This is a genomic window from Streptomyces griseicoloratus (genome assembly GCF_014534645.1).
Lineage (GTDB): Bacteria > Actinomycetota > Actinomycetes > Streptomycetales > Streptomycetaceae > Streptomyces > Streptomyces griseicoloratus.
This window is the reverse complement of the sequence record NZ_JACVQF010000234.1, coordinates 56,363-111,746: the sequence shown is the minus strand read 5'-3', so window position 1 is coordinate 111,746 and position 55,384 is coordinate 56,363. Positions and strand designations below refer to the sequence as shown.

Here is a 55,384-nt window from a genome sequence, read left to right as displayed (position 1 = left end):
GCCGACGACGGCGCGCTCGTGGGCCGGCTGATCCAGGACTGGTCGGGACCGCGCCTGCCCGACGAGGAGTCGGTGGAGGTCTACCGCCGCGCGATGTGCATCCCCTCCACGGCGCACTGCTCGATCGAACCGTACCGCTGGATGGTGCGGTCCCTGGCCCGCCCCGACGGCATCCAGTTCTACCGCCGGATGAAGCGGCCCGTGCGCGTGCCGACGCTGCATCTGCACGGCTCGCTCGACCCCGTGATGCGGACGCGGAGCGCGGCCGGGTCCGGGCAGTACGTCGAAGCGCCGTACCGCTGGCGCCTGTTCGACGGACTCGGACACTTCCCGCACGAAGAGGATCCGGTCGCCTTCTCCACCGAACTGATCAATTGGCTGAAGGATCCCGAACCCGATCGGTGACCATACGGACGCGCCCGGTATCCGGACCCGAATGCTTGTCCTACGAACGGCCAATTGCCCGGCGCATAGGCCAATTGGGGGCGCCGGAAGCGGTTATCGACCTTGGGGCAGGGGCACACGTCCGGGTATGGGCTGGACGCACGACTACAGTGACGTAGCACGCGACGGCCGCTCCACGAGCGGCGTGAGCACGCACCGACGAGACTCCTCGCAACTGCCGGGCTCGGACCCCCGGGTCGGCATTCCGCGCATCCTGCGCCGCCGCGCACGCTGGGTCTCCGTACGCCTGCGTCACCCGCGCGGCTGACGCCGAGCCGCCCGGATCACGGCACCTGGCCGGCCGCCCGGCCGTCCTCCTCGGCTCACAGGGCGCAGCTGTCGCTGTCCACCTGCTGGTTCGCGGCGCGGCCCTTGGCGATGGCCTCGCTGATCTCGTCCACGGTGAGCGCGTAGCCGGTGTCGGCGTCGTCGAGGGACTTGGCGAAGACCACGCCGTAGACCTCGCCGTCCGGGGTGAGCAGCGGGCCGCCGGAGTTGCCCTGGCGGACGGTCGCGTAGAGCGAGTAGACGTCGCGGCGGACGGTGTCGCGGTGGTAGATGTCCGGGCCGTTGGCCGTGATGCGCCCGCGTACGCGCGCGGCACGGACGTCGTATGCGCCGTTCTCCGGGAAGCCGGCCACGATGGCGCCGTCGCCGCTGTCCGCGTCCTCGTCCGTGAACCGCAGCGCGGGCGCCCGCAGCTCGGGGACGTCGAGTACGGCGATGTCGCGCCGCCAGTCGTAGAGGACGACCGTCGCGTCGTACTTCCGGCCCTCGCCGCCTATCTGCACGGTCGGCTCGTCGACGCCGCCCACGACGTGCGCGTTGGTCATCACGCGGCGGTCGTCGAAGACGAAACCGGTGCCCTCCAGGACCTTGCCGCAGCCGGTGGCGGTGCCCGTGACCTTGACGATGGAGCGCTGGGCGCGGGTCGCCACGGGGCTGCTCGCCAGCGCGGGGTCGGGCGGCTGGACGTCGGTGATCGGCTCGTTGGAGAACGGGCTGAAGACCTGCGGGAAACCGTTCTGCGCAAGGACGGAGGAGAAGTCCGCGAACCAGGTGTCGGCCTGCTCGGGAAGCGCCCGGGAGACGCCCTGCAGCACGGTGGAGCTGCGGACCTCCTTGCCGAGCGTCGGCAGCGTGGTCCCCGCGAGGGCGGAGCCGATCAGCCAGGCCACCAGGAGCATGGCGACGACGTTGACCAGAGCGCCCCCGGTGGCGTCCAGGGCGCGGGCCGGGGACCAGGTGATGTACCGGCGCAGCTTGTTGCCGAGATGGGTGGTCAGGGCCTGGCCGACGGAGGCGCAGACGATGACGACGACGACCGCGACGACGGCGGCGGTCGTGCTCACCTCCGCGTTGTCCGTCAGGGCGTCCCAGATCACCGGCAGCACGTAGACGGCGACGAGTCCGCCGCCCAGGAAGCCGATCACCGACAGGACGCCGACGACGAAGCCCTGGCGGTAGCCGACGATCGCGAACCAGACGGCGGCGAGCAGCAGCAGGATGTCCAGCACGTTCACCGATTCAGGCCTCGCCTCGTCGTCTTCCGCTCACACCGCCCCGGCCGAGGGGGCCGGCCCGCCGCGCGGCGGGCTCCGGACGGCGTGTCCCCCGGGAAAGCACAGTACGGCGCCCAGCCTGTCATGAGCGCCAGTCCAGCGGGACCTGCCTGTCTCCGTCCCAGGGCCGCTCCCAGCCCGCGAAGTGCAGCAATCGGTCGATGACTCCGGCCGTGAAGCCCCACACCAGGGCCGATTCGACCAGGAATGCCGGGCCGCGGTGGCCGCTGGGATGGACCGTGGTGGCCCGGTTGGCGGGGTCCGTGAGATCCGCCACGGGGACCGTGAAGACCCGGGCAGTCTCGTTCGGATCGACGACGCCGACCGGGCTGGGCTCGCGCCACCAGGCCAGCACCGGTGTGACCACGAAGCCGCTGACCGGGATGTAGAGCTTGGGCAGGATGCCGAAGGGCTGCACGCCGGCCGGGTCGAGCCCGGTCTCCTCCTCGGCCTCCCGCAGGGCGGCCCGCAGCGGTCCGTCGCCCTGCGGATCACCGTCCTCGGGGTCGAGGGCGCCGCCGGGGAAGGACGGCTGGCCCGCATGGGACCGCAGGGAGCCGGCCCGCTCCATGAGCAGCAGCTCGGGGCCCCGCTCGCCCTCGCCGAACAGGATCAGTACGGCGGACTGCCGCCCGGCGCCGTCGGCCGGCGGCAGGAAGCGGCTGAGCTCGCGGGGCTGCACCGTGTCCACGGCACGCACCACCGGCTCCAGCCAGCCCGGCAGGCCCTCCTTGCTCAGCACCACGCCCTGTGTGTCGCCCGCGCGCCTCATCGCCACCCCCGTTCTGCCGTGTCCAACGCCCGACGACCCCGAGATCGTTCCGTCATCCGGCCCCCAGCGGCGGGGCCGCCTTCCCGCCGGCGTCCAGATACGCCTGCGGGGGATTCAGACGCTGGCCGGGGAAGCCGCCCTTCTCGTACTTCAGCAGCTTCCGGGCCTTCTCCGGGTCCGTCTCGCCCTCGCCGTACGCCGGGCAGAGCGGGGCGATGGGGCAGGCGCCGCAGGCGGGCTTGCGGGCGTGGCAGATGCGGCGGCCGTGCCAGATCACGTGGTGCGAGAGGTCCGTCCAGTCGCTCTTGGGGAAGAGCGCGCCGACGGCGGCCTCGATCTTGTCGGGGTCGGTCTCGTCGGTCCACCGCCAGCGGCGCACCAGGCGCTGGAAGTGCGTGTCGACGGTGATGCCGGGGCGGCCGAAGGCGTTGCCGAGCACGACGAAGGCGGTCTTGCGGCCGACTCCGGGCAGCTTGACGAGGTCTTCGAGCCGGCCGGGGACCTCGCCGCCGAAGTCCTCCGTCAGGGCCTTGGACAGCCCTATGACCGACTTGGTCTTGGCCCGGAAGAACCCGCAGGGGCGGAGGATCTCCTCGACCTCCTCGGGGTTGGCGGCGGCCAGGTCCTCGGGGGTGGGGTACTTCGCGAAGAGGGCGGGGGTGGTCTGGTTGACCCGCAGGTCGGTGGTCTGGGCGGACAGCACCGTGGCCACCAGCAGCTGGAAGGGGTTGTCGAAGTCCAGCTCCGGGTGGGCGTACGGATAGACCTGCGCCAGCTCGCGGTTGATGCGGCGGGCGCGGCGGACCAGGGCGGTGCGCGACTCGCCGCCCGGCGGCTCGGCGGCGACGGTCTTCGCCGGGGCGAGGCCCTTGACGGCGGCGGTGGCCTTCTTGGGCGCGATGGTGACCTTTTTCGGGGGCGCCGACTTCTTGACGAGCGGCGCCACCGACCCGGCGGGGGCGCGCTTGGCGGACGTCCGCTTGGCGGGGGCGCTCTTCTTGGCCTGGGAGGCGCTCTTCTTGGCGGTGGGCGCCTTCTTGGCAGCAGCGGCTTTCTTGGCGGGGGCGGCCTTCTTCTCGGTGGCCGCCTTCTCGGTGGCCGCCTTCTTGGCGGGAGCCGCCTTGCCTGCGGGAGCTGCCTTGCCGGCGGACGCCGTGGACGCCGGCTTCTGCGCGGCGCCGGTCTCCTTCTCCGCGGCGCCGGTCTTCGCGGCGCTCGTCCTCGCGGCGGCGCTCCTCTTCGAGGCGCTTTCCCTCACGGCACCCTTCTCCCCGCCCGCCCCCTTTGCAGACGTTGCCCCTTTTGTCTCTTTCGCCGTTTTCCTACCGCCATCGGGACCCTGTTCGCCCATAGCGGAATCGCGACGTACAACCACCCGCCCAGCTCCCTCGGCCTGTGCTCTCACCGGCGATTTGGACACCCGGCCAGCCTACGGCCCGGCACCGACATCCGCCCCGGACCCTGAAGATCGGCGTCCAATTGGACCCCTGCCGCGTACCCCGGGACACCAGTGCGGCATCCTTGTGACAGATCACACTGTTTGGACTGTCCGGCAAAATGGGCACCACGGTCCCCTGGTAGACGGGGGAGCAAGATCCCCTGAGCAGGTCGACAAGGAGAGAACTCGTGGACGACGTTCTGCGGCGCAACCCGCTCTTCGCGGCGCTCGACGACGAGCAATCCGCGGAGCTCCGCGCCTCCATGAGTGAGGTGACCCTCGCCCGCGGCGACTCACTGTTCCACGAGGGCGACCCCGGTGACCGCCTCTACGTGGTCACGGAAGGCAAGGTCAAGCTCCACCGCACGTCCCCCGACGGCCGCGAGAACATGCTGGCCGTCGTCGGTCCCGGCGAGCTGATCGGCGAACTGTCCCTCTTCGACCCGGGCCCGCGCACGGCGACCGCCACCGCGCTGACCGAGGTCAAGCTGCTCGGCCTCGGCCACGGCGACCTCCAGCCCTGGCTGAACGTCCGCCCCGAGGTCGCCACCGCGCTGCTGCGGGCCGTCGCGCGCCGGCTGCGCAAGACCAACGACGCCATGTCCGACCTGGTCTTCTCCGACGTCCCCGGTCGTGTCGCCCGCGCCCTGCTGGACCTCTCCCGCCGCTTCGGCGTGCAGTCCGAGGAGGGCATCCACGTCGTGCACGACCTCACGCAGGAGGAGCTGGCCCAGCTGGTCGGTGCCTCCCGCGAGACGGTCAACAAGGCGCTGGCCGACTTCGCCCAGCGCGGCTGGCTCCGCCTGGAGGCCCGCGCGGTGATCCTGCTGGACGTGGAGCGACTGGCCAAGCGTTCCCGCTGATCCCGGCAGGTTTCCGCCGATCCCGGCAGGTTCCCGCTGACCCCGGCGGGGCCGGGAGCTACGGGGTCGAGCCCTGGATGAGCCCGTGCTCGCTCAGGTACTCCAGCTGCGCCCGCACCGACAGTTCCGCCGCCGGCCACAGTGAGCGGTCGACGTCCGCGTACACGTGGGCGACGACCTCGGCCGGGGTCCGGTAGCCGTTCTCCACGGCCGTCTCCACCTGGGCGAGGCGGTGCGCGCGGTGGGCGAGGTAGTACTCGACGGCCCCCTGGGCGTCGTCCAGCACGGGACCGTGGCCCGGCAGCACCGTGTGCACCCCGTCGTCGGTCGTGAGCGACCTCAGCCGCCGCAGGGAGTCCAGGTAGTCGCCCAGGCGGCCGTCCGGGTGCGCCACGACCGTCGTACCGCGCCCGAGGATCGTGTCCCCCGTCAGGACGGCCTGGTCGGCGGGGAGATGGAAGCACAGCGAGTCCGCGGTGTGCCCCGGCGTCGGTACGACCCTCAACTCCAGGCCGCCGACCCGGATCACGTCTCCGGCGGCCAGCCCCTCGTCGCCCAGCCGCAGCGCCGGGTCCAGCGCCCGCACCTTCGTACCGGTCAGCTCGGCGAAGCGCGCGGCGCCCTCCGCGTGGTCCGGGTGACCGTGCGTCAGCAGAGTCAGGGCGACCCGCTTGCCCGCCTGCTCGGCCGTGTCGACGACGTGCCGCAGGTGGGCATCGTCCAGCGGGCCCGGGTCGACGACGACGGCCAGGTCCGAGTCGGGCTCGGCGAGGATCCAGGTGTTCGTCCCGTCCAGCGTCATCGCCGAGGCGTTGGGCGCGAGGACGTTCACGGCCCGTGGCGTGGCGGGCCCGGAGAGGACCCCGCCACGCGGCTGGCCGGGCAGTGCGCTTGCGTCCGTCATGCGGGGGCTCCCCCGGTCGAATCGGTTGCGGTTGGGGTTGGGGTTGCGGAAGAGGTGGGGGTTGGGCCGGCGGTGGCCGGGACGTGCTTGGTGAACTCGTCGTGGCCCGGCCACGAGAGCACGACCTCGTCGTCTTCCAGGCGCGCCTCGGCCAGCACCGGGGTCATGTCCCGGCCGGGTGCCGCCGCGAGCGCCTCTGCCGCCGTGCCGTACGCCGTCAGCGCGCGCAGGGTCGCGATGGTCGGCGGCATCATCAGCAGCTCGCCCTTGTCGTAACCGGCCGCCGCCTCGGCCGGGGGGATCCACACCGTGCGGTCGGCCTCCGTCGAGGCGTTGCGCGTGCGCTGGCCCTCGGGGAGGGCGGCGACGAAGAACCACGTGTCGTAGCGGCGTTCCTCGAACTCCGGGGTGATCCACCGGGCCCAGGCGCCCAGCAGGTCGGAGCGCAGGACGAGGCCCCGGCGGTCCAGGAACTCCGCGAAGGACAGCTCCCGGGCGACCAGGGCCGCGCGGTCCGCCTCCCAGTCCGCGCCCGTGGTGTCGCCGACCACCGAGCCGGCGGTCGGGCCGGCGAGCAGGACGCCCGCCTCCTCGTACGTCTCCCGGACGGCCGCGCAGACGATCGCCTGGGCGCCCGTCTCGTCGACGCCGAGCCGGTCCGCCCACCACGCGCGCGTGGGGCCCGCCCAGCCGATGTCACGGTCGTCGTCGCGCGGGTCGACCCCGCCGCCCGGGTAGGCGTACGCGCCCCCGGCGAACGCCATGGAGGCGCGTCGGCGCAGCATGTGGACGACGGGCCCCGTGCCGGTGTCCTTCAGGAGCATCACGGTCGCCGCACGCTTGGGGGTGACCGGCGTGAGGGTGCCGGCCGCCAGCGCGCGGATGCGGTCCGGCCACTGAGGGGGATACCACTGCCCATTCGCCATGGCCGGAGGCTATCCGGTGACGGGCGGATGTTCGAGTGGCCCCTGTGCCCGGCCGGGTGCCTGTCGGGTCCCTGTCGGGCCCCGGTCAGGCCCCGGCCAGGCCCGGGTCGGTGGCGGTCACGAGGGAAGGGCGGCCAGCCAGTCGGTCAGCAGCCGGTTCGTCTCCTCGGGGCGCTCCTGCTGGAGCCAGTGACCGCAGCCGTCGAGCAGGTGGGAGGCGGTCAGGCCGGGCAGGGTGGTGGGGTACGCCGCGATCGCGTCGGCCAGCCAGGTGGTGGAGGCGTCCAGGGCGCCACCGAGGAACAGGGACGGCTGGGTGACGGGGGCGCCGTGGTGGTCGGCCAGGTCGGCCCAGTCCCGGTCCATGTTCCGGTAGCGGTTGAGGGCGCCGGTCAGTCCGGTGCGTTCGAACTCCCCGGCGTAGACGTCCAGGTCCCGCTCGGTGAGCCAGGACGGGAGCCGGCCGGCGGGGAACCGGTCGCGCAGCGTGCCGCCGCGGGAGACGAAGTGCGGGTCGGGGGCGCCGGGCGCGGGCATGGTGTCGGCGGACAGGGCGGCGTAGAACCCGGCGAGCCAGCCGCGCACGTCGGGCTCGATCTCGGCCTCGGCCCGGCCGGGCTCCTGGAAGTAGGAGACGTAGAACTCCTGTTCGGCCGACTCGCCGCCCATGCCGGCGAAGACCTCGCTGGGCCTCGGGCCGCCGGGCGGGGTGTACGGCACGCTCAGCAGGCCGACGGCGCGGAAGACGTCGGGTCGCAGCAACGCGGAGGTGGCGGCGACGGTCGCGCCCCAGTCGTGGCCGACGATCACCGCGGAGCTCTCGCCCAGGGCCTCCACGACGGCGACGTTGTCCGCGACGAGATCCAGCATCCGGTACGCGTCGACCGCGTCGGGCCGGGAGGAGCGCCCGTAGCCGCGGACGTCGATCGCGGCGGCGCGGAATCCGGCGGCGGCCAGTGCGGGCAGCTGGCGGCGCCAGGAGTACCAGGACTCGGGGAAGCCGTGGACGAGCAGGACCAGGGGTCCCGTGCCCTGTTCCACCAGGTGGGTCCGGCCGGCCGGTGAGGGCACCAGGCGGTGGACGGCGTGGTCGGTCGCGGGCGGCTGGGGCATGGCTCCTCCGTGCAGGTGCGGTCGGTCCGGTGCCGCTCCGGCGGAACAGCGCCGACGACTGCCGGCTCCGCACGGGGCACCGTCGGCGATCCTGCGGCGGCCGGGACGGTGGGGGCGAGGTTTGTTGCCGACCTGGCAACGATCCCGGCGGCCGGCCGTCGCGCCCGGGGCCGACGGCCGGTCCCACGTGCCGGCCGGACCGACGGGGCCGACGACGGGTGCCGGGTGCCGGCCGGACCGACGGGGCCGGCTGCGGCACGGGAGCATGGACGGCCGTCCACACCGGGCCGACGCCGCCTGCGACCGTGCGGCCGACGGCACCCCTCGTGGGCGTACGGACGCCCCGACTGTGAGGCTTCCGCTGTGGACGGCCGGGCGAGGACCGCGCTGAGCGCGCGTGGACCGGCGATCGAACGCGCGGACACGGCACCACCGCCGCCTCCGCGCGCGTGACGCCGATGACAGCCGCCCCCAGCGCGCGTACGGCACCGGCAACCGCGGTCCGCGCGCGTAGGACACCAACAACGCCCCCAGCGCGCGTACGGCGCCGACAATGGCCCCGCGCGCGTACGACACCGACAACGGCTCCCGGGCGCGTACGCACCGGCAACCGCGTCCGCGCGCGGACAGCGCGACGTCCCCCCGCGGGCGCATCCGCAGGACCACCCCTGCACGCGTACGGCGCGACGCCCCAGTCCAGGCGCCCCGGCGCGCACGGACAGCGTCAGAGGCTCCCTGCGGGCACGCAGCGGCTCTCCTCGGCCGCGGGCGGCCCGATCACCGGCCGCGCACGCGGCCGGCAGCACGCCCCCGTACGCCTGGCCTGCGGCTCTACGCCTGGGTCAGCTCCACCTGGACCTCGACCTCCACCGGCGCGTCCAGCGGCAGCACCGCCACGCCGACGGCGCTGCGGGCGTGCACGCCCTTGTCGCCGAGGACCTCGCCGAGGAGTTCGCTGGCGCCGTTGATCACGGCCGGCTGCCCGGTGAAGTCGGGCGCGGACGCGACGAAGCCGACGACCTTCACCACGCGCGCGATGCGGTCCAGGTCACCGGCGACGGACTTCACGGCGGCCAGGGCGTTCAGCGCGCAGGTGCGCGCCAGGTCCTTGGCCTCCTCCGGCGTGACCTCGCCGCCCACCTTGCCGGTGACGGGGAGCTTGCCGTCGACCATGGGGAGCTGGCCGGAGGTGTAGACGTAGGGGCCCGACTGCACGGCCGGCTGGTACGCGGCCAGCGGCGGGACGACCTCCGGCAGGCTCAGCCCGAGTTCGGCCAGCTTGGCCTCGACCGCGCTCACGCCTGCTTCTCCCGCTTCAGGTAGGCCACGAGCTGCTCGGGGTTGTTCGGCCCGGGCACGACCTGGACGAGCTCCCAGCCGTCCTCGCCCCAGGTGTCCAGAATCTGCTTCGTGGCGTGGACGAGCAGCGGCACGGTTGCGTATTCCCACTTGGTCATGCGGCCGACTCTAGCCGCTGCCCGGGGCCCGTCCGACGGCCGACCGCACCCGCGTTGTCCACAGCCTCTCGCGTGGCCCGCACCCGGACTGGTTACGCTCGAAGACGTGAGCAGGCTCCAGGTCGTCAGCGGCAAGGGCGGAACCGGCAAGACCACGGTGGCCGCGGCCCTAGCGCTGGCCCTCGCCACCGAGGGGAAGCGCACGCTTCTCGTCGAGGTCGAGGGCCGCCAGGGCATCGCGCAGCTCTTCGAAACGGAGGCGCTGCCTTATGAGGAGCGAAAGATCGCCGTCGCTCCAGGGGGCGGGGAGGTGTACGCCCTCGCCATCGACCCCGAACTGGCCCTTCTGGACTACCTCCAGATGTTCTACAAACTGGGCAGCGCCGGACGCGCCCTGAAGAAGCTCGGTGCCATCGACTTCGCGACCACCATCGCACCGGGCCTCAGAGACGTCCTGCTGACCGGCAAGGCGTGCGAGGCGGTGCGGCGCAAGGACCGGAACGGACGGTTCGTGTACGACTACGTCGTCATGGACGCGCCCCCCACCGGCCGCATCACCCGGTTCCTCAACGTCAACGGCGAGGTGGCCGGGCTCGCGAAGGTCGGCCCGATACACAATCAGGCGCAGGCCGTGATGCGCGTGCTGAAGTCACCGGAGACGTCCGTGCACCTGGTGACACTGCTGGAGGAGATGCCGGTCCAGGAGACCGTCGACGGTATCGCCGAGCTGCGCGGGGCGCGGCTCCCGGTGGGCCGGATCGCCGTCAACATGGTCCGGCCGGAGGTGCTGGACGCCGACGCGCTGGAACTCGTACGGAGCACACCGCGTACGGCCCTCGCGCGGTCCCTGTCCGGGGCCGGACTCGGCGGTGCGCGGCGGGGCGGCCACGCCGAGCGGCTGGTGGACCCGCTGCTGGAGCAGGCCGAGGAGTACGCCGCGCGGTACACGCTGGAGCAGGAGCAGCGCGCCGTGCTGGGCGAGCTGGGCCTGCCGCTGCACGAACTCCCGATGCTCGCCGAGGGCGTGGACCTGGCGGGCCTTTACGAACTGGCCACCGAGCTGCGGAAGCAGGGGATCGCATGAGTCCGGACGGGACCCAGGCCCAGACCCGGCCCCAGGGCAAGGACCGGCCCCAGGGCAAGGCCCGCGCCCTCGCCCAGGAGGGCGCCCGGCCACTCTCCCCCGCGCGCGTGCTCGACATCGACCCGCTGCTCCAGGACCCGGGGACGCGCATCGTGGTGTGCTGCGGCTCGGGTGGGGTCGGCAAGACGACCACCGCCGCGGCCCTGGGGCTGCGCGCGGCCGAGATGGGCCGCAAGGTGGTCGTCCTCACCATCGACCCGGCGCGGCGGCTCGCGCAGTCCATGGGCATCGACTCGCTCGACAACACCCCGCGCCGGGTGAAGGGCATCGACGACGCGGCGGGCGGCGAGCTGCACGCCATGATGCTCGACATGAAGCGCACCTTCGACGAGATCGTCGAGGCGCACGCGGACCCGGACCGGGCCGCCGCGATCCTGGGCAACCCCTTCTACCAGTCGCTCTCGGCGGGCTTCGCGGGCACGCAGGAGTACATGGCGATGGAGAAGCTGGGGCAGCTCCGGGCGCGGGACGAGTGGGACCTCATCGTCGTCGACACCCCGCCGTCCCGCTCGGCGCTGGACTTCCTGGACGCCCCCAAGCGCCTGGGGTCCTTCCTGGACGGAAAGCTGATCCGGCTGCTGACGGCCCCGGCCAAGCTGGGCGGGCGTGCCGGGATGAAGTTCCTGAACGTCGGCATGTCGATGATGACCGGCACCCTCGGCAAGCTGCTCGGCGGGCAGCTGCTGAAGGACGTCCAGACGTTCGTGGCCGCGATGGACACGACGTTCGGCGGGTTCCGCACGCGCGCGGACGCGACGTACAAGCTGCTCCAGGCACCCGGCACGGCGTTCCTCGTGGTCGCGGCCCCGGAGCGGGACGCGCTGCGCGAGGCCGCGTACTTCGTGGAGCGGCTGGCGGCCGAGGACATGCCGCTCGCCGGACTGGTGCTCAACCGCGTCCACGGCAGCGGTGCCGACCGGCTGTCGGCCGAGCGGGCTCTCGCCGCCGCGGAAAATCTTGAGGATCCCCGCATTGTGGATCAGGACGGCGGGAAAGCTGGAGTTCGTAACTCTCCCGACACGTACGGCAGTTCAGACTCTCCCGATTCCGATCCACCGGCTGACGCGGCGTCCGCGACGACGGCCGACGCGACCGATGCCACCAATGCGGCCAATGCCACCGATGCGGGCGCTACGGCCACCGAGGACGCCTCTGCGCCTGCCGGAGCTCCCGGCACACCGGAGCGATCCGTCGACCAGCTCGCGGCCGGCCTGCTGCGGCTGCACGCGGACCGGATGCACCTGCTCTCCCGCGAGCAGCGCACGCGCGATCGCTTCACCGCGCGTCACCCCGAGGTGGCGGTGACCGAAGTGGCCGCGCTGCCCGGCGACGTGCACGACCTCGCGGGGCTGCGGGACATCGGGGACCGCCTCGCGACGGGCCACCCGGAGCTGCCCGAAGCGCGCGTCTGAGGAGGAGGCCGTCCGGCCTCAGCCCACGGCCGCGTAGTTCTCGTACACCTCGTCGTCGTCGAGGGGCACGATTCCGGCCCCTCGCTCGTACTCCGTCCGCGCCGTCTCCAGCAGCCGGCGCCAGGAGGTCACGGTGGGCCGCCTGCGCAGCAGTGCGCGGCGCTCCCGCTCCGTCATGCCTCCCCACACGCCGAACTCGACGCGGTTGTCCAGCGCGTCGGCCAGGCACTCGGTCCGCACCGGACATCCGGTGCACACCGCCTTGGCCCTGTTCTGCGCTGCTCCCTGAACGAACAGTTCGTCCGGATCGGTAGTGCGGCAGGCAGCCTGCGCACTCCAGTCGGTTACCCAGCCCATACCGGCGCCGTCCTCTCCCGAATCGAGGCTCCCCCACGGCGGCAGCGGCATATTCACCGCCGCCAGTTGAGGACGTTACGGAAGGTGGGCACAGCGCAACACCCCCTTCGGGCCCAATCTTGAATGGCCCGAACGGACTATGGGTAAGCGGCAGATCACCCGGGGGAGTGAGCTGACGACATACGCGACTATCCCGGCATCGAGGTCATCTCTGCTGCGTCACAACGGACACCGAATGACACACAAGGCGGATTCGGGCACGCGTTCCACACTCCGTGACACACGCCCGCACGCACCAACGCGCCCCCTTACGGGACCCCATCGGAAAAAGTCGAGCAGATCCGGAACGATTCGGGGTTGCCGGACGTATTGATACGTGGCCTCACTGCTGTGACAGTTGAGAGCAGCTTAGGCCAAGGCATATACGCGTGTCCGGCGAATGAGAACGTAGGCTGCCTCCATGCCAAAGAAGCGCTCGGGCGGTGGTCTGTCGCCAACGCAGCAGGCCGCCAAGTTCCTCGGTGTCAGTGTGCTCGCGGGAGCCGTCCTGGCCGGTATCGCGTTGCCCGCGGTGGGCGCGCTGGGGCTGGCCGCCAAGGGTTCGGTCGAGAGTTTCGACGAACTGCCCGTCAGCCTGAAGACTCCCCCGCTGAGCCAGCGCACCACCATCCTCGACGCCGAGGGCGGCGCCATCGCCACGGTCTACTCCCGTGACCGCACGGTGGTGGGCCTCAAGGACATCTCGCCCTACATGCAGAAGGCGATCGTCGCCATCGAGGACTCGCGCTTCTACGAGCACGGAGCGGTGGACCTGAAGGGCGTACTGCGCGCGCTCAACAAGAACGCACGCAGCGGCGGCGTCTCCGAGGGCGCGTCCACCCTCACGCAGCAGTACGTCAAGAACGTCTTCGTCGAGGAGGCCGGCGACGACCCGACGAAGGTCGCCCAGGCCACCCAGCAGACCCTCGGCCGCAAGATCCGCGAACTGAAGCTCGCGATCCAGGTCGAGGAGGAGCTGGGCAAGAAGAAGATCCTGGAGAACTACCTCAACATCACCTTCTTCGGCCAGCAGGCCTACGGTGTCGAGGCGGCCTCCCAGCGCTACTTCTCCAAGCACGCCAAGGACCTCGACCTCCAGGAGTCCGCCCTCCTCGCCGGCCTCGTCCAGTCGCCCACTCGCTACGACCCGATCAACGACGAGGCCGAGGCCACCAAGCGGCGCAACATCGTGCTGCAGCGCATGGCCGACGTCGGCGACATCTCCCAGGCGGACGCCGACAAGGCCAAGGCGGCCCCGCTCGACCTGAAGGTCAGCCGGCCCAAGAACGGCTGCATCACGGCGGTCAAGGGCGCCAGCTTCTTCTGCAAGTACGTGGAGAAGGTCTTCCTGCGCGACCCGGTCTTCGGCAAGACCCGGGAGGAGCGCGCGAAGATCTGGAACCAGGGCGGCCTGACCATCCGTACGACCCTGGATCCGCAGGCCCAGGAGTCGGTGCAGGACTCGCTCAAGAAGCACGTCTACAAGTCGGACCCGGTGGCCGCGGCGACCACGCTGGTCGAGCCGGGCACCGGCAAGATCGTCGCCATGGGCCAGTCGAAGCCGTACGGCTACGGCAAGAACGAGACCGAGTACAACTACTCGGTCGACGCGGCCTACGGCGGCTCCAACTACGGTTTCCCGACCGGTTCGACGTTCAAGCCGTTCGTGGCCGCGGCCGCGCTGGAGCAGGGCGTGCCGGCGACGAAGGAATACTCGTCGCCGTACGACATGCCGTACCCGAGCCCGGTGCAGACGTGTGACAGCAGTCCCTGGGTCAACACGAGCGGTGAGAAGGTCGAGAACGAGAACGAGTCGGAGGTCGGCCCATACCGCATGAGGGAGGCGATGGAGAAGTCGGTCAACACCTACTTCGTCCAGATGATCTCCGAGATCGGTCTGTGCCCCGTGGTCGGCATGACCGACAAGCTGCACGTCCGGCAGGGCAACGGCGACAAGCTGCCGCAGACCCCCTCCATCGCCCTCGGCTCGATCGGCATCTCTCCGCTGACGATGGCGAGCGCCTACGCGACCTTCGCCTCCCGCGGCATGTACTGCTCGCCGATCGCCATCGAGTCGATCACGCAGAAGATCGGCAACAAGCGGAAGTCGCTGGAGGTCCCGAAGTCGACGTGCTCGCGGGCCATGTCCGAGAAGACCGCCGACAGCATCAACACGCTGCTGCAGGGCGTGGTCGACTCCGGTACGGGTCAGCAGGCCGGTCTCAGCGACCGCGACAACGCCGGTAAGACGGGTACGACGGACGAGCGGAAGAACGCCTGGTTCGTCGGCTACACGCCGAACATGTCGGGCGCCGTCTGGGTCGGCAGCGCCACCCAGCAGGTCAAGATGAAGAACATCACGATCGGCGGCGTCCCCCACTCCCTCGTCTTCGGCGGCGCGGTCCCGGGTCCCATCTGGAAGGACGCCATGACGGGCGCCCTGTCGGGCAAGGATTCCCCGTCCTTCAACCTCGTCGACATCCCGGAGGACGACAAGGACAAGGACAAGGACAAGGAGAAGGGCCGCGGGGACGAGGACGGCGGGGACGACGGCGACAACGGTGACGACGGCGGCGAGGGCGGGCTCATCGGCGGCCTGATCGACGGCGGCACCGGCAACGGCGGCACGTTCGGCGACCTCTTCCAGGGCCAGGGCAACGGCGGGAACGGCAACGGAGGACGGCGCGGCTGAGGCCCCCGGCCCTCCGGGACCGACGACGAAAACGGCCGGCGGCCCCCTTCCCGGATCGGAAGGGGGCCGCCGGCCGTTGTGGACGTCTCCGCGACCGCGGCTCAGCCGGCGAGCAGCTTCTTCACCGCGGCGGCGACCCGGCCGCCCTCGGCCTGACCGGCCACCTTCGGGTTCACGATCTTCATGACGGCACCCATGGCGCGCGGGCCCTCGGCACCGGCGGCCTTCGCCTCCTCGACGGCCTGGGCGACGATCGCGTCCAGTTCCTCGTCGGACAGCTGCTTGGGCAGGTAGGCCGCGAGCACCTCGCCCTCCGCCTTCTCCCGCTCGGCCTGCTCGGTGCGGCCGCCCTGCGCGAAGGCCTCGGCCGCCTCACGGCGCTTCTTGGCCTCACGGGTGATCACCTTCTGCACCTCGTCGTCGGAGAGCTCGCGCTTCTCCTTCCCGGCGACCTCTTCCTTGGTGATCGCGGTGAGCGTCAGCCGGAGCGTCGAGGAGCGGAGCTCGTCGCGCTCCTTGATCGCGGCGTTGAGGTCATCCTGCAGCTTCGACTTGAGCGTGGTCATGGGAGTGATTGTCGCAGGTGTCACAGGAGGGGCGCCTGCAGATTTCGTGGCGCGGCGCGCGGGACCGCCGCTCCCTCGCACCACCGGCCCCGTCGGCGGGCACGTGGCGTCGGCACTGTCCACCGCTTCTGACACGATGGACGCATGCGCGCGCGATACAAAGTCCCCCTGGGAATCGCGGCGGTTGGCGCCGCCGGTCTGGTCTACGCGGCGGGCTTCGAGGCCCGCTCCTTCCGCCTGCGACGGGTGACGATCCCCGTCCTGCCCTCCGGGATGCGCCCCCTGCGCGTGCTCCAGGTCTCCGACATCCACATGGTCGGCGGCCAGCGCAAGAAGCAGCGCTGGCTGCGCTCGCTGGCAGGTCTGCGCCCCGACTTCGTGATCAACACCGGCGACAACCTGTCCGACCCCGAAGGCGTCCCGGAGGTCCTGGACGCCCTGGGCCCGCTGATGGAGTTCCCCGGCGCCTACGTCTTCGGCTCCAACGACTACTACGGCCCCAGGCTCCGCAACCCCGGCCGCTACCTGATCGAGAAGGTCCAGGGCCGCCACGGCCTGAACGGCAACCCGCCCGTCGTGGGCGCCGTCCACAACCCGTGGGAGGACCTGCGCGACGGCTTCGACGCCGCCGGCTGGCTCAACCTGACCAACACGCGCGGCACCCTGAAGGTCGAGGGCGTGTCCGTGGAGCTGACCGGCCTGGACGACCCGCACATCAAGCGGGACCGGTACGAGGAGGTGGCCGGCGGCCCGTCGAGCGCCGCCGACTTCTCGATGGGCGTGGTCCACGCCCCCTACCTGCGCGTCCTGGACGCGTACGCGTCCGACGGCTACCCGCTGATCCTCGCCGGCCACACGCACGGCGGCCAGCTGTGCATCCCGTTCTACGGCGCCCTGGTCACCAACTGCGACCTGGACACGGACCGCGTGAAGGGCCTGTCCACCCACACGGCCCAGGACCGTACGGCCTTCCTCCACGTCTCGGCGGGCTGCGGCACGAGCCGGTACACGCCGGTACGTTTCGCCTGCCCACCGGAGGCGACACTGCTGACGCTGGTGGGGCGGGAGTAGGCCGGGCGCGGCGGGGCGGGAGCAAGCGGGGTCGCCTCCGGTGGACATGGGACGGGGATAACCCGCACGGCCCACCCATATCGCCCGTTTTGTCCGGTCTGCCTAGCGTGAGGCCATGACAGCTCCGATACCCAGGGACATCCCGGACCTCCCCGCGGTTCCGGGACGCCCCACGCTGCTGCACTCCCCGGTCCCGGCCACGGCCGTCGTCACGCCCGTACGCCTTCCCCTGGCCGCCGGGTTCCGCCTGCTGACGGCCGTGCTGGCCGCGGCAGGCGTGGTGATCGAACTGGCCCTCGCCGACTCCCCCACCCGGGCCCTGAGCCACTTCACGATCCAGAGCAACATCCTGCTGGCCCTGGTCCTCGCCCTCTCGGCCCGCCGCGCCTGGTCCGCCCGCCGGCCCCTGCCGGCCGGCCTGACGGGCGCGGCCCTGCTCTACGTGCTCATCGCCGCCCTGGTGCACCACGTGCTGCCGTCCGACACGTCGAGCCCCTTCGCCACCCCCGGCGCCGCCGACACCGCAACGGGCCGGCACACACTCGCGAGCCACATCCTCCACACGGTGACCCCGATCGCCGCCGCCCTGGACTGGCTCCTGCTGACCACCCCGGGCCACCTGCACCTCCGCCAGGCCACCGCGTGGATGCTCTACCCCCTGGCCTACCTGGGCTTCTCCCTGGCCCGCGGCGAACTCCTCATCCCCGGCACCCAGGACCGCTACCTCTACCCCTTCCTCGACGTCGACCGGCACGGCTACAAGGGCGTCCTCGGCAACGCCCTCCTCGTGGGCCTCGCCTGCTACGCCCTGGCCGCCCTCCTCGTCGCCCTGGACCACGCCCGCCCGAGGCCGCTCCACCGGAGCTGAGAAACCGGATTTCGTCTCCGGCCCCCGGTGGGCTAAAGTAAACGACGTCGCCGCGACGAGCAGCGACAATCGGGGTGTGGCGCAGCTTGGCAGCGCGCTTCGTTCGGGACGAAGAGGTCGTGGGTTCAAATCCCGCCACCCCGACAGAGAAGTACCAGGCCAGGGGCCTGATCCGCGATGCGGATCAGGCCCCTGAGTGGTTCTCGGAGTCGCTTTGGCGCACGCCGAGCCCCGGCCACACGCAGCATGGTCTCGGCGACCGCGGTGTGATCTCGGGTCTGCGCCGGCTCAGGCTCGCAAGGTCACGCCGTGCAGGGTACGGAGCCGGGAGATCTCCCACCAGGCCACAGCCGACACCGATACCGGTCCCCCGATCAAAGCGCAGACCTGAATGAGGGGTGGGCCGGGCGGCAGTCCGCCGACCAGCAGACTGATGGCCGCGAACTCCCACACCAAGGCGCAGGTGAGGACCGCCGGCACCATGTCGTGCATGTCGGCTGTGCTGAACGCGGTACGGACCGCTGTCCGCGAGGAGAACGCCAGGAAGAGCAGGCCCCACAGCATCGCCAGCATCAGCACAATCGCGAGCAACAGATGGGGAACCTGCTCCGTACCCTCCTCGAAAGACCCCATCAGCAGGGTCAACGGCCACATCAGGATCGCCGCGAACCCGATGGCGCCGAAGTACCAGAGGACCGAGCGCACGGCACGACGCAGGCCAGCCCGCATCGCCGCCTTGTTCGCCGGTGACGCGAGGCGGAAGAGCAGTCCGACCACCGCGGGGGCGCTCAGAAGCAGCAGCCACGGCGTGATGAGCAGCCGTAGCCCGAATTGCTCCTGTGCTTGCTGCCAGTCCTCCGCTGTTCCGTACGCCGCCAGGATCAGGAAGGATGAGATGGCAGCGCTCCATGCCCTGCCCTTCTGGATGCGCTCGATCTCCGGGTCCCTGATTCGGCGACGGCTGTTTACGGGAAAGAGCTCCCGGGCCTTGTGCCGGGCCGACCGGACCAGCGGATAGAACAGCACGAACCCGAGCACGGTCTGCCAGAAGCAAGCGAGAAGGAGAAGCAGTCCGCCAATGTGGGCCCTGCGACCGCGGAGCGCGTGTTCCAGCAGCTCTCTCAGCGATGGCCACTCGTCCTGACGCAGCATCTGCCACAGGGACAAACCCGCATAGGGCTGCGGCGGCCTGGGCGGGAGCGGCGGTTGCGGACCTGCGTTCGGTCGCCATCCCGGGCGGTACGGATCCTGTCCCCCGATGGTCACGCTGACTACCTCCTGTCGCGTACGGTGCCGACTGGCTGCGAACAGTCAACTGTCCAATACCGCAAGGGACATGGTGTTCCTCGCACGTGACCGGCAATCACCCGGGAAACGCCCTGCCCGGGCCCAGGACCGCTGGCGGTATCACCACAAGTGGCCCTCTCCGGGGTGCCGCGGCCGGTGGTCCGGACTAATCTCCCGCATAGTCGGCCTTTTCCGCCTCCAGGGAGGACTCATGGCATCGCGGCTCAACCCCTACATCAGCTTCGGTGGTGACGCCCGGCAGGCGATGGAGTTCTACAAGGAGGTCTTCGGTGGCACGCTGAGCCTCAGCACCTACGGTGATGCCGGGCGGCCGGATGCTCCGGAGGCTGACAAGATCATGCACGGCATGCTCGAGACGCCGAGCGGCTTCACCCTGATGGGGGCCGACTCCCCGCCCGGTATGGAGCACACCACCGGCAACAACTTCTCCGTGAGCCTGAGCGGGGACGACGATGCCGAGCTGCGCGGCTACTGGGAGAAGCTGTCCGCCGGGGGGTCGGTGGCCGTCCCGCTGGAGAAGCAGATGTGGGGCGATGTGTTCGGCATGTGCACCGACCGGTTCGGCATCCCCTGGATGGTCAACATCAGTGAGCCGGAGGGCTGATCCGGCTCGTCCCCGGTCCTGCCGGCCCTGCCTTCAGCTCCGCCCAGACCGTTTTGCCCACGGGGCTGCGGGGCGCCGTCCCCCAGCGTTCCGCCAGGGTGTCCACCAGGAGCAGGCCCCTGCCCGACTCACCCTCCGGGATCGATGAAGGTGCGGCCACAGGCAGCCGTTTCTCGGCTGCGGCGTCCGCCACCTCGATGCGGATCAGGCCCGCCGACGCGTCGAGCTCCAGCGCGAGGCCGAAGTCGTGTCCCCCGACCCGGCCGTGCCGTACGGCGTTCGCCGCCAGTTCCCCGACCACGAGCGCGACCGTGGACGACGCGTCCGAGGCCGGCGGGTAGCCCCATTCCTCCATGTGCCGCACGGCGACGTGCCGGGCCAGCCGTGCGCCTCTGGGTGAGGAGGCGAACTGTGCCGTGAGTCGCGGGCGGTCGTTCGATGTGGTCGTCGTTCCTGTCAGCACAGCTCGTTCGTCCTTGTCCGGCCGGTTCCTGGCACGTCCCGCTTTGTGCGCGAGTCGTCACGTTCCGTACTCAAGAGTCGTCCTGCGGGCCTACGCTCGGAAGGCGGTGCAGCCTTACCTTTCAGCCCGTAAGGAACGGAAGTGACCTATTGACCAAGGAAATTGACCCCCGTGAGTCGATGGCCGCGCTCTTCGGCGCGCGAGTGCGCAGACTCCGTACGGCGGCCGGGCTGACCCAGGCCGAACTCGGCGAGAAGACACATGTGGTGAGCTCCCGGATCACCCAGATCGAGCGGGCTTCCGGAGCGAAGCCGACGCTGGAACTGGCGCGGGCGCTCGACTCGGTCCTCGGCGCCGACAATCTGCTGGTCGAACTGTGGCCGTACGTGTACCGGGAGGCGTTCCCCGACTGGTCACGCGCGTTCATCGGCTACTCGGAGCGGGCGGTGTCCATCCGTGAGTACGCGGCGCATCTGGTGCCCGGTCTCCTGCAGACCGAGGAGTACGCGCGGGCCGTGCTGAGGGTCGGCCTGACGCTCAACAGTGATGAGCAGTTGGAGGAACGGGTCAGCGCCCGCATGGGGCGGCAGCAACGGCTCGACTCACCCGGCCGGCCCGAGCTGTGGGTGGTGCTCGACGAGGCGGTTCTCAAGCGGCCCATCGGCGGACGCGACGTCATACGCGCACAGTTGGAGCGGCTGATGGATGCGGCAGCGGAGCGTCACATCAAGGTGCAGGTGCTGCCGTTCGACCAAGGTGAGCACGACGCGATGGGCGGGTCTCTGACCGTACTTACGCTGCCGGACGGTTCGGAGGTCGCCTACACGGAAGGTGCGCACTACGGCCAACTCATCGAGGATCCGGGCGAGGTGAGGCGCTTCTCGTTGATTTACGATCAGCTGCGGGCGGACGCCCTGCCCACAGTCATGTCACTCGACATGATCCGATCCGCGATGGAGGGCTGCAACCGTGGAGCGAATGTCCCTTCCCGATCCGAACGGCGTCGCCTGGCGCAGGAGCAGTTACAGCAATCAGGAGGGCGGCAACTGCGTCGAGGTGGCCGACGCAGCCCCCGGCATCGTCCCCGTCCGTGACAGCAAGGTGCCGTGCGGGCCCGTGCTCTCCTTCGGGAGTGAGACCTGGGCGGCGTTCATAGGTGAGCTGAAGGCCGGTCGCCACCGCGTCTGAGTCACCGTCAGGGGCGCGTGTCTGGGGCGTTCTGCTCCAGGCGGCTGCGCAGGGTGGCGGCGAAGTCCTCCGCGCGGGAGAGCTGGACGCGGAGCTTCTCGACCTGCTCGGCGGCCGACTGCTCGTACTCGCGCACGCGCTTCAGCAGGGCCTCGCGCTCGTCGGGGCCGAGGTCGGGATCGGCGTCGAGGCGGTCGGTGGCGTCCAGCAGGTCGCGCATCTGGTCCAGGGTGAAGCCGAGCGGCTTCATCCTGCGGATGACCATGAGCCGCTGCACGTCGGTCTCGGTGTAGAGGCGGAAGCCGCCCTGGGAGCGGGCGGAGGGGACGACCAGGCCGGTCTCCTCGTAGTGACGGATGGTGCGCAGGGACAGTTCGGTTCGCGCGGCCACCTCACCGATCTGCATGTGCTTGCCGTCCACGCCCGTCATGCCCGTCACACCCGTCATCCTCTGGTCTCCGGCACCGTCAATCTCTACCCTAACGTTAGGGTAGAGTTACTGGGTCGGGGCCGATGGCGCCCCCGGTGAAGTTCCGATTCTCGCAGGACACCGAATCCCAGACGCCCCAGCCTGCCGTAGGGGTGTGCCCGAGCACGACAGGTTCCTTCTCCCTTGTCTTCTGCGCCCTCTGCTGCTTCCGTCCCGTCCCCGGCCGCGCGGTTGCGCGGTCTGAAGCCCGACTGGCTGTCCGATCCGAACGTCTGGCGTACCGAGGTCCTGGCGGGCCTGGTCGTCGGTCTGGCGCTGATCCCCGAGGCGATCTCCTTCTCGATCATCGCCGGGGTCGATCCGGCGGTCGGCCTGTTCGCCTCCTTCACCATGGCCGTCGTCATCTCCGTCGTCGGTGGCCGGCGGGCGATGATCTCCGCGGCCACCGGCGCCGTCGCCCTCGTCATCGCTCCGTTGAACCGCGAGCACGGCCTGGGCCACCTCGTCGCCGCGGTCATCCTGGCCGGTGTCTTCCAGGTGGTCCTGGGCGCCCTCGGGGTGGCGAGGCTGATGCGGTTCGTCCCCCGCAGCGTGATGGTCGGCTTCGTGAACTCCCTGGCCATTCTCATCTTCATGGCCCAGGTGCCCGAGATGACCGACGTGCCGTGGGCGGTCTACCCGCTGATCGCGGCCGGTCTCGCGATGATGGTGCTCTTCCCGAAGATCACCACGGTCGTGCCCGCGCCGCTGGTGTCCATCGTGATCCTCACCGTGATCACGGTCGCGGCCGGGATCGCCGTGCCGACCGTGGGCGACAAGGGCGCCCTGCCGTCGTCCCTGCCCGTGCCGGGCCTTCCCGACGTGCCGTTCACCCTGGACACCCTGACCACCATCGCCCCGTACGCCTTCGCGATGGCCCTGGTCGGGCTGATGGAGTCGCTGATGACCGCCAAGCTGGTCGACGACATCACCGACACCCACTCCAACAAGACCCGCGAGTCGATCGGCCAGGGCATCGCCAACATCGTCACCGGCTTCTTCGGCGGCATGGGCGGCTGCGCGATGATCGGCCAGACGATGATCAACGTCAAGGTCTCGGGCGCCCGCACCCGCCTGTCCACCTTCCTGGCCGGCTCGTTCCTGATGGTGCTGTGCGTCGTCTTCGGGCCGGTCGTCTCCGACATCCCCATGGCCGCCCTGGTCGCCGTCATGGTCATGGTGTCGTTCGCGACCTTCGACTGGCACTCCATCGCTCCGAAGACGCTGCGGCGGATGCCCGCCGGCGAGATCGTCGTCATGCTCGTCACCGTCGCCTGCGTGGTCGCCACCCACAACCTCGCCATCGGCGTCGTCGTCGGCTCGGTCACCGCCATGGTCATCTTCGCCAAGCGCGTCGCCCACCTCGCCGAGGTCACCGCCGTCACCGATCCCGACCGCACCACCGTCGTCTACCGGGTCACCGGCGAGTTGTTCTTCGCCTCCGCGGGCGACCTCGTCGGGCGGTTCGACTACGCCGCCGACCCCGAGAAGGTCGTCATCGACCTCTCCGCGGCCCACATCTGGGACGCCTCCTCCGTCGCGGCCCTCGACGCGATCGAGCACAAGTACGCCCAGCGCGGCAAGACCGTCGAGATCACCGGCCTCAACGACCCGAGTGCCCACCTGCACGACAGGCTCAGCGGCGGACTCGCGGCCGGTCACTGACCCGCCGCCCCCACCCCCACGAGTCGAGGTGCGTCGTCACCGCCGTCGTAAGGATTCCCGCAAGAGCCTCACACGTACTGCACACGGTCTTTCGAAAGCGTCGTTAGCGTTGCTGGCCGCTCGACTGCGCGTGCGAACGCGACCGGGCCGGTGGCCCGACGGGTCCACGGCGTGTCAACTCAGGGAAGACCGAAGATGGACTACTGCTCATCGTGTCGGCGGCATCTCAACGGCGCCCTGGTGTGCCCCGGTTGCGGCGCCTACGCCCCGGACATCGACCCGGCCGTCACCGGCGGCCGCACCGCTCCCGCCCCGCCCGCCGCGGCGGCCCCGGCGATGGGTGCGGTCACCTCGGCAGAGCCCTCACCCGGTGAAGCGGCAGCGGACGTCGTGGATGTGCCGCCCGTGCCGCAGGGGCGGGCGGCACGGCGCCGCCAGCGCGCCCGCTGGAAGAAGAACCAGCGCCGGGCCGTGGTCGCGACCGCCGTCGCGCTCGTCGGGGGCGGTCTGACCCTGTCCGCGATGGACCGGCAGTCCGGGGACCGGGCCCAGGCGGCCACGGCGCCGCAGGACCCGGGCACGGTCGCCGCCGAGGACGAGGTGGCGCCGGACGCCCGCCCGGGCTCGTCGCATCCCGACGCGCACCGCTCGCCGTCCACACAGCCGCCCGCATCCGGGCTCCCGCGCGGGCAGCAGACACCGGAGCAGCAGATACCGGAGCAGCGGACACCGGACTCGTACCGCGCCGTGCCCTCGCATGCCCGGCAGGACACCGCCGCTCAGCCGCGTACGACGGCGACGACGGCACCGGAACCGGCGCAGAGCCCTGCGCCGGCCACCGCCGGTACGGCTCCGGGCCACGCCCCCGACGCGCCGGCTCCCCGGACGCCCGCGCCGTCCGCCGCCGGTGGGGACGGCAGCGCCGCCGACGGCACCGGCGGTACGGGGCCGGAGGCGTCGCAGGCGGACACCTCGCCCGGCGCGACCTCGCCGTCGCAGGTCTGCCTGCTCGTCCTGTGCATCGGCTGACCGGGCCGGGTCGCTGACGCGAGAGACCGTGGCGTCCGCGTCGCCTCTTCGGCGGCTCGGGCGCCACTGCCACGTGGGACGCCCGAGCCGCGCTCGGCGCCCGCGTACCTCCCCATGAGAGCGGGCGCCTCGACCCGTTCGGCCGGGTCACTTCCTCCAGCGCACCGGGGGCGGGAACTGTCACCTGCCCTGCCGGGGGCTCAGCACTTGCCAGACCTATCGAATCTCGATAGATTTCCATCGTGACTCGATTGGATTGTCGGGATCCTCGGGATCGGTTGAGGGAGGAGCGATGGGAAAGCTGACGGTGCTCGCGCTGCGCGTCGTGATCGGGATGCTGCTCGCCGGCTCGGTGTTCGTACAGGCGGTGATGGTTCCGCTGCTGGGCTCGGACCTGGAGGGGATCGACACGGACCTCGCGTACCCGGTCGCCGCGTTCCTCGTGGTCGTGGTCCTGGGCATCGTGACGGCCCAGGTCGTCCTCGTCTGCGTATGGCGGCTGCTGACGATGGTGCGACGCGGGACCGTGTTCTCCCACGCCGCCTTCCGGTACGTGCACATCGTGATCGGCGCCTTCGTGGCCGCCGCGCTCCTCGTGTTCGCCCTCGGGGTCATGCTGGCTCCGGGCGAGGCCGTCGCCCCGGGCGTGGTCCTGCTGGTCGGGGGCGTCGTCGTGGCGGTCCTCGGGGTCGCGCTCGTGGTGCTCGTGCTGCGCATGCTGCTCGCCCAGGCCGTCGCCCGCGACGTCGAGGCCGCGCGGATGCAGGCCGAGCTGGCCGAGGTGATCTGATGCCGATCGTCGTCGACATCGACGTGATGCTGGCCAAACGGAAGATGTCCGTGGGCGAACTCGCGGAGCGCGTCGGCATCACGCCCGCCAACCTGGCCGTGCTCAAGAACGGCCGGGCCAAGGCGGTGCGCTTCTCGACGCTCGGCGCGCTCTGCGACGTACTCGAATGCCAGCCGGGGGACCTGCTGCGCTGGGAGGCCGGGGAGGCCGAAGAGGGCGGGGAGGCCGCCGGCCGGTGAGCTGGCGGCCTGGTACAGGGCCCTCACCCGGCCCCGCGCGGTACGGCAGGGCGTCAGGAGCCGTCGGTCACCGTGACGTTGCCGGTCAGGGTGAGGGCGGCTCCGGTGCCGTCCTGCGGGGCGGCCGTCAGTTCCCAGGTGTAGGTGCCGGGGGCGGCGGAGGTGCCGTCGGCGAGCGTGCCGTCCCAGCGGGCGGAGACGGTGGCGCCGAGGGCGGTCGCGTCGAGCGTGGCGACCGTCTTCTTCTTGTCCCTGATGACCAGTCGGGCCCCGTCGGCGGCCGGCTTGGACAGCTGCCAGACCGGGTTCCAGGCGGTGCCGGACGTGCGGGCGTACTGGGCGCCGACGGAGGCGGCGGTCACCGTGAGCGGCTGGGCGGGGACGCCGCTCGGGACGACGTGGGCCGACCCGGCGGAGTCCAGCCAGGCGACACCGCCGCCGAACTTGTCCACGTCGTAGTTCTTCCACAGGAACACGGCCGGCAGGTCGGTGAGCGTCCGGGGCGTGCCCGCGGTGCCGGTGTGGAAGTCGGTGAGGAGCAGCTTGCCCGCGGTCGTGTCGTGGTTGACGACGAAGCCGTCACCCAGCCTCCCGCGTGCCGGAAGGTCGATGTTCCTGCCGGTCTCCAGGTCGTAGACGCCGAACGGGGTGGCCGGGTCGCCGCCGACGATGTCCTGGCCGAGGCAGTCCCAGTACACCCAGCGTCCGACGGTCTGGAGGTCCCGGATCACGCAGGAGGCGTCGACGGAGTACGGCGTGACCGTGCCGGTCGCCAGGTCGCGGGCCTCGAACCGGCCGCCGGTGCCGTCCGTCGTCCACAGGGTGGAGCCCCACAGCGCGGCGGCCGGGGTGTTCAGGCGGTTCACGACCGCTCCCCCGCCGGGAGCCTCGAAGTCGACGACCACCCGCTCGTCGCCGCCACCGTACACCGCGTACCGGCCGGCGGCGTCGCGCAGCCCGCGGCCGGAGCTCGACGGGGCGGCGCGGTCGTACGGCACGACCTCGGTGCGGGCGCCCGTCGCCGTGGCGCGGACGAGGACGTCCCGCTGGGTGGCCTCGTCGTACCGGACGTGCACGACGGAGCCGTCGCCGGCGCCCAGTGGCTGACCGTAACTCGTGCCCAGGGGCGCGGTGGTGACCTCGGTGCGCTCCCCCGCCGACGGCGTTCCGCCGAGCGTCACCTTCCGCGTCTGGTAGACGGGGCGGGGTGCGCTGTCCTCCTCCTTGGTGACCAACTGGCCGCCGGACAGCGCGATGCCGCGCAGCTGGGCGGGCCGCGCGGGCACCTCGGCGAGGGTGCGCAGCACCGGGCGGCCGTCCGCGCCGGTCTCGATCCGGCGCACCGCCCAGTCTCCGGCGTCCGCGCCGCCGACCGCGACGGCACCGCCGCCGGGGCTCTGGTACAGGTCGGCCTGGGCGGCGTTCAGCAGGGTGACGGGTGAACCGCCACCGATCGGGGTGGCCCTGAGCGGCCCGCCGCGGCGCAGCGGCGGGTTCTGCTCGGTGGGGGCCGTGGGCCGGTGGGTGGTGAGCAGCCAGTCGCCGGCCAGGCCGATGACGGGCGTGCCCTCGGCGGACGTCGGTACGGGGACGGAGACCGCGGTGCCCGCGAGGTCGTCGCGGCGCAGGACCCGGGCCTGGCTCATGCCCTCCTGGTACCAGGCGACGTGGGTGGGCGAGACGGCGGCCTGGAGGCGGACCGGGTCGTCGACGGACAGGTTGGTGGGGACGGGCGTGAGGGCGCCGGTGGTCAGGTCGAGGACGCCGAGGGTGTGCCCACGGGTGAACTTCACGACGGCCAGCCGGCCGTCCCCGGCCGCGACCGGGTACCGGCCGAAGCGCAGCCCCTCCGGCGGGGCGACCGGCGTGTCCGTGGTCGTGCCGTCCTGGAGGCGGAGGATGTGCAGCCGGTCCACCTGCCAGACGTCGTTGTAGGAGACCGTCAGCACCGTCCGCCCGAACGAGGCGACGGTGTACTGTCCGTCGGGCACGGTCAGCGGCGTCGACTCCCCGGTCGCCGGGTCACGCAGCTGCACGACCCCGCTCGCGTCGACGGGCACCGGCAGGATGTCCGTACCGGCCCCGTAGTGACCCTGCTGGCCCGGCAGCTTGCCGGTGAAGCCCTCGACGGTGCGCTCGGTGCCGTCGAAGCCGCGCCACTGGTACGGCGCGGTGGAGCCGTCGCTCGTCTCCCTCCGGTGCAGGTAACCGGTGTCCCCGGCGGCGTAGAGCACGTCCTGCACCGGGGTGTAGCGGTCCGGTGCGGCCAGCACGATGCCCGCGGGGTCCGCGGTCTCCTCCGCGTGGGCGGCCGGGGGCAGGGCGGCGAGGGGTACCGCGGCAACGGCCAGTACGAGGGCGAGACGGCGAGTGGTATCGGGCATCAGTTCGATTTTCAGGTCCATGTAAGCCCCAGCGCACCGCCCACCGGAAACGTCACAGCAGGCGCACCAACCCCACGGCCCGCGCCCCGCGTTGCCGGTTTCCGGCAGCTCTGACTAGCCTCCCGTTGCCGGACCCCCGCAGCGGGCGCGTCCGGCAGGGAGGCAGGGGCAGGGGTGACACAGCAGTACGAGCCGTATCTGACCGGGTACGCCGAGATCCTGGCGGAGGTCGCCGGCACCGGGCGGCGGCTGAACCGCGACGAGCTGGAGGACCGGCGACGGCTCGGCGAACAGGCCGCGGAGGCGGGCCACAGTCTGCGCGATCTCGTCCGCGGGCACCTGGACGCCACACGCGCCGGCTGGCCCGGCACCGCCCGGGACGCGGGCACGACGGACAGCGTGCTCGCCGCCGTCGCCCAGGCCGTCGACGCCTTCGCCGAGGGCTACGAGCGGGCCCAGCGGCTCGCCGTACGGCAGGAGGAGGCCGCGCGCCGGGAGTTCATCGACGACCTGCTGTACGGCCGCAGCGACCTGGGACGGCTCGCCGAACGGGCCGAGCGGTTCGGACTCGTGCTGTCCCGCGCCCACGCCGTCGCCGTCGCGCAGGGGCCCGAGGCCTACGACGACACCGCGCCGGTCACCCGGCTGGTGGAGACCGCGCTCATCTCCCGCTTCGGCGACCGCCGCGTCCTGATCACCACCAAGAACGGGCAGCTCATCTGCGTCGCGCCCGGCGACGAGGACGACGTCCTCGCCTTCTTCGCCAAACAGGCCTACGCCGCCACCGACGGCAGCCGGGTGGCCATCGGACGGCCCCAGCCCGGCCCGGGCGGCGTGGTGCACAGCTACGAGGAGGCGCTGAGCGCCCTCGAACTCGCCGAGCGGCTGGAGCTCGACGAGCCCGTGGTCCGCGCCGCCGACCTGCTCGTCTACCCCGTGCTCACCCGCGACCGGCAGGCCATGGCCGACCTCGTGCTGAGCGTGCTGGGCCCGCTGCGCGGGGCCCGGGGCGGTCCCGAGCCCCTGCTGCGGACCCTGGAGGCGTACTTCGACGCCGGCTGCACCGCCGCCGAGGCCGCCCGACGGCTGTCGCTCAGCGTCCGGGCGCTCACCTACCGGCTGGAGCGCATCCACCAGCTCACCGGCGCCAACCCGGCCGACCCGGTGCACCGTTACACCCTGCAGACCGCGGTCATCGGCGCCCGGCTGCTGGGCTGGCCCGCCCAGGAGATCTGACCGGGCCGCGCGGACCGGTCAGCCCGTGATCTCCACCTTGCCGTTCGGCTCCGCCGGGCGGTCCGCCGCCTTCGCGCCCTGCCCGGCGACGTTCTTCAGCAGGGCCGCCAGGTCGACGCCCGTGGTGGAGCCCAGCAGTTCGATGCCCTGGGCCACGTTGTCGGCGACCGTGCGCGAGATCCGGCTCGCCCCGTCCGTGGAGATGACGGTCATCTTGTCCACGGCCGCCAGCGGCTCGGACGCCTTGGCCACCACCTGCGGCAGCACCTCCACCAGCATCTGGAGCACGGCCGCCTCGCCGTACCGGTCGAAGGCGTCCGCCTTCTTCTCCATCGCCTCGGCCTCGGCCGCGCCCTTGGCGCCGATCGCCGCCGCCTCCGCCTCGCCCTCCAGTCGTACGGCCTCGGCGATGGCCGCACGCCGGGACCGCTCCGCCTCGCCCTGCTTCAGGCCCTCGATGGCCTCCGCCTCGGCCAGCGCACCACGCCGCTGCTTCTCGCCCTCACCGGTGAGCCTGGCCCGCTCGGCCTCCGCCTGGGCGGCGGCGATCCCGGCCGCGCGCTCGGCCTCCGCCTGCTTCACCCGCGCCACCCGGCGGGCCTCGGCCTCCTGCTCGGCCGCGTACCGCTGGGCGTCGGCGGGCTTGCGCACCTCGGTGTCCAGCTGGCGGTCCTTCAGCGCGGCCTGCCGCTCGGCGACCTTCTCCTGCTCGGCGAGGATGTCCTGCTGCCGGGCCGCCTCCGCCAGGGGACCGGCGGCGTTGGCACGGGCGGCGGCCTGGTCGGTCTCCGCCTTGATCTCGGCCTGCTTCAGGTACAGGGTGCGCTGCGCGACCGCGATCTCCTCCTCCGCCTTCAGCCGGGCCTGTTCGGCCGCCCGCCGCGCCTCGGCCTCCGCGATGTCGGCCTCCTGCTTGGCCCGGGCCGCCTCGGGACGGCCCAGGTCCTCCAGGTAGGAGCCCTCGGTGGTGATGTCCTGGATCTGGAAGGCGTCCAGCACCAGGCCCTGCCCGGACAGGCTCGCCTCCGCCTCCTCCGCCACCTGCCCGGCGAACGCGGCCCGGTCGCGGATGACGTCCTCCACGGACATCCGGCCGACGATCGCGCGCAGCGCACCCGACAGCACCTCCTGGGTGAAGCCGACGATGCCGTCCTGCTGCATCAGGAACCGCTGGGCGGCGGCGCGTATCGCGTCCTCGGTGCCGCCGACCTTGACGATGGCGACACCGTCCAGGTTGGCCTTCACCCCGCGCAGCGTCACCGCGCCGCGCACGGCGACCGGGATGTGCCGCGAGGACAGGTCCAGCGTGAACCGCTGCTGCACGAACGGCACGACGAACACCCCGCCGCCGACCACGACCTTCTGGCCGCTGTTGTCGGTGAACACCCGGCCGGTCTCCGGATCGGTGGACTTCTTGCCGCGCCGGCCGGTGACGATGAACGCCTCGCTCGGACCGGCCACCTTGTACCGGCTGACGACCACCAGCGCGAGCAGCACGAGGAGTACGACGACCCCCACCACCGCGATCACGACAGGACTCATGACAACGCCCCCGAATCACAGAGAACGAGCAGGAAAGAAAGGAAACTCAGTGGTCCACCGGGCGCACCACGACCGACGTCGGGGTCGGGACCGCCTCGACCCACACCTCGGTCCCCCGCGCCACCGGCCGGGCACTGCGCGCCGCGCACTTCAGCGGCTGACCGCCCAGGCGCAGCAGCACCTCGCCGAAACCGTCGGTCGGGATCGCGGTGACCACCTTGCCGGACGTGCCGAGCAGGTCGTCCGCGACGGGCGTGACGGCGGTCCGGTCGCGCATCAGCGCGCGGCTGAGGCGGTACGTCAGCCAGCCCGCCCCCAGCCCGGCGAGAGCGCCGGCACCGGCCGCCCCCGCGGGCCCGGTCCAGCCGCTGCCCAGGACGATCGCGCCGCCGAAGCCGGTCATCGCGACGAACCCGGCGACGACCGGCAGCGACAGCCACCCCTCCAGGGCGCCGTCGAGCGCACCGTCGAGCGCGCCTTCCAGCAGCCCGTCGAAGACCAGCGACAGGGCGAGCAGCACCACCCCCGTGATGCCCAGTCCCAGAAACCAGGCCATGTGTGCCGTCCCCCTCCCGCCCGTCGCTGAGCTTCGGTGAAACGGATCGTCACATGCGCCGGGCGGTATGGTCATTGCCGGTTTCCGGCAATCTTTACGCGTCTTTAATGCCGCCCTCGGCCGTTCGGCGGCCACGGGAACCACCCGTCCCGTCCGGGCAGTCCTTCCCCTTGTGGGGAGCGTTCCGAATCAGGGCCTGCCGAGCGACGCCTCGGCGCACATGGTGGTGTGCGGCGACGACGGACTGGCGCACCGGCTGGCCGCCGAACTGCGGGGTGTCTACCGCGAACAGGTCACGCTCGTCGTACCGCCCTCCGGACGCCGGGTGCGCCAGCCGGTCGTCGGCCGGGCCCGCGCGGCCTCGGCGGCGCTGCTGGACCGGGTGAGCGCAGCCGTCAACCGCGCGGGCAACGGTGAGGGGAACGGCACCGGCCAGGAGTTACAGGCCGCCGAGCCGACCGAGGACGTGCTCGCGGAGGCCGGCGTGGACCGGGCCGCCGCCCTGGCCCTCGTGTACGACGACGACGAGACCAACATCCGGGCCGCCCTGACCGCCCGCCGGCTCAACCCCCGGCTTCGGCTGGTCCTGCGCCTGTACAACCGGCGGCTCGGCCAGCACATCGAGGAACTCCTCGACCAGGCGGCCGCCTTGGCGAGCGACGGGCCGCGCGGGTCAGGAGCCGACGCCGTCGAGGGCTCCACGACCGTGCTGTCCGACGCCGACACCGCCGCCCCCGCGCTGGCGGCGACCGCGCTGGTCGGCACCAGCAAGGTCGTCGAGACGGACGGTCTGCTGCTGCGCGCGGTGGAACGCCGGCCGCCGCGCCCCGGCGAGGTGGCCGACCCGGGGCTGTGCACCCTGGCCCTGCTGTCCGCGACGAGCAACGACCCGGCCGGCGCGGACGGCTCCGAGGGCAGCGGGGAGCAGGCTCCACAGCTGCTGCCCGACGCGGCGGCGGTGGAGTCGGCCACCGGGCGCGGCACCGTCGTCCTGGAGCAGGTGGCGTACTCGGGGCCGCCCCTGCCCACCGGCCGCACCGCCGTGCCGCCGTTCGCCTCGCTGTTCTCGCGGCGGCTGCGCTGGTCGCTGGCGGGGCTGGCGGCTTGCGTGGTGGCGCTCGCCGTGGCGCTCATGGTCGTCACCGACGATCACCCCCTGCACGCCACGTACGTGACACTGCTCGACCTGTTCGCCATCAACGAGCCGGCGCACAACGAGTCCTCCGGCCGGCAGATCCTGCAACTCCTCTCCGGCTTCGTCGGGTTGCTGCTGCTTCCCGTGCTGCTGGCGGCCGTACTGGAGGCCCTGGGGACGTTCCGCAACGCCTCGGCGCTGCGCAAGCCGCCGCGGGGGCTCGGGGGGCACGTCGTCCTGCTCGGACTGGGCAAGATCGGCACCCGCGTGCTGACACGGCTGCGGGAGATGGACATCCCCGTGGTGTGCGTCGAGGCCGACCCGGAGGCCCGGGGCATGGCCACCGCGCGGCGGCTGCGGGTGCCGGTGGTGCTCGGTGACGTCACGCAGGAAGGCGTCCTGGAGGCCGCGAAGATCCACCGCGCGCACTCCCTGCTCGCCCTGACCAGCTCGGACACCACGAACCTGGAGGCCGTGCTGTACGCCCGGTCCGTACGGTCCGACCTGCGGGTGGTGCTGCGCCTGTACGACGACGACTTCGCGACCGCCGTGTACCGCACACTGCGCGCGGCGCACCCCGGCGCGCTCACCCGCAGCCGCAGCGTGTCCCACCTGGCCGCACCCGCCTTCGCCGGGGCGATGATGGGCCGCCAGATCCTGGGCGCGATCCCCGTCGAGCGGCGGGTGCTGCTGTTCGCGGCCGTGGACGTGGCGGGGCATCCGCAGCTGGAGGGGAAGACCGTCGGCGAGGCGTTCCGGGCGGGGGCGTGGCGGGTGCTGGCACTGGACACGGGGGTCTCCGACGGGGAGCGGGACGACGCGGGTGCCTCCGGGGAGGGGGTGCGGGAGTCGGGGCTGGTGTGGGACCTGCCCGACACGTATGTCCTGCGGCGCGAGGACCGGGTGGTGCTGGCGGCCACGCGGCGGGGGCTGGCGGAGCTACTGGGGCGGCGGGCGCGGCAGCCGACGGCCACTTAGCAGGTGGCCCGGAGCTGCGGCTGGGGCGGGTGGGTTTCACTCGCCGCGTTGGCGGGTGCCGCTGCGCCCACCCGTGCCGCCCCAGCGGCACGACTGCCCGCAGCTACGTCAGGGCAAGTGCCTTGCTGCGAAGTCCAGTTCCAGGCGGACCTGTTTGATTCGCTCGTCCACCACCAGTGAGCCGTGGCCCGCGTCGTAGCGGTACACCTCGTGGACCGCGCCCCTGGCCTCCAGCCGCTTGACGTAGTTGTCGATCTGGCGGATCGGGCAGCGCGGGTCGTTGACCCCGGCCGAGATGTAGACCGGGGCCTTGACCTGGTCGACGTAGGTCAGCGGCGAGGACGCCTCGAAGCGGTCCGGGACCTCCTCCGGGGTGCCGCCGAGCAGCGTGCGGTCCAGGGCCTTCAGGCCCTCCATCTCGTCGTGGTACGCCGTGACGTAGTCCGCGACGGGGACGGCGGCGATGCCCAGCGCCCAGGACTCCGGCTGGGTGCCCATGCCGAGCAGCGTGAGGTAACCGCCCCAGGAGCCGCCGGTGAGGATCAGCCGCTCGGGGTCCGCGAGACCGGACGCGACCGCCCACTCCCGTACCGCCGCGATGTCCTCCAGCTCGATCAGACCGACCCGGTGCTTCAGGGCGTCGGTCCAGGCGCGGCCGTACCCGGTGGAGCCGCGGTAGTTGACGCGGACCACCGCGTACCCGTGGTCGACCCAGGCCGCCGGGCCCGCGGCGAAGGAGTCGCTGTCGTGCCAGGTCGGGCCGCCGTGGATGTCGAAGACCGTCGGCAGCGGGCCGGTCGCGCCCGCCGGCTTCTGGACCAGGGCGTGGATGCGGCCGCCCGGACCCTCCACCCACACGTCCTCCACCGGCACCGAGCCCGGCGACTTCATGCCGGGCGGGTCCAGGACGACCCGGCCCGTGGTGGAGCGGACCGCCGACGGCTCGGCCGCCGAGGACCACAGGTACTCCACCGTGCCGTCCGGGCGGGCCGTCGCGCTCGACACCGAGCCGGCCGGGGTCGGGATCTCCACCAGCTCCCGGTCGGCGAGGTCGTAGCGGAACAGCTCGCTGCGGGCCTCGAAGCCGTGCACGATCAGCAGGCCGCTGCCGTCGGGGTACCATTCGGCGCTCACGTCACCGGGCAGCTCCAGGGCCAGGTCCGTCTGCTCCCCCGTCGCCACGTCCCACACCAGGGGCTCCCAGCGGCCCCGGCGCTGGTGGCCGATGAGCAGCCGGGTGTCGCCGTCGACCGGCGCGAAGCCCAGCACCTCCAGGCCCAGCTCCTCCGTGCCGCCCTCGGTGTCGTCCAGCTCGGCGACCACAGATCCGTCGGGGCGCAGGACACGCAGCGCGGAGTGCATGGCGTCGCCGTGCTCCGTGTGCTCGATCGCGATCAGCGTGCCGTCGTGCGAGAGGTCGCCGACGCCCGCCGACTCGCGGTGGCGGTAGATCTCGACCGGAGCCTCGCCCAGGCGCGCGAGGTGGATCGTCGTACCGTCCTCGTCGGTCGAGCGGCCGATCACCGCCGTGCGCCCGTCCCGGCCGAGGGCGAGGCCCGCCGGGTAGGACGGGGCGAGGCCCGGCACCGCCGGCTCGTCCTCGCCGCCCTCGAAGGGCTGGCGGCGCCAGACGCCGAACTCGTCGCCGTCCTTGTCGTCGAACCACCAGATCCACGCGCCGTCCGGCGAGAGCACGCCGTCCGTCGTGCCGTTGGGCCGGGCCGTGGCCTGGCGTTGCTCGCCGGTCGCACGGTCCCAGGCGTACAGCTCGTACGTCCCCGTCGCGTTCGACACGAACAGCGAGCGGTCCGGTGCGTCCTCCGCCCACTCGGGCAGCGACACCCGCGGCGCCCGGAACCGCTTCTCCCAGTCCGGCATGTCCTCGCCCTGGTCCCGCCGCTGCTCCGGCAGCACGGACTCGTTGCTCTCAGTCATGGCCCCCATACTGCCCCGCCGGGCCGACATCGTGCCGACCGGATCCCCAGCCTGTGGAAAACCTCGCGTTCCGCGGCCCCGCGGCGAGGCTCCGCACCCGCGCCCCGTACCGTGGAGGGCGTGTACCGGTTTCTGCTGACACCCCGATGGTGGGGGATCAACGTCTTCGTCGTGCTCGCCATCCCCTTCTGCATCTTCATGGGGTCGTGGCAGCTGAGCCGGTTCGAGGACCGGGTGCAGGACCACCAGAGCGCGACCACCCAGGCCGAGTCCAACCGCGACGAGGCGGCCCGCCCGCTGGCCGAGCTGCTGCCCGTCGACAAGGCGACGGTCGGCAAGCAGGTCACCGCGAGCGGCCGGTACGGCAAGCAGCTGCTCGTCCCCGACCGCGAACTGGACGGCAAGCGCGGCTACTACGTCCTGACGATGCTGCGCACCGACTCCGGCGAGGCCCTGCCCGTCGTCCGGGGCTGGCTGGCCGGCGCCCCCGACGAGTCCGAGGTCCCGGCCCCGCCCGCGGGTGAGGTCACGGTCACCGGCGCGCTCCAGGCGTCCGAGACCCCCGGTGACAACGGCGTCAGCGCCCGCGGCGGCCTGCCCGCCGACCAGACCGCGGCGATCAGCGCGGCGTCGCTGGTGAACCTCGTGCCCTACGACGTGTACGACGCGTGGGTCACGCTCAACGAGGGCGACTCCGGCATGCGGGCCGTGCCCGTGAGCACCCCGCAGGACTCCGGGCTGAACCTCAAGGCGTTCCAGAATCTCGGCTACACCGCGGAGTGGTTCGCCTTCGTGGGCTTCGTGATCTTCATGTGGTTCCGGCTGCTGCGCCGCGAGGTGGAACTCGCCCGCGACGCCGAGCTGGGCCTGGCCCCCGAGGACGCGGACGGCGGCCGGGACGAGGACGACGACGAGCGGCAGCCGGAGCCCCGCCCCAGCCCGTCCGGCGTCTGAGGACCGGGCCGACAGGAACGGGACCGGGCGGCGGTTCCTACGACCCCGCCAGCACGCCCGTCCAGTACACGGTCCCCGCGCAGGCGTCGGACACCGTGACCGTCGCCGACGCCGAACCCGGCTCCGGGGTGTACGTCACCGACACGCTGCCGTCGGCCATGCCGTCCTCGGTGACCAGCTGGGTGGTCGTGCCGGTGTCGCCGTCCGTGGACGTGCCGCCGGTGGCGGTGGCGTCCACGCTGGGTGACGGGTCCGGAGAGGGACCGCCCGTGCCGCCGCCCGTCGTGTCGCCCGTGGTGGGACAGGTCTCCGAGGGCACCCAGGCGAACTGCACCTCGTACGTGGCGCCCGACGCCAGCGTCAGCGAGCCGGCTTCCAGGGACGGGTCGGGCAGTCCGGCCGCGGCGTCCCCGGCGGCGTGCCGTGCCGTGCCGATCCGGGAGGCGTCCGCGGCACCCTGCGGGGCCACGGTCACGGTGCCGGGCCCGGTGACGGTGCAGCCGGCGGAGGAGACGTTGGTGACGCGGAAGGAGCCGTAGACCGCGCCCGTGGAGTCGGGGGCCGCGCTGCCGGCGACGGCCGGGCCGAGCTGCTGCGCCGTGCACGGGGGCACTCCGGCCTCCGCGCTCGACGAGGGGTCGGCGCCGCCGCCGGTGGCCGCGCCGGTGGCGGAACCGGTCTCCTTGTCCTTGGGTTTCTCCTTGGGACCGGCCTTGTCCTTCTCCTCGGCCGCGCCGGAGGAACCGGCGATGCCGCTCTGCCCGCCGGCCGGGTCCTTGCCCTGGCTCGCGCCGCCGTGCGCCTGGGAGGCGTTGCCGGCCACGGAGGGGTTCGCACCCGGGCCGCCGGCGTTGGAGACGTGCAGGAGGGCCGGGACCGCGGTGCCGATGAAGAGGGCGGCGGCCGCCACGCCGACGGCGGCCTGCCGCTTGCGGGCCCGCCGGGCGGGCACCGCCCGGCGCAGATGCTCCAGGGTGCCGTCACCCGGCTCCAGGTCCTGGACGGCCTGGTGCAGCATCCTGCGCAGTGCCAGCTCGTCCGACGCGAGCCCTTGGGGCCCCTGCGTGTCGGGGCCCTGTTCGTCGGGGCCGTGGTTCACAGTTCCGTTCCCAGCGTGCGTGTGCTTCGGCTCTTGTCCGTCCGACCCGTCCGGCCCGGTCGGCCCGGCCGGTCCGTGTGGCTCGCGGGGCGGCTGCCCGTCCGGGGCGTCGCGCCGCGCGTCGTTGCCGTCGCTCATGCCGGCGCCTCCATGGCCAGCCTGAGGGCCGCGATGCCACGCGAACCGTACGCCTTGACCGAGCCCAGCGATATGCCGAGCGTCTCGGCGACCTGCGCCTCGGTCATGTCGGCGAAGTAGCGCAGCACCAGGACCTCGCGCTGACGGCGCTGGAGACCCTTCATCGCCTTGATCAGGGAGTCCCGCTCCAGCTGGTCGTAGGCGCCCTCCTCGGCACTCGCCATGTCCGGCATCGGCTTGGACAGCAGCTTCAGGCCGAGGATGCGGCGCCGCAGCGCCGAGCGCGACAGGTTGACGACCGTCTGGCGCAGGTACGCCAGCGTCTTCTCGGGGTCGCGGACGCGCTTGCGTGCCGAGTGCACACGGATGAACGCCTCCTGGACGACGTCCTCGCAGGAGGCGGTGTCGTCGAGGAGGAGCGCCGCGAGACCGAGCAGCGACCGGTAGTGGGCGCGGTAGGTCTCGGTGAGGTGGTCGACGGTGGTACCCGCCGCCACGACGTCGTCGGCGCCGTCGCGCTGGTTCGATATGCGGGCCGGCCGCGCTGCGGGCATGGGCGCGATCACCGGCATGCCACCGGCCGCACCGGCCATGCGGGGACGGACGGTCCGACCGGGTGCCCGCAGTGAGGGGCCCCGCGTCGAAGCGGTGAATTCGAGTACCTCTGCCACGCCAGTTGGACACCCGCACCCCCGTGAGGGTTGTACGCGCCGGGCGTCACGTTCCGGTCGGTGTCCGCGCCCGCCGACGCCGTCGGCCACGTTCTCGCGTCAGGCAGCACGACTGACGGTGCATCATAGGCCCTCATGCGTCCCGCTCTTCCCCTATGTTCCGTATGACCGGGCGTCCCCACGCCCGGCCTTCGGCGTCCCCACGCCGAGGCACGCGTCCCCGCGCCCTGGAGGGGCGACCGCTAAGACGCTCCCCGCCCTGCGCTGGTTGCGGAGGGCGGGGAGGAAATCCTCTGATGCCACAGGGGCCGGTTACAAGTGCTCCGGACGATCTTCCGGATCACAACGCGTTCACAGATCCTACTCACCGAAGGCACGGCGACCGGGACGTTTTCCGGTGCGGTTCCCCGGTGCTCAGGCCAGCTCGGCCGCCACCAGTTCCGCGATCTGCGCGGTGTTCAGCGCGGCGCCCTTGCGCAGGTTGTCCCCGCAGACGAAGAGTTCCAGCGCCGTGGGGTCGTCCAGCGCCCGCCGCACCCTGCCGACCCACGTCGGGTCGGTGCCCACCGCGTCGGCGGGCGTCGGGAACTCGCCCGCGGCCGGGTTGTCGAACAGCACGACACCGGGCGCGGTGGCCAGGATCTCCCGGGCCCGGTCGACGGTCACCTCGCCCTCGAAGCGGGCGTGCACGGTCAGCGCGTGCGTGGTCACCACCGGCACCCGCACGCACGTCACCGCGACGGGGAGCTGCGGCAGCCCGAGGATCTTGCGGGACTCGTCCCGCACCTTCATCTCCTCCGACGACCAGCCGTCCTCGCGCAGCGACCCGGCCCACGGGACGACGTTCAGCGCGACCGGCTCCGGGAACGGCCCGGTGTCCTCACCGACCGCCCGCCGCAGGTCACCGGGGCTGGTCCCCAGCTCCGTACCGGCCACCAGGGAGAGCTGGCGGCGCAGCGTCTCGACGCCCTCGCGCCCGGCCCCGCTGACCGCCTGGTACGAGGAGACCACCAGCTCGCGCAGCCCGAACTCGGCGTGCAGCGCGCCCAGCGCCACGATCATGGACAGCGTCGTGCAGTTCGGGTTGGCGACGATCCCGCGCGGACGCATCCGCACCGCGTGCGGATTGACCTCGGGCACGACGAGCGGCACGTCCGGGTCCATCCGGAACGCGCCGGAGTTGTCGACCACCACCACGCCCTTGGCGGCGGCGACCGGCGCCCACTGGGCGGCGACCTCGTCGGGCACGTCGAACATGGCGACGTCGACCCCGTCGAAGGACTCCTCGGTGAGCGCCGTCACCTCGACCTCCTCGCCGCGCACGGCCAGCTTGCGGCCGGCCGAGCGCGGCGAGGCGATCAGACGGATGTCGCCCCAGATGTCCGCGTGCTGGGACAGGATCTGGAGCATGACCGAGCCGACGACTCCGGTCGCTCCCACGACCGCGAGCGTCGGTCGCCCGGCCCGTCCGGGCCGTTCGGTCTCGGCCATCAGCGGCCGGTGCCTCCGTAGACGACGGCCTCGTCGCTGTCGGAGTCCAGCCCGAAGGCGGTGTGCACGGCGCGGACGGCCTCGGGGACGTCGTCCTTGCGGGTGACGACCGAGATGCGGATCTCGGAGGTCGAGATCAGCTCGATGTTCACGCCCGCGTCGGACAGGGCGGTGAAGAAGTCGGCGGTGACTCCGGGGTTGGTCTTCATCCCGGCGCCCACCAGCGAGATCTTCCCGATCTGGTCGTCGTAGCGCAGCGAGTCGAAGCCGATGCCGGCCCGGTTCTTCTCCAGGGCGTCGATGGCCTTGCGGCCCTCGGTCTTCGGCAGCGTGAAGGAGATGTCCGTCAGGCCCGTCGAGGCGGCGGACACGTTCTGCACGACCATGTCGATGTTGATCTCGGCGTCCGCGATCGTCCGGAAGATCGCGGCGGCCTCGCCCGGCTTGTCCGGCACGCCGACGACCGTGATCTTGGCCTCGGAGGTGTCGTGCGCGACACCGGAGATGAGCGCCTGCTCCACCTGCTTGTCCCCTTGGTTGATCGGCTCGCTGCTGACCCACGTCCCCTGCAGCCCGCTGAAGGAGGAGCGCACGTGAATCGGGATGTTGTACCGGCGGGCGTACTCCACACAGCGGTGGAGCAGCACCTTCGACCCGGAGGCGGCCAGTTCGAGCATGTCCTCGAACGAGATCCAGTCGATCTTCCGGGCCTTCTTCACCACACGCGGGTCGGCGGTGAACACGCCGTCGACGTCGGTGTAGATCTCGCAGACGTCCGCGTCGAGCGCGGCGGCGAGCGCGACGGCGGTGGTGTCGGAGCCGCCCCGCCCCAGCGTGGTGATGTCCTTGCTGTCCTGGCTCACGCCCTGGAAGCCGGCCACGATGGCGATGTTGCCCTCGTCCACGGAGGTGCGGATACGGCCCGGCGTGACGTCGATGATCCGGGCTTTGTTGTGGACCGAGTCGGTGATGACACCTGCCTGGCTGCCGGTGAAGGACTGGGCCTCGTGGCCCAGGTTTTTGATCGCCATGGCCAGCAGGGCCATGGAGATACGCTCTCCGGCGGTCAGCAGCATGTCGAGCTCGCGCCCGGCAGGCATCGGGGAAACCTGCTCGGCGAGATCGATCAGCTCGTCCGTCGTGTCGCCCATCGCGGAAACGACGGCGACCACCTGGTTGCCGTTCTGCTTCGCTTCCACGATCCGCTTGGCGACGCGCTTGATGCCCTCGGCATCGGCTACGGAGGAGCCTCCGTACTTCTGCACGACAAGGCCCACGTGCGCTCCTCGCTCATTCCGTCTCTTTCCGCACGTACGTATATGTACTGCGGTCGGCTCAGTCTATCGAGCGTCCGAAATTCCCCCCTGCGATACCGCATGGTGAGACTCCCGGTCTCTCGCTCGTCCAGGCAGGCTCATGCCCAGGAGGATGCCGGTCACGCGGGAAAGTGCTGTGAGTCACACGTTCACAAGCGGGCTGCCCAGGGCTGCACTGCGGCGATGAACGCTGACCAGGCGGGGGCCGCGATGCGGAGTTCGGGGCCCTTGGGGGCGGTTTTGGAGTCACGGACGTGGATGGCGGCGGAGCGCGCGACCTCGACGCAGTTTCCGCCTTCACTGTCGCTGTAGCTCGACTTGAACCAGGCCAGCGCGACTTCGACGCAGGCACCGCCTTCGTTGTCGCTGTAGCTCGACTTGAACCACTTCAGCTGGTCGCTCACGCCTGAGTCACCATCCGCTCGATGAGACGGGCCGACTCGTCGGGGTCGAGAGCCCGCGTGCGGATCATGCTAAGCCGCTCGGTAACGCGGCTGACAACCCCTGGATCGGCCGAAAGTTCGCTGGCGAACGCGCCTTCCATGAAGGCGAATCGCTCGTGGTCGTGTCCTTCCACCAGCACCATGGGCCCCATCAGTGCATCACTGAATGCCTGCGCGAAGGGCAGCACTTGCAGTACGACATTGCGCAGCCGGGAGACCTCCAGCAGACGCTGAAGCTGCTCCGTATCTGCCAACGGGCTGCGCAGCACGGCCTCGTAGAGGACGAAGCTCAGCCCCACCGGGGGCTTCCGGTCCGTGAGGATGGCCTGGCGCTCCATCCGGGCCGCAACCCGCTCCTCCACCGTCTCCTCGTCCAGGGGCGGGATGCGGTTGTCGATGAGTGCGCGCGCGTACGTCTGCGTCTGCAACAGGCCGGGTACCAGCGCGACTTCGTACCACCAGAGGCTCGTCGCCTCCCGCTCCCGTTCGATGAAGTCCACCGCCCGTGCGGAGTACCGCTCCCTCCGCACGTATTCCTTCGCCGCGCTCAACATGCCCTGCGCGCCGCACAGTTCGTCCGCCACGTCGAGCACCCTCGGCGTCGGCATGCGTACGCCGCGCTCCATCGACGCGATGGTCTCGGGGGCGTAGTTGGCTGCGGCGGCCAGGGCCTCGCGGCTGATGTTGGCCATCGTGCGCCAGCGTTTGAGCTGGTTGCCGCTGTAGCACCAGGCCGCGGGCGGCTGGGAGTTGTTGTTCGGAACCGGCACGGCACCCACCTCCGACTACCTCGGTTCGCTACCGAGGGTAGACGTGAAGGCACCGCTCCGTGGTCATGTCGTCACAACGGGCGACTACTTCACCGGGCGCAGGCCCAGCGGTCCCGCGATCTCGCGGGCCATGACGCGGCCGGCCTCCGCTTCCAGCACCTCGTCACCGAGGTCCTGGTCGGTGTCGAGGCCGTCCAGTTCCTCCAGGGGCTGGTTCAGGCGGACGTGGGCGACGACCGACTGGAGGGCGCGGAGGGTCGCCGAGGCCGTCGAGCCCCAGTTGGAGAAGTAGGAGAACTGCCACCACCACAGGGCCTCCGTGGTGCGGCCCGCGCGGTAGTGGGCCATGCCGTGGCGCAGGTCAGTGATGACGTCGGTGAGGTCGTCGGAGATACGGGCCGGGACGGGGGCCTTCCGGGGCTCGTACGGGTCGAAGACCTCGGAGTAGACGTCGATCGGGTCGAGGAGGCGGGCGAGGTTCTCGCGGAGCTGGTCCACGTCCTGCTCCGGGCCCGGGTCGGGCTCGTAGCGCTCGTCCGGGACGATGTCCTCGTGGGCGCCCAGGCGTCCTCCGGCCAGGAGGAGCTGGGAGACCTCCAGGAGGAGGAAGGGGACGGCCGAGTCCGGCTCGTCGCCCTTCGCGACCTCCGTGACGGCGACCAGGAAGCTCTCGATCTGGTCGGCGATCTGGACGGCGAAGTCGTCGGGGTTCTGGTGGGTCGCGTGCAGCGTGGCGTCAGACATCTAGGAGTCGTCTCCCCTCGAAGGCACGGCCGAGGGTCACCTCGTCCGCGTACTCCAGGTCGCCGCCCACTGGGAGGCCGCTGGCCAGGCGGGTGACCTTGAGGCCCATGGGCTTGATCATGCGGGCGAGATACGTGGCCGTGGCCTCGCCCTCCAGATTCGGGTCCGTGGCCAGGATCAGTTCCGTGACCGTGCCGTCGGCCAGGCGGGCGAGCAGTTCACGGATGCGGAGGTCGTCGGGGCCGACTCCGTCGATCGGGCTGATCGCGCCGCCGAGCACGTGGTACCGGCCGCGGAACTCGCGGGTGCGCTCGATGGCGACGACGTCCTTCGGTTCCTCCACGACGCAGATGACCGAGGGGTCGCGGCGCGTGTCGCGGCAGATGTTGCACTGCTCCTCCTGCGCGACGTTGCCGCAGGTCGCGCAGAAGCGGACCTTGGCCTTCACTTCCATGAGGGCGTGCGCGAGGCGCCGTACGTCGGTCGGTTCCGCCTGGAGGATGTGGAAGGCGATCCGCTGCGCGCTCTTGGGACCGACGCCGGGCAGTCGCCCGAGTTCGTCGATGAGGTCCTGGACCACGCCTTCGTACAACGGACTGCCGTCCTTCCTGAGGTTCCTGCACTACGTACGGTAGAGGGCTTCGGCCCGTCTTAGAAAGGCAGGCCGGGGATGCCGCTGCCGCCGCCCAGGCCCTGGGCGAGCGGACCGAGCTTCTGCTGCTGGAGCGTCTGCGCGTTCTCGTTGGCCGCCTGGACGGCGGCGACGATCAGGTCGGCGAGGGTCTCGGTGTCCTCCGGGTCCACCGCCTTCGGGTCGATCACGAGGCCGCGGAGTTCGCCGGAGCCGGTGACCGTGGCCTTCACCAGGCCGCCGCCCGCCTGGCCGTCGACCTCGGTCCGCGCCAGTTCCTCCTGCGCCTTCGCGAGGTCCTGCTGCATCTTCTGGGCCTGCTGGAGCAGCTGCTGCATGTTGGGCTGGCCACCACCGGGGATCACGTTCAGCTCCTATCGCTGCGGGTTTTTCCCGTTCGGCACGAGCCTACGTGGTCCGCGCGGCCCTCGCTCCAGCACTCTTTCGAGTGACTGAGCGATGAGTCCTATACCTGACCAAGGCCCCCTTCCGGGCGGAAAAGATGTGAAACCCGGGCCTTCGCCACCCATTGGGCGGTAGGAAGGGTCGACGCGTCCGCCTCAGGTGTCATCAGGGGCCACTTGTGCGCCATGAGGACGTCACGCACCGTGATCAGTCGTGATCAGTAGGGAGTGCCGGGTGGGTCAGGCGGAGATGCAGCCCGAGGGTCCGCCGCAGGACGGGCGGGGCGGTGAGGGCGGTGAGGGGGCGGCCGGGGAGCGGCCGGGCGATCTGGCCGGGCGGCCGTTCCCGCTCGGCGACTGGGGACTTCCCGCCGAGCGGCTGGACGAGCTGTACCGGTGGGTGGAGCGGGGGGCGCTGGACACGGTGGCGTGGTACCTCGCGGACCGGGCGGGCAAGCGGCGGGGGGCTCGGCTGCTGCGCGGCGGGGCCGCGGTGGGGGCGGTCGGCGGGGCCGCGCTGCCGCTGCTGGACATGACGGGGGCCGTGGGCGGGGTGGCTCCCTGGGGGTATCTGGCGCTGCTGCTCGGGGTGGCGTGTGTGGCGGCTGACCGGTACTTCGGGGTGACGTCCGGGTGGATAAGGGACGTGGCCACCGCGCAGGCGGTGCAGCGGCGGCTGCTGGCGTTGCAGTTCGACTGGGCGTCGGAGAGTGCGCGGGAGGTGCTGGGGCCTGCGGAGGGGACGGCGGCGGAGGCTGCCGAGCGGTGTCTGCTGGTGCTGCGGCGGTTCTCGGAGGACGTGACGGAGTTGGTGCGGGCGGAGACGGCGGACTGGATGGTGGGGTTCCGTAGCGGGCCCGCGCCGCTGGGGATGCAGTCCGTGGTGGGTGGGGGGGCTCGGGCGTCGGAGGTGGGGGTGGGGCAGGGGCGGTTCTCGGTGCCGCCGGGGGGTGCGCGGCCGAATATGCCTCGGCAGCGGCCGCCGGAGCCGAGGTGACATGCGGTGTGGTGGGGGTGGGTGCGATGAGGGGTGGGTGGGGTGGCCGGCGTTCTGCTGGTGAACCGGCGTGGGTGTGGGCCGGGGGTGAGGTGCGCGGCCCGGCGCTGACGGGGTGCCGCTGCGCCCACCCGTGCCGCCCTGGGGGTACCTCCCAGGCCGTTCAGGCACTGGGGGAGGCACGACTGCCCGCAGCTACGGCGGCTCGGCGGCGGGACTGCCGGCAGCTACGGCGGCTGCGGCGCTGCGGCCGCGCGGCCGCCCGCAGCTAGGGCGGCTGCGGCACTGCGGGGGGCCGCTGCGGCGGGGCTGCCCCAGTTAGGGCGGCTGCGTTAGTTGCGGGTGTAGGTGAGGGATTCGCCGTTGGTGGTGTTGTGGCGTTCCAGGGTGCCGTTCGGGAGGAGGGTGACCGTGGTGGGTTCGCCGGGGGTGCAGGAGGAGGCCGGGCCCACTGTCACCGTGGACGGGCCGATGCGCAGGGGGCCGTTCGTGCCCGGGTCGGCGGTGAGGTCGGCCTCGAACACACAGTGGTAGGTGCCGTTGCCCGCGGGACCGTCGGCGACGAGGGACAGGACCGTGTCGCCGACCTCACCCTGCTGGATGGTCAGCCGCCGGGTGTGCACGCCGGAGGCGTTGTCGATGGTCGTGGACCAGGTGCCCAGGTAGGCGGTCGGGATCGTCCCGGCGTCGGATGTCGGGGTGGTCGGCTCCTCGGACGTGGACGGCGTGGTCGGGTCGGGTGAGTCCGGGCCGGGCGTCGAGGGCGCTCCCGTGGCGGACGGGGTGCCGGTGGGGCCGCCGTCGGCCCGGTCGTCCCCGCCCCCGCTCATCAGCGCGTAGACCGAGCCGCCGGCGGCGAGCGCCACGACCAGGGCGACCACGATCAGCAGGGCCGTGGAGCGCCCTCTGCGCTGCGGCTCCGCCGGGGGCCCGTAGGGCGGGGTCGGGCCGAGGCCGCCGTAGGGGTTGTAGGGCGGGCTGCCCGGCGCTCCGGGGCCCGCGCCCCAGGCGCCGGCGCCGGGCTGCTGCGGGTAGCCGTGGGCGGCGGGCTGGGGGTGCTGCTGCGGGTGGCCGTACGCGGGGTGCGCGGGCGGGGGCGTCGGGGGGGTCTGGCCGGCGACCAGCGTGGGGAGGTGGTTGAGCGGGGCTCCGTGGCCCGGCTGCCGAGGTGGCGGCGGGCCCGGCGTCCCGGCCGGTTCGGGGCCGCCCGGTGCCGGGTCCTGGCCGGGTCCGGGGACGACCGGCGTCCCGTTCTGGCCGGGGTTCGGCGGCGTGGAGTCGTCGGCCGTGGGAGCGTGCTCGGGCGGGGCTTCGGGGCCCTGGCCCGCCGGGTCCTGCGGGTTCTCCGTGTCCAGCAGCCGCACCGCGTGCCGGCCGAGCTGGGCCACCAGGGAGCCCGGCAGCCAGGGGTCCATGGACCGGCCCTCGGCCACGGTGTCCTCGGCGCCCGTGCGCTGCAGGACGGCGTCGAGGGTGGGGCGCGCGGCGGGGTCCTTCTTCAGGCAGTCACGTACCAGGTCGGCGATGCCCTCGGGCACGCCGTCCAGGTCGGGTTCCTCCTGGGCGATGCGGAACATCAGGGCGTGCACCCCGCTGTTGGCGGCGCCGAAGGGGAGGTTGCCGGTGGCGGCGTAGGCGAGGACGGAGCCGAGGCAGAAGACGTCGCACGCGGGCGTGATGCGGTCCCCGCGCACCTGCTCGGGCGCCATGAAGCCGGGCGAGCCGACGAGCGCGCCGGTGCGGGTGAGCCCGCCGTCGGTCACGGTCTCCAGCGCCCGTGCGATGCCGAAGTCGATGACACGCGGGCCGTCGATGGTGACGAGCACGTTGGACGGCTTGAGGTCGCGGTGCACGATCCCGGCGGCGTGGATGTCCTTGAGCGCGTGCGCGAGCCCGGCGGCGAGGATGCGCACCGACCGCTCGGGCAGGGCGCCGTGGTCGTGCCCGACGACCTGCTGGAGGCTGGGTCCGGCCACGTACCCGGTGGCGACCCACGGCACGGCGGCCTCGGTGTCGGCGTCCAGCACGGGCGCCGTCCAGTACCCGCCGACCCGCCGGGCGGCCTGCACCTCCTGCCGGAACCGCTCCCGGAACTCCTCCTGCGCGGCCAGTTCCTCGCGCACCAGCTTGACGGCGACGGTGCGTCCCCGGTCCGACCGGGCCAGGTAGACGTGCCCCATGCCGCCCGCGCCGAGCCGTGCCAGCAGCCGGTAGGCCCCGATCCTCTGCGGATCCCCGCCCCCGAGTTTCTCCATGTTGCGCCGCCTTCCCCCCGCACGTGTGCAACAGATCGAGAATAGTGCGGGGCCGGGGCGGCGTGAGCCGGGTGTCGTCTACGTTTCCGTAACAGGCGGGTGCGCGGCCGGCGGGCCCAGCTCGTCCAGCACCTTCGACAGCCGTTCGAGGACGTGGACCGCCTCGGCCAGCTCCGCGTCCGACCCGTACGCCTCTGCCAGCCGTCCGGCGAAGGCGGCGTGTGCCGGATCGATCCGGGTGACGGCGGCGCGCCCCTCCTCGGTGGGCGCGAGGAGCTTGGCGCGGCGGTGGGCGGGGTTGGGCCGGTACTCGGCGAGGCCGCGGTCCACCAGCAGGTCGGCGATGCGCTGCACGCTCTGCCGGGTGATGCCCATGGCGCGGGCGATGCCGGAGACGGGCAGCGGCTCGCGCAGCACCGCGCCCAGCACCTGCCACCAGGCGGCGGTGAGGCCGGCCGGGCGGGCCAGCTCCTCGGCGACCGCGAGGAACTGGCCGTTGAGCCGGAAGACGCCGAGCGCCGCGCGGCTGAGCAGGTCCTGCCGCTCCCTGCCGGTCCCGCTCACTGCGCCCCCGCCTTCTCCAGGACGGCGTACGCCTCCGGGTCCGAGTCGTGGGACAGGCGGTACCAGGCGTCGAGCACCTCGCCCTCGTAGACCCCGAGCAGGGCGAGGATCTCGCGGGCGAAGGCGACCGGCTCGGTGGGGCCGGCGGTGATCAGGCCGCCGTCGGTGACCGCGTCCGCCTCGACGTACCGGCCGCCGCCCGCGTAGCCGGTCGCCGCCAGGTAGAAGGAGACGGCGCCGGTGTGGGCTCGGTCGTCGAGCAGGCCCTCGCGCGCGAGGCCGGCGGTGGCGCCGCAGATGGCGGCGACGGGCACGCCGGCGTCCAGGAAGGAGCGGGCGGTGCGGGCGAAGGGGGCGAGGTCGTCGCCGGCGTCCCACAGGTCGCCGCCCGGGAGGATCAGCAGGGCGGCGTCCTCCGGCCGTACGTCGGCCAGGGCGAGGTCGGGCCGGATGGACAGGCCGCCGATGCTCCTGACGGGGGCGGTGGACGGGCCGACGGTGCGGATCTCGTACCCCGCGCGGGCCAGCTCGGCCGTGGCGTGGCCGGTCTCCCAGTCGGCCAGGGCGTCGTACACCGCGAGATACACGGTGCCGGGCTTGCGGTCGTGGCCGGTGCTGCCGTTCATGGCTCCTCCTGGGATCCCGGTGACTTATGACAGCATCCTGACAGTTGGACAGCACGCTGTCAATCACCCCTGTCCCTCATCCGCCCTCCCCGTCGCGTCGACAACCTGTCGCGGAAAGCACCGGACCACAGACAGGACGCCGATTCCGCTTCCGCATCGCGGACATCTACGCTCGGGCGCATGACCCCTCAGCCCAACCCCAAGGCCGGCGCCGCCGTGAAGGCCGCGGACCGTGCGCACGTCTTCCACTCCTGGTCCGCACAGGAGCTCATCGACCCGCTCGCCGTCGCCGGCGCCGAGGGGTCCTCCTTCTGGGACTACGACGGCAAGCGCTACCTCGACCTCACCAGCGGGCTCGTCTACACCAACATCGGCTACCAGCACCCGAAGGTCGTCGCCGCGATCCAGGAGCAGGCGGCGCGGATGACGACCTTCGCGCCCGCGTTCGCCATCGAGGCGCGCTCGGAGGCGGCACGGCTGATCGCCGAGCGGACCCCCGGCGACCTCGACAAGATCTTCTTCACCAACGGCGGCGCGGACGCCGTGGAGCACGCCGTGCGCATGGCGCGGCTGCACACGGGACGCCCGAAGGTGCTGTCGGCGTACCGCTCGTACCACGGCGGCACCCAGCAGGCGATCAACATCACCGGCGACCCCCGGCGCTGGGCCTCCGACAGCGGCTCGGCCGGTGTCGTGCACTTCTGGGCGCCCTTCCTCTACCGCTCCCGCTTCTACGCGGAGACCGAGGAGCAGGAGTGCGCACGCGCTCTTGAGCACCTGGAGACGACCATCGCCTTCGAGGGGCCGTCGACCGTCGCCGCGATCGTCCTGGAGACCATCCCCGGCACGGCGGGCATCATGGTGCCGCCGGCCGGCTATCTGGCCGGGGTCCGCGAGATCTGCGACAAGTACGGGATCGTCTTCGTCCTGGACGAGGTGATGGCCGGCTTCGGGCGGACCGGTGAGTGGTTCGCGGCCGACCTGTTCGGTGTCGTGCCCGACCTGATGACCTTCGCCAAGGGCGTGAACTCGGGATACGTGCCGCTGGGCGGTGTCGCCATCTCCGGGAGGATCGCCGAGACCTTCGCGAAGCGGCCCTACCCCGGCGGCCTGACCTACTCCGGGCACCCGCTGGCCTGCGCCGCCGCCGTCGCCACGATCAACGTGATGGCCGAGGAGGGCGTCGTCGAGCACGCCGCCCGGCTCGGCTCCGACGTCCTCGGACCCGCGCTGCGGGACCTGGCGGAGCGGCACCCCAGCGTGGGCGACGTGCGCGGGGTCGGCATGTTCTGGGCGCTGGAGCTGGTGAAGGACCGGGAGACCCGGGAGCCGCTGGTGCCGTACAACGCCACCGGGCAGGACAACGCCCCGATGGCCGCGTTCGCCGCCGCCGCCAAGGCCCACGGCGTGTGGCCGTTCGTCAACATGAACCGGACCCACGTGGTGCCGCCGTGCAACGTGAGCGAGGCGGAGCTGAAGGAGGCCCTGACGGCTCTGGACGCGGCACTGTCCGTCGCGGACGAGTACACCGCGTAGGGCAATCCCCGCGAGGGGCCGGGGAGGGGACCCGAACGCGTAAGGTGGCGTGCTCGTAGACGTGTGCGAGTACATGTGCCCGCACCCTGTGCGAGTACGTGGACGTGCACGAGTGCTGTACGTGCACGAGTACGTGCACGAGTGCTTGTGTGAGCACGCCGCCCGAACGCGACGAGGAGACGCCCGACCATGCCCGGCCCCAGCGGCAACGTTTCCGTCACGCGCAGCACCCTGCGGCAGCAGATCGCCGACGCGCTCCGCGACGAGGTGCTCGCCGGGCGGCTCCAGCCGGGGCAGGAGTTCACCGTCAAGGAGATCGCCGACCAGTACGGGGTGTCCGCGACCCCGGTGCGCGAAGCCCTCGTCGACCTGTCCGCGCAGGGGCTGCTCGACGCCGACCACCACCGCGGCTTCCGGGTGCACGAGTACTCCGTGGCCGACTTCCGCGGCATCGTGGAGGCCCGCAGCCTGGTCACCGACGGGATGTTCCAGGCCCTCGTCGCCGACCGCCAGGACCTGCTGCGGCCCGGCGATCCGCGCCTCGCCGCCGCCCTCGCCGGGGTCCGCCGGCGCGGCGAGGAGGCCGAGCGCGCCGCCACCTGCGGTGACCTCACCGTGCTGATCGGCTACGACCTGCGCTTCTGGCGCGAGCTCGCCGCCCTGTTCGGCAACGCCTACCTCTCCGACTTCCTGCACCGGCTGCGCGTCCAGAGCTGGGTGTGCACGGTGCAGTACCTGCGCACGCTCAGCGATCTGCGCGGGGTGCTGTGGTCCGGGCACACCGAGCTGGTCGACGCCCTCGCCCGCCGCGACGCCACGGCCGCCCGCGGCATCGTCGAGGCCTACAACACCCACTCCCTCGCCCTCGTCGAACGGCTCGCCGCGGGATGAGGGGCCGCCGGGTGACGTGGTCCGGCCCCACATGGGTATGGGACCTGCACGAGGGGGAACCGAGGGGACTTGCCCCCGCGCCGCACCGACTACGCTGCCCTGACCACCGTGCTGTGTGAGGAGCCCTCCTTTGGCCTGTGACCTGTGGCTGGTACCGCTCGTCGACGTCTTGTGCCACACCCCGGACAACCCGTTCGCCGAGGAACTCGCGCAATACGACAAGGTGCTCGCCGAGGCCGGGCTGCCGCCGGTGCCGGTGTACCAGTACATGCCGGGGCTGTCCGGCGAGGTCGCCCCGGTGGCCGGCTTCGACTACGACGCGCTGCACTTCCTGCGCCGTGCGCACCTGCTCCAGCTCTGCGGCCTGCCGGTGACGCCGGTGGACGAACTGGGCGGTGACTACGAGCAGTTGCTGGAGATGTTCGAGACGACGGCCCAGCAGTCGCACCTGGTGTGGCACTACGACCACGCGGGCGCGTACGTCCCCGTCGACTTCCCGCATCCGCTCTCCGACGACGAACTCCTGGCGGGCGGAGGCCCCTTGGGCTCCTCCCACGGCCTGCTGCGGGAGCTGGAGGCCGTCGCCCCGTCCCTCGGCATCGACCCGGCCAATCCTCCTGCGGCGCCCCAACCGCCGCTGGCACCGACGGAGTTGGAGGAGCCGGCCGTACCGGCCCCGTACGACCCCAGTCCCTTCGCCCGCGAACGCCACGTCTGGCTGGGACTGCACGCGGCCGCGACGCGGAGCCTGGCGCAGGGATCGATGATCGTCTTCAGCTGAGCCGGCCCCGGCGGCCGCGGTCTCCGGTTCAGGCGTCCGGGACGGCGAGTTCCAGTTCGCGCAGCCGCGCCGGCTCCGCGATCAGGTCGATGCCGGTGATCAGGCCGCCGTCGGCATCGTCCGCGAAGGCGAAGCGGAGCACCACGCGCAGCCGGCCGTTCTCGATCATCGCCATGCCCACGTGGCCGTCGACCAGGACCACGTCCGCGAAACGGGCCCGGCCCATGGAGGCCATCGCGCCCCGGGCCACCCTCGCGACGCCGGTGACGGTGAAGGGCTCGGGGGTCGGCACGACCGCCGCGTCGGCGCGCAGGACGACGTCCGGGTGGAGCAGGGCGACCAGCGCGTCGAAGTCGCCGCCCCGCGTGGCGGCCAGGTAGGCGTCGACCGCGCGGCGCCGCCGGGGCAGGTCGGCCTCGGGGGCGGGGACGCCCCGGACCCGGCGGCGTGCCCGGCTGGCCAGCTGACGGGCTGCGGCGGGGGTCTTGTCGAGCATCGCGGCGATCTCGTCGAAGGGCACGTCGAACATGTCGTGCAGGACGAACGCCAGCCGCTCGGCGGGGCCCAGCGTGTCCAGCACGACCAGCAGCGCGAGCCCGACCGAGTCGGTGAGAAGGGCCTCCTCCTCCGGGTCGGGAGAGGGGCGGGCCGGGCCCCGGTCCGAGGTGTCCAGCTCTTCCTCGCGGCGCGCGTCCCGCGCCCGCAGCATGTTGAGGCAGACCCGGGCGACCACCGTGGTGAGCCAGCCGGAAGGATTCTCCACCGCGGTCGTGTCCGCGCGGTCGGCCCGCAGCCAGGCGTCCTGGAGGGCGTCGTCGGCCTCGCTCAGCGAGCCGAGGATCCGGTACGCGACCGCCCTCAGCCTGGGCCGGTCCCGCTCGAACTGCACTGCCATCGGGTCGGGTGCGGGCACCGTGCGGTTTCCTTCCGGGTCCTCCGGGCGTCGGTCGCACCCAGTGAACCACTCCGGTGCGCCTCGGCCTCAGCGGATCAGCGAAATCCCCGGCGGCCACAACACGCCGTCCGCGAGCAGGAGCGCCGGTCCCAGGTGCACGGGGCACACCCTCAGCGGCGGGCGCCGGTGCCGGGCGACCTCGAAGCGGACGGGGTCACCGCAGTCCGCGGGGTCGCCCTCGGTGCCGTACGGGCCCTGGCAGGAAGTCGCGCGGCCAGGGTCGCGGGCAGGGTCGGTCATGCCCCCGATACGACACCCGCCCCGGCGCCGCCGCCCGCCCGAGGGGGCCGAACGGCAGCGTCCGGGGCGGCTGCGCGGACTACAGGAACGAGTTGATCTCGATCGTCTCGTCCCGGCCCGGGCCCACGCCGATCGCGGAGATCGGGGCGCCGGACATCTCCTCCAGGGCCTTGACGTACGCCTGGGCGTTCTTCGGCAGGTCGGAGAAGGTCTTCGCCTTGCTGATGTCCTCGCTCCAGCCCGGCAGCATCTCGTAGACCGGCTTCGCGTGGTGGAAGTCCGACTGCGAGTACGGCAGCTCCTCGACCCGCTTGCCGTCGATCTCGTAGGCGACGCAGACCGGGATCTGCTCCCAGCCGGTCAGGACGTCCAGCTTCGTCAGGAAGAAGTCCGTCAGGCCGTTGACCCTGGTCGCGTAACGGGCGATCACCGCGTCGAACCAGCCGCAGCGGCGGTCGCGGCCCGTCGTCACGCCCCGCTCGCCGCCGATGCGGCGCAGCGCCTCGCCGTCCTCGTCGAACAGCTCGGTCGGGAACGGTCCGGCGCCCACGCGGGTCGTGTACGCCTTCAGGATGCCGATCACGCGGCTGATCCGGGTCGGGCCGACGCCGGCACCGGTGCAGGCACCGCCCGCGGTCGGGTTCGACGAGGTCACGAAGGGGTACGTGCCGTGGTCGATGTCCAGCAGCGTGCCCTGGCCGCCCTCGAAGAGGACCACCTTGTCGTCGTCGAGGGCCTGGTTGAGGACCAGGACGGTGTCGGCGACGTACGGGGCGAGCTTGTCCGCGTAGCCCAGCAGCTCCTCGACCACCTGGCCCGTGGCGATGGCGCGCCGGTTGTAGAGCTTGGTGAGCATCTGGTTCTTGACGTCGAGCGCCGCCTCGACCTTCTGGGTGAGGATCGACTCGTCGTACAGGTCCTGCACGCGGATACCGACGCGGTTGATCTTGTCGGCGTAGGTCGGGCCGATGCCGCGGCCGGTGGTCCCGATCTTGCGCTTGCCGAGGAAGCGTTCCGTCACCTTGTCGACGGTCACGTTGTACGGCGTGATGATGTGTGCGTTTCCGCTGATCAGGAGCTTGGACGTGTCGACGCCGCGCTCGTTCAGCCCGCTCAGCTCGGAGAGCAGGACCGAGGGGTCGACGACGACGCCGTTGCCGATGACCGGCGTGCAGCCGGGGGACAGGATTCCGGAAGGGAGCAGGTGGAGGGCGTACTTCTGGTCACCCACGACTACCGTGTGGCCGGCGTTGTTGCCGCCCTGGTAGCGCACCACATAGTCGACGGAACCACCGAGCAGGTCCGTCGCCTTTCCCTTGCCTTCGTCACCCCACTGAGCACCGAGCAGCACAAGTGCGGGCACGCGCGTACACCCCTTCCGGGCGGGGCATGTCCAAGGTCGAGAGCGTGCACGGAGGGTTTCCGCCGCGTACACCGCGACCGTCGTTGGCCGCCAACCGTCGGACCGGATGCCCCGGAATAGACGAAGCCCCTGGCGCAATAGCGCAAGGGGCTCTTGCACAAAGATGCTACCCGAGGAAGCGAGGCATGGCCGAGGTGGCGACTTCCGCGACGCCCGATCAGCTGCTGGTGGTCATCGACCCGGTCGCCCGTCGGACGGACGGCGAGTCCGTCCGGATCGCGAAAGACGTGCTCAGCGCGGGTGCGGCGAGTACGAAGGTGTGTCTGCCGGAGGGCCCGGAGGAGTTCGCGCGGGCGCTGCGGCGGCGGGGGTCGCGGCGGCCGGTGGTGATCGGTGACGACCGGGCGCTGGTCCGCGCGGTGGCGCTGCTGCACCGGCACCGGGAGCTCGCGGAGTGCGCGCTGTCGGTGGTGCCGGTGGGCCGGGTCCTCGGCCTCGCCGGGTCGCTGGGACTGCCGACGGGGGCCGTGGCGGCGGCTCGGGCGGTGCTGGACGGGGCGGAACGGCGGCTGGATCTGCTCGTCGACGACAGCGACGGCGTGGTGCTGGGGGCGGTCGGGATCCCGCCGGTGCCGGTCCGGGACGGGGGCCCGCCGGGTGAGGGCGCGGGGGCGCCGATACGTCCCTGGCTGCGGACCTGCCAGTCCCTCGTCCGGACGCTGGCGGCCTCGCGTCCGGCGCGGGCCACGGCCGGGACGGGCGCCGGACCGGCGCGGCTGCGGGTGGAGGTCGACGGGGTGACGCTGGTCGACCTGGGCCAGCCGGTCGAGGGCGTGTCGGTGACTCCGGGCGCCGACGGGCTGGCCGAGGTCGTCGTGCGGCCGGTGTCGTTGGGGGCGGAGGCGTCCTCGCTGACGGCGACGGGCCACACCGTGACCGTGTCGGGGGCGCACTTCCGCTACCGGGCCGACGCGGAGGTGTCGGGCCCGGTACGGACCCGGACGTGGTCGGTCCGCGAGGGCGCGTGGGGTCTGACACTGCCGGGGTGACGCCGGAGGGGTGAGCGGGCACCTGCGGGGGTGTGCCCCGCACCTGCGGGTTGCGGGGAGTTACGTCGCAGGGACTGTCGGCGGCACGGGCTGCAGGCGCGGCGGGGGCTAGGGCGCGCCGAAGGTTTTCTCGCGGTGGACTCGCCAGCGTTCCATCATGGCCGCGATCTCTTCGTCGACGAACTCGAAGAACGCCAGCGTCTCGGCCATGCGGCGGCCCGCCGGGGTCTCGGCGCCGAGGCTGGTGACGCCCTCGCGCAGGGCCGCCTCCCACCGCTTGAGGACGGCCTCGCGGTTGGTCAGCGCCTCGTACCACT

56 protein-coding genes and 1 tRNA gene (2 of these 57 cut by a window edge) are annotated in these 55,384 nt (G+C 72.1%); 24 read left to right on the top strand and 33 right to left on the bottom strand.

The features are described 5' to 3' along the window. Both H0H10_RS35470 and H0H10_RS40340 read left to right on the top strand, forming a co-directional pair. On the top strand, positions 1-405 hold the end of the coding sequence (locus H0H10_RS35470) for an alpha/beta fold hydrolase (protein WP_188185293.1). 561 nt of this gene lie to the left of the window's left edge; the window shows 405 of its 966 coding nt (coding positions 562-966); its start codon lies off the left edge, out of view; the stop codon is at positions 403-405. 127 nt (positions 406-532) lie between these two features. Beyond that, positions 533-712, top strand: a complete 180-nt coding sequence (locus tag H0H10_RS40340) for a hypothetical protein (RefSeq protein WP_223180922.1) — start codon at positions 533-535, stop codon at positions 710-712. 55 nt (positions 713-767) lie between these two features. On the opposite strand, the gene H0H10_RS35465 is transcribed toward H0H10_RS40340, so the two are convergent. The 3 genes from H0H10_RS35465 to nth all read right to left on the bottom strand — a co-directional run bounded on the left by H0H10_RS35465 (position 768) and on the right by nth (position 4,036). After that, positions 768-1,967: a MarP family serine protease gene (locus H0H10_RS35465; protein ID WP_188185292.1), complete on the bottom strand. Its 1,200-nt coding sequence runs from the start codon at positions 1,965-1,967 to the stop codon at positions 768-770. A 121-nt stretch (positions 1,968-2,088) separates the two neighbouring features. Beyond that, on the bottom strand, positions 2,089-2,778 hold the full coding sequence (locus tag H0H10_RS35460; protein ID WP_188185291.1) for an NUDIX hydrolase: 690 nt from the start codon (positions 2,776-2,778) through the stop codon (positions 2,089-2,091). Positions 2,779-2,830: 52 nt separating this feature from the next. After that, on the bottom strand, positions 2,831-4,036 hold the full coding sequence (nth, locus tag H0H10_RS35455) for an endonuclease III (protein ID WP_309141969.1): 1,206 nt from the start codon (positions 4,034-4,036) through the stop codon (positions 2,831-2,833). A 368-nt stretch (positions 4,037-4,404) separates the two neighbouring features. Between nth and H0H10_RS35450 the strand changes: the two genes are divergently transcribed. Next, positions 4,405-5,079 carry a Crp/Fnr family transcriptional regulator gene (locus tag H0H10_RS35450; protein ID WP_030422469.1) on the top strand — a complete coding sequence of 225 codons (675 nt, stop codon included), beginning with the start codon at positions 4,405-4,407 and terminating at the stop codon, positions 5,077-5,079. Between the two features lie 58 nt (positions 5,080-5,137). Here the strand turns inward: H0H10_RS35450 and H0H10_RS35445 are convergent, their stop codons facing one another. From H0H10_RS35445 to sp36, 5 genes are all read right to left on the bottom strand, one after another. After that, positions 5,138-5,983, bottom strand: a complete 846-nt coding sequence (locus H0H10_RS35445) for an MBL fold metallo-hydrolase (RefSeq protein ID WP_188185290.1) — start codon at positions 5,981-5,983, stop codon at positions 5,138-5,140. Continuing rightward, a complete protein-coding gene (locus H0H10_RS35440) occupies positions 5,980-6,909 on the bottom strand; it encodes an NUDIX hydrolase (protein ID WP_188185289.1) in 930 nt (309 codons plus the stop codon). Before H0H10_RS35440 ends, H0H10_RS35445 begins: the two co-directional genes overlap by 4 nt. A 117-nt stretch (positions 6,910-7,026) precedes the next feature. Continuing rightward, the gene (locus tag H0H10_RS35435; protein WP_188185288.1) at positions 7,027-8,022 is read right to left on the bottom strand and encodes an alpha/beta fold hydrolase; all 996 of its coding nucleotides are present in this window, start codon (positions 8,020-8,022) and stop codon (positions 7,027-7,029) included. 831 nt (positions 8,023-8,853) lie between these two features. Then, entirely contained in the window at positions 8,854-9,321 is a 468-nt protein-coding gene (locus H0H10_RS35430; protein WP_188185287.1) for a RidA family protein, read from the bottom strand. Further along, the gene (gene sp36 / locus H0H10_RS35425; RefSeq protein ID WP_003975360.1) at positions 9,318-9,479 is read right to left on the bottom strand and encodes a Sp36 family protein; all 162 of its coding nucleotides are present in this window, start codon (positions 9,477-9,479) and stop codon (positions 9,318-9,320) included. Before sp36 ends, H0H10_RS35430 begins: the two co-directional genes overlap by 4 nt. A gap of 106 nt (positions 9,480-9,585) precedes the next feature. Between sp36 and bagA the strand changes: the two genes are divergently transcribed. Together bagA and bagB are read left to right on the top strand one after the other, a co-directional pair. Further along, complete coding sequence (gene bagA, locus H0H10_RS35420) at positions 9,586-10,563, top strand: ATPase BagA (RefSeq protein ID WP_188185286.1); 978 nt, start codon at positions 9,586-9,588, stop codon at positions 10,561-10,563. Beyond that, complete coding sequence (gene bagB, locus H0H10_RS35415; protein ID WP_223180920.1) at positions 10,560-12,035, top strand: ATPase BagB; 1,476 nt, start codon at positions 10,560-10,562, stop codon at positions 12,033-12,035. Before bagA ends, bagB begins: the two co-directional genes overlap by 4 nt. Positions 12,036-12,053: 18 nt before the next feature. Here bagB and wblA read toward each other — a convergent pair whose 3' ends face one another. Further along, positions 12,054-12,392: a transcriptional regulator WblA gene (wblA, locus tag H0H10_RS35410; RefSeq protein ID WP_188185285.1), complete on the bottom strand. Its 339-nt coding sequence runs from the start codon at positions 12,390-12,392 to the stop codon at positions 12,054-12,056. Between the two features lie 460 nt (positions 12,393-12,852). Here wblA and H0H10_RS35405 point away from each other — a divergent pair, with 460 nt between their 5' ends. Next, on the top strand, positions 12,853-15,123 hold the full coding sequence (locus H0H10_RS35405; protein ID WP_188185284.1) for a transglycosylase domain-containing protein: 2,271 nt from the start codon (positions 12,853-12,855) through the stop codon (positions 15,121-15,123). 101 nt (positions 15,124-15,224) lie between these two features. Here the strand turns inward: H0H10_RS35405 and H0H10_RS35400 are convergent, their stop codons facing one another. Beyond that, positions 15,225-15,689, bottom strand: a complete 465-nt coding sequence (locus H0H10_RS35400) for a GatB/YqeY domain-containing protein (protein ID WP_188185283.1) — start codon at positions 15,687-15,689, stop codon at positions 15,225-15,227. A gap of 144 nt (positions 15,690-15,833) precedes the next feature. Here H0H10_RS35400 and H0H10_RS35395 point away from each other — a divergent pair, with 144 nt between their 5' ends. The 3 genes from H0H10_RS35395 (at position 15,834) to H0H10_RS35385 (ending at position 17,772) form a co-directional block, all read left to right on the top strand. Next, on the top strand, positions 15,834-16,760 hold the full coding sequence (locus tag H0H10_RS35395) for a metallophosphoesterase (RefSeq protein WP_188185282.1): 927 nt from the start codon (positions 15,834-15,836) through the stop codon (positions 16,758-16,760). A gap of 115 nt (positions 16,761-16,875) precedes the next feature. Beyond that, positions 16,876-17,628 carry a Pr6Pr family membrane protein gene (locus H0H10_RS35390; protein ID WP_188185281.1) on the top strand — a complete coding sequence of 251 codons (753 nt, stop codon included), beginning with the start codon at positions 16,876-16,878 and terminating at the stop codon, positions 17,626-17,628. A gap of 70 nt (positions 17,629-17,698) precedes the next feature. Continuing rightward, a tRNA-Pro gene (locus H0H10_RS35385) sits at positions 17,699-17,772 on the top strand. Positions 17,773-17,916: 144 nt separating this feature from the next. On the opposite strand, the gene H0H10_RS35380 is transcribed toward H0H10_RS35385, so the two are convergent. Next, positions 17,917-18,780: a hypothetical protein gene (locus H0H10_RS35380; RefSeq protein ID WP_188185280.1), complete on the bottom strand. Its 864-nt coding sequence runs from the start codon at positions 18,778-18,780 to the stop codon at positions 17,917-17,919. Positions 18,781-19,126: 346 nt separating this feature from the next. Between H0H10_RS35380 and H0H10_RS35375 the strand changes: the two genes are divergently transcribed. After that, positions 19,127-19,540 (top strand): VOC family protein, encoded by a 414-nt coding sequence (locus tag H0H10_RS35375; protein WP_188185279.1) that lies wholly within the window; start codon positions 19,127-19,129, stop codon positions 19,538-19,540. Here the strand turns inward: H0H10_RS35375 and H0H10_RS35370 are convergent. Then, complete coding sequence (locus H0H10_RS35370; protein ID WP_188185278.1) at positions 19,521-20,003, bottom strand: ATP-binding protein; 483 nt, start codon at positions 20,001-20,003, stop codon at positions 19,521-19,523. The two genes, H0H10_RS35375 and H0H10_RS35370, sit on opposite strands and share 20 nt — an antisense overlap. Positions 20,004-20,182: 179 nt before the next feature. Here H0H10_RS35370 and H0H10_RS35365 point away from each other — a divergent pair, with 179 nt between their 5' ends. Next, positions 20,183-21,097: a helix-turn-helix domain-containing protein gene (locus H0H10_RS35365; protein WP_188185358.1), complete on the top strand. Its 915-nt coding sequence runs from the start codon at positions 20,183-20,185 to the stop codon at positions 21,095-21,097. Next, positions 21,060-21,191: a DUF397 domain-containing protein gene (locus tag H0H10_RS40335; protein ID WP_309141968.1), complete on the top strand. Its 132-nt coding sequence runs from the start codon at positions 21,060-21,062 to the stop codon at positions 21,189-21,191. Before H0H10_RS35365 ends, H0H10_RS40335 begins: the two co-directional genes overlap by 38 nt. Positions 21,192-21,198: 7 nt before the next feature. Here the strand turns inward: H0H10_RS40335 and H0H10_RS35360 are convergent, their stop codons facing one another. Beyond that, entirely contained in the window at positions 21,199-21,612 is a 414-nt protein-coding gene (locus tag H0H10_RS35360; protein ID WP_188185357.1) for a MerR family transcriptional regulator, read from the bottom strand. 192 nt (positions 21,613-21,804) lie between these two features. Here H0H10_RS35360 and H0H10_RS35355 point away from each other — a divergent pair, with 192 nt between their 5' ends. From H0H10_RS35355 to H0H10_RS35340, 4 genes are all read left to right on the top strand, one after another. Continuing rightward, a complete protein-coding gene (locus H0H10_RS35355; protein WP_188185277.1) occupies positions 21,805-23,325 on the top strand; it encodes a SulP family inorganic anion transporter in 1,521 nt (506 codons plus the stop codon). Between the two features lie 195 nt (positions 23,326-23,520). Further along, the gene (locus tag H0H10_RS35350) at positions 23,521-24,354 is read left to right on the top strand and encodes an SCO2400 family protein (protein WP_188185276.1); all 834 of its coding nucleotides are present in this window, start codon (positions 23,521-23,523) and stop codon (positions 24,352-24,354) included. A 292-nt stretch (positions 24,355-24,646) separates the two neighbouring features. After that, positions 24,647-25,144, top strand: a complete 498-nt coding sequence (locus H0H10_RS35345) for a DUF2975 domain-containing protein (RefSeq protein ID WP_188185275.1) — start codon at positions 24,647-24,649, stop codon at positions 25,142-25,144. Next, entirely contained in the window at positions 25,144-25,383 is a 240-nt protein-coding gene (locus H0H10_RS35340; RefSeq protein ID WP_188185274.1) for a helix-turn-helix domain-containing protein, read from the top strand. The genes H0H10_RS35345 and H0H10_RS35340 overlap by 1 nt, the downstream gene beginning before the upstream one ends. Before the next feature lie 53 nt (positions 25,384-25,436). On the opposite strand, the gene H0H10_RS35335 is transcribed toward H0H10_RS35340, so the two are convergent. Next, a complete protein-coding gene (locus H0H10_RS35335; RefSeq protein WP_188185273.1) occupies positions 25,437-27,767 on the bottom strand; it encodes a FlgD immunoglobulin-like domain containing protein in 2,331 nt (776 codons plus the stop codon). A 174-nt stretch (positions 27,768-27,941) separates the two neighbouring features. On the opposite strand from H0H10_RS35335, the gene H0H10_RS35330 reads away from it, so the two are divergent. Next, entirely contained in the window at positions 27,942-29,003 is a 1,062-nt protein-coding gene (locus H0H10_RS35330) for a PucR family transcriptional regulator (protein ID WP_188185272.1), read from the top strand. An 18-nt stretch (positions 29,004-29,021) separates the two neighbouring features. Here H0H10_RS35330 and H0H10_RS35325 read toward each other — a convergent pair whose 3' ends face one another. Beyond that, entirely contained in the window at positions 29,022-30,545 is a 1,524-nt protein-coding gene (locus H0H10_RS35325; RefSeq protein ID WP_188185271.1) for an SPFH domain-containing protein, read from the bottom strand. Positions 30,546-30,591: 46 nt separating this feature from the next. After that, positions 30,592-31,101 carry an NfeD C-terminal domain-containing protein gene (locus tag H0H10_RS35320; protein ID WP_188185270.1) on the bottom strand — a complete coding sequence of 170 codons (510 nt, stop codon included), beginning with the start codon at positions 31,099-31,101 and terminating at the stop codon, positions 30,592-30,594. A gap of 220 nt (positions 31,102-31,321) precedes the next feature. Between H0H10_RS35320 and H0H10_RS35315 the strand changes: the two genes are divergently transcribed. Then, the gene (locus H0H10_RS35315; RefSeq protein WP_188185356.1) at positions 31,322-33,214 is read left to right on the top strand and encodes an NAD-binding protein; all 1,893 of its coding nucleotides are present in this window, start codon (positions 31,322-31,324) and stop codon (positions 33,212-33,214) included. 108 nt (positions 33,215-33,322) lie between these two features. Here the strand turns inward: H0H10_RS35315 and H0H10_RS35310 are convergent, their stop codons facing one another. After that, positions 33,323-35,149, bottom strand: coding sequence for a S9 family peptidase (locus H0H10_RS35310; protein ID WP_188185269.1), 1,827 nt, complete (start codon positions 35,147-35,149; stop codon positions 33,323-33,325). Positions 35,150-35,269: 120 nt separating this feature from the next. Between H0H10_RS35310 and H0H10_RS35305 the strand changes: the two genes are divergently transcribed. After that, entirely contained in the window at positions 35,270-36,103 is an 834-nt protein-coding gene (locus H0H10_RS35305; RefSeq protein ID WP_309141967.1) for an SURF1 family protein, read from the top strand. A gap of 37 nt (positions 36,104-36,140) precedes the next feature. Here H0H10_RS35305 and H0H10_RS35300 read toward each other — a convergent pair whose 3' ends face one another. The 9 genes from H0H10_RS35300 to H0H10_RS35260 all read right to left on the bottom strand — a co-directional run bounded on the left by H0H10_RS35300 (position 36,141) and on the right by H0H10_RS35260 (position 43,771). Beyond that, the gene (locus tag H0H10_RS35300; RefSeq protein WP_309141966.1) at positions 36,141-37,202 is read right to left on the bottom strand and encodes a hypothetical protein; all 1,062 of its coding nucleotides are present in this window, start codon (positions 37,200-37,202) and stop codon (positions 36,141-36,143) included. Positions 37,203-37,336: 134 nt separating this feature from the next. Continuing rightward, positions 37,337-37,912, bottom strand: a complete 576-nt coding sequence (locus H0H10_RS35295) for a SigE family RNA polymerase sigma factor (RefSeq protein ID WP_188185354.1) — start codon at positions 37,910-37,912, stop codon at positions 37,337-37,339. A 513-nt stretch (positions 37,913-38,425) separates the two neighbouring features. Beyond that, positions 38,426-39,502, bottom strand: coding sequence for an aspartate-semialdehyde dehydrogenase (locus H0H10_RS35290; protein ID WP_188185267.1), 1,077 nt, complete (start codon positions 39,500-39,502; stop codon positions 38,426-38,428). Next, positions 39,502-40,779, bottom strand: coding sequence for an aspartate kinase (locus tag H0H10_RS35285; protein ID WP_188185266.1), 1,278 nt, complete (start codon positions 40,777-40,779; stop codon positions 39,502-39,504). Before H0H10_RS35285 ends, H0H10_RS35290 begins: the two co-directional genes overlap by 1 nt. Positions 40,780-40,967: 188 nt before the next feature. Beyond that, entirely contained in the window at positions 40,968-41,222 is a 255-nt protein-coding gene (locus H0H10_RS35280) for a DUF397 domain-containing protein (protein WP_188185265.1), read from the bottom strand. Further along, entirely contained in the window at positions 41,219-42,031 is an 813-nt protein-coding gene (locus H0H10_RS35275) for a DUF5753 domain-containing protein (protein WP_188185264.1), read from the bottom strand. Before H0H10_RS35275 ends, H0H10_RS35280 begins: the two co-directional genes overlap by 4 nt. Positions 42,032-42,115: 84 nt before the next feature. Continuing rightward, positions 42,116-42,775, bottom strand: coding sequence for a DUF5063 domain-containing protein (locus H0H10_RS35270; RefSeq protein ID WP_188185263.1), 660 nt, complete (start codon positions 42,773-42,775; stop codon positions 42,116-42,118). Further along, positions 42,768-43,367, bottom strand: coding sequence for a recombination mediator RecR (gene recR, locus H0H10_RS35265; RefSeq protein WP_030827811.1), 600 nt, complete (start codon positions 43,365-43,367; stop codon positions 42,768-42,770). The genes H0H10_RS35270 and recR overlap by 8 nt, the downstream gene beginning before the upstream one ends. A 59-nt stretch (positions 43,368-43,426) precedes the next feature. Next, positions 43,427-43,771, bottom strand: a complete 345-nt coding sequence (locus H0H10_RS35260; RefSeq protein WP_188185262.1) for a YbaB/EbfC family nucleoid-associated protein — start codon at positions 43,769-43,771, stop codon at positions 43,427-43,429. 274 nt (positions 43,772-44,045) lie between these two features. Between H0H10_RS35260 and H0H10_RS35255 the strand changes: the two genes are divergently transcribed. Further along, positions 44,046-44,807, top strand: coding sequence for an SLATT domain-containing protein (locus H0H10_RS35255; RefSeq protein ID WP_188185261.1), 762 nt, complete (start codon positions 44,046-44,048; stop codon positions 44,805-44,807). Positions 44,808-45,139: 332 nt separating this feature from the next. Here the strand turns inward: H0H10_RS35255 and H0H10_RS35250 are convergent, their stop codons facing one another. The 3 genes from H0H10_RS35250 to H0H10_RS35240 all read right to left on the bottom strand — a co-directional run bounded on the left by H0H10_RS35250 (position 45,140) and on the right by H0H10_RS35240 (position 48,252). After that, the gene (locus tag H0H10_RS35250; protein WP_188185260.1) at positions 45,140-47,062 is read right to left on the bottom strand and encodes a serine/threonine-protein kinase; all 1,923 of its coding nucleotides are present in this window, start codon (positions 47,060-47,062) and stop codon (positions 45,140-45,142) included. Positions 47,063-47,140: 78 nt separating this feature from the next. Beyond that, positions 47,141-47,626 carry a MarR family winged helix-turn-helix transcriptional regulator gene (locus H0H10_RS35245; RefSeq protein ID WP_188185259.1) on the bottom strand — a complete coding sequence of 162 codons (486 nt, stop codon included), beginning with the start codon at positions 47,624-47,626 and terminating at the stop codon, positions 47,141-47,143. Next, entirely contained in the window at positions 47,623-48,252 is a 630-nt protein-coding gene (locus tag H0H10_RS35240; protein WP_188185258.1) for a type 1 glutamine amidotransferase family protein, read from the bottom strand. Before H0H10_RS35240 ends, H0H10_RS35245 begins: the two co-directional genes overlap by 4 nt. Before the next feature lie 180 nt (positions 48,253-48,432). Between H0H10_RS35240 and H0H10_RS35235 the strand changes: the two genes are divergently transcribed. From H0H10_RS35235 to H0H10_RS35225, 3 genes are all read left to right on the top strand, one after another. Next, a complete protein-coding gene (locus tag H0H10_RS35235; protein WP_188185257.1) occupies positions 48,433-49,788 on the top strand; it encodes an aspartate aminotransferase family protein in 1,356 nt (451 codons plus the stop codon). Between the two features lie 189 nt (positions 49,789-49,977). Further along, positions 49,978-50,679, top strand: coding sequence for a GntR family transcriptional regulator (locus H0H10_RS35230; protein WP_188185256.1), 702 nt, complete (start codon positions 49,978-49,980; stop codon positions 50,677-50,679). Between the two features lie 130 nt (positions 50,680-50,809). Continuing rightward, positions 50,810-51,460: a putative DNA-mimic protein gene (locus H0H10_RS35225; protein ID WP_188185255.1), complete on the top strand. Its 651-nt coding sequence runs from the start codon at positions 50,810-50,812 to the stop codon at positions 51,458-51,460. 28 nt (positions 51,461-51,488) lie between these two features. Here the strand turns inward: H0H10_RS35225 and H0H10_RS35220 are convergent, their stop codons facing one another. The 3 genes from H0H10_RS35220 to H0H10_RS35210 all read right to left on the bottom strand — a co-directional run bounded on the left by H0H10_RS35220 (position 51,489) and on the right by H0H10_RS35210 (position 54,018). Further along, positions 51,489-52,373: a sigma-70 family RNA polymerase sigma factor gene (locus H0H10_RS35220; protein WP_309141965.1), complete on the bottom strand. Its 885-nt coding sequence runs from the start codon at positions 52,371-52,373 to the stop codon at positions 51,489-51,491. Positions 52,374-52,442: 69 nt separating this feature from the next. Beyond that, complete coding sequence (locus H0H10_RS35215) at positions 52,443-52,655, bottom strand: hypothetical protein (protein WP_188185254.1); 213 nt, start codon at positions 52,653-52,655, stop codon at positions 52,443-52,445. 79 nt (positions 52,656-52,734) lie between these two features. Next, complete coding sequence (locus tag H0H10_RS35210; RefSeq protein WP_188185253.1) at positions 52,735-54,018, bottom strand: adenylosuccinate synthase; 1,284 nt, start codon at positions 54,016-54,018, stop codon at positions 52,735-52,737. Positions 54,019-54,203: 185 nt separating this feature from the next. On the opposite strand from H0H10_RS35210, the gene H0H10_RS35205 reads away from it, so the two are divergent. Further along, positions 54,204-55,067, top strand: a complete 864-nt coding sequence (locus H0H10_RS35205) for a diacylglycerol kinase family protein (RefSeq protein WP_188185252.1) — start codon at positions 54,204-54,206, stop codon at positions 55,065-55,067. Positions 55,068-55,175: 108 nt separating this feature from the next. On the opposite strand, the gene H0H10_RS35200 is transcribed toward H0H10_RS35205, so the two are convergent. Further along, on the bottom strand, positions 55,176-55,384 hold the end of the coding sequence (locus H0H10_RS35200; protein WP_188185251.1) for a GbsR/MarR family transcriptional regulator. 298 nt of this gene lie beyond the right edge of the window; the window shows 209 of its 507 coding nt (coding positions 299-507); the start codon falls outside the window, past its right edge; its stop codon occupies positions 55,176-55,178.

What these genes read in the sequence shown, in the direction of transcription:
- H0H10_RS35340 (WP_188185274.1), top strand. Translation starts at nt 25,144, where the DNA reads ATGCCGATCGTCGTCGACATCGACGTGATGCTGGCCAAACGGAAGATG.
- H0H10_RS35250 (WP_188185260.1), bottom strand. Translation starts at nt 47,062, where the DNA reads ATGGAGAAACTCGGGGGCGGGGATCCGCAGAGGATCGGGGCCTACCGG.
- H0H10_RS35315 (WP_188185356.1), top strand. Translation starts at nt 31,322, where the DNA reads ATGGTGGTGTGCGGCGACGACGGACTGGCGCACCGGCTGGCCGCCGAA.
- H0H10_RS35215 (WP_188185254.1), bottom strand. Translation starts at nt 52,655, where the DNA reads ATGACCGACCCTGCCCGCGACCCTGGCCGCGCGACTTCCTGCCAGGGC.
- H0H10_RS35235 (WP_188185257.1), top strand. Translation starts at nt 48,433, where the DNA reads ATGACCCCTCAGCCCAACCCCAAGGCCGGCGCCGCCGTGAAGGCCGCG.
- H0H10_RS35230 (WP_188185256.1), top strand. Translation starts at nt 49,978, where the DNA reads ATGCCCGGCCCCAGCGGCAACGTTTCCGTCACGCGCAGCACCCTGCGG.
- H0H10_RS35325 (WP_188185271.1), bottom strand. Translation starts at nt 30,545, where the DNA reads ATGAGTCCTGTCGTGATCGCGGTGGTGGGGGTCGTCGTACTCCTCGTG.
- H0H10_RS35295 (WP_188185354.1), bottom strand. Translation starts at nt 37,912, where the DNA reads ATGCCGGTGATCGCGCCCATGCCCGCAGCGCGGCCGGCCCGCATATCG.
- H0H10_RS35390 (WP_188185281.1), top strand. Translation starts at nt 16,876, where the DNA reads ATGACAGCTCCGATACCCAGGGACATCCCGGACCTCCCCGCGGTTCCG.
- H0H10_RS35335 (WP_188185273.1), bottom strand. Translation starts at nt 27,767, where the DNA reads ATGCCCGATACCACTCGCCGTCTCGCCCTCGTACTGGCCGTTGCCGCG.
- H0H10_RS35205 (WP_188185252.1), top strand. Translation starts at nt 54,204, where the DNA reads ATGGCCGAGGTGGCGACTTCCGCGACGCCCGATCAGCTGCTGGTGGTC.
- H0H10_RS40340 (WP_223180922.1), top strand. Translation starts at nt 533, where the DNA reads ATGGGCTGGACGCACGACTACAGTGACGTAGCACGCGACGGCCGCTCC.
- sp36 (WP_003975360.1), bottom strand. Translation starts at nt 9,479, where the DNA reads ATGACCAAGTGGGAATACGCAACCGTGCCGCTGCTCGTCCACGCCACG.
- bagB (WP_223180920.1), top strand. Translation starts at nt 10,560, where the DNA reads ATGAGTCCGGACGGGACCCAGGCCCAGACCCGGCCCCAGGGCAAGGAC.
- H0H10_RS35345 (WP_188185275.1), top strand. Translation starts at nt 24,647, where the DNA reads ATGGGAAAGCTGACGGTGCTCGCGCTGCGCGTCGTGATCGGGATGCTG.
- H0H10_RS35440 (WP_188185289.1), bottom strand. Translation starts at nt 6,909, where the DNA reads ATGGCGAATGGGCAGTGGTATCCCCCTCAGTGGCCGGACCGCATCCGC.
- H0H10_RS35365 (WP_188185358.1), top strand. Translation starts at nt 20,183, where the DNA reads ATGGCCGCGCTCTTCGGCGCGCGAGTGCGCAGACTCCGTACGGCGGCC.
- H0H10_RS35310 (WP_188185269.1), bottom strand. Translation starts at nt 35,149, where the DNA reads ATGACTGAGAGCAACGAGTCCGTGCTGCCGGAGCAGCGGCGGGACCAG.
- H0H10_RS35320 (WP_188185270.1), bottom strand. Translation starts at nt 31,101, where the DNA reads ATGGCCTGGTTTCTGGGACTGGGCATCACGGGGGTGGTGCTGCTCGCC.
- H0H10_RS35240 (WP_188185258.1), bottom strand. Translation starts at nt 48,252, where the DNA reads ATGAACGGCAGCACCGGCCACGACCGCAAGCCCGGCACCGTGTATCTC.
- H0H10_RS35400 (WP_188185283.1), bottom strand. Translation starts at nt 15,689, where the DNA reads ATGACCACGCTCAAGTCGAAGCTGCAGGATGACCTCAACGCCGCGATC.
- H0H10_RS35395 (WP_188185282.1), top strand. Translation starts at nt 15,834, where the DNA reads ATGCGCGCGCGATACAAAGTCCCCCTGGGAATCGCGGCGGTTGGCGCC.
- H0H10_RS35460 (WP_188185291.1), bottom strand. Translation starts at nt 2,778, where the DNA reads ATGAGGCGCGCGGGCGACACACAGGGCGTGGTGCTGAGCAAGGAGGGC.
- H0H10_RS35405 (WP_188185284.1), top strand. Translation starts at nt 12,853, where the DNA reads ATGCCAAAGAAGCGCTCGGGCGGTGGTCTGTCGCCAACGCAGCAGGCC.
- H0H10_RS35375 (WP_188185279.1), top strand. Translation starts at nt 19,127, where the DNA reads ATGGCATCGCGGCTCAACCCCTACATCAGCTTCGGTGGTGACGCCCGG.
- H0H10_RS35270 (WP_188185263.1), bottom strand. Translation starts at nt 42,775, where the DNA reads ATGTCTGACGCCACGCTGCACGCGACCCACCAGAACCCCGACGACTTC.
- wblA (WP_188185285.1), bottom strand. Translation starts at nt 12,392, where the DNA reads ATGGGCTGGGTAACCGACTGGAGTGCGCAGGCTGCCTGCCGCACTACC.
- H0H10_RS35290 (WP_188185267.1), bottom strand. Translation starts at nt 39,502, where the DNA reads ATGGCCGAGACCGAACGGCCCGGACGGGCCGGGCGACCGACGCTCGCG.
- H0H10_RS35380 (WP_188185280.1), bottom strand. Translation starts at nt 18,780, where the DNA reads ATGCTGCGTCAGGACGAGTGGCCATCGCTGAGAGAGCTGCTGGAACAC.
- H0H10_RS35435 (WP_188185288.1), bottom strand. Translation starts at nt 8,022, where the DNA reads ATGCCCCAGCCGCCCGCGACCGACCACGCCGTCCACCGCCTGGTGCCC.
- H0H10_RS35350 (WP_188185276.1), top strand. Translation starts at nt 23,521, where the DNA reads ATGGACTACTGCTCATCGTGTCGGCGGCATCTCAACGGCGCCCTGGTG.
- H0H10_RS35445 (WP_188185290.1), bottom strand. Translation starts at nt 5,983, where the DNA reads ATGACGGACGCAAGCGCACTGCCCGGCCAGCCGCGTGGCGGGGTCCTC.